42 protein-coding genes and 2 tRNA genes are annotated in these 40692 nt (G+C 40.5%); 21 read left to right on the top strand and 23 right to left on the bottom strand.

Annotated features, from left to right (window positions below; translation table 11 throughout):
* Positions 1 to 325: 325 nt before the first annotated feature.
* Complete coding sequence (locus tag BP896_RS07815) at positions 326 to 1717, top strand: hypothetical protein (RefSeq protein ID WP_291767314.1); 1392 nt, start codon at positions 326 to 328, stop codon at positions 1715 to 1717.
* 43 nt (positions 1718 to 1760) lie between these two features.
* Here the strand turns inward: BP896_RS07815 and coaBC are convergent, their stop codons facing one another.
* Positions 1761 to 2999, bottom strand: a complete 1239-nt coding sequence (gene coaBC / locus BP896_RS07820; protein WP_291767316.1) for a bifunctional phosphopantothenoylcysteine decarboxylase/phosphopantothenate--cysteine ligase CoaBC — start codon at positions 2997 to 2999, stop codon at positions 1761 to 1763.
* Positions 3000 to 3162: 163 nt separating this feature from the next.
* Here coaBC and BP896_RS07825 point away from each other — a divergent pair, with 163 nt between their 5' ends.
* From BP896_RS07825 to BP896_RS07840, 4 genes are all read left to right on the top strand, one after another.
* Positions 3163 to 4362: a cation:proton antiporter gene (locus BP896_RS07825; protein ID WP_291767317.1), complete on the top strand. Its 1200-nt coding sequence runs from the start codon at positions 3163 to 3165 to the stop codon at positions 4360 to 4362.
* 46 nt (positions 4363 to 4408) lie between these two features.
* On the top strand, positions 4409 to 4621 hold the full coding sequence (locus BP896_RS07830) for a hypothetical protein (protein WP_291767319.1): 213 nt from the start codon (positions 4409 to 4411) through the stop codon (positions 4619 to 4621).
* 113 nt (positions 4622 to 4734) lie between these two features.
* A complete protein-coding gene (locus BP896_RS07835; RefSeq protein ID WP_012186746.1) occupies positions 4735 to 4959 on the top strand; it encodes a histone family protein in 225 nt (74 codons plus the stop codon).
* A complete protein-coding gene (locus tag BP896_RS07840; RefSeq protein WP_291767324.1) occupies positions 4956 to 5426 on the top strand; it encodes an SAM-dependent methyltransferase in 471 nt (156 codons plus the stop codon). The genes BP896_RS07835 and BP896_RS07840 overlap by 4 nt, the downstream gene beginning before the upstream one ends.
* On the opposite strand, the gene BP896_RS07845 is transcribed toward BP896_RS07840, so the two are convergent.
* The 3 genes from BP896_RS07845 to rpl12p form a co-directional block, all read right to left on the bottom strand.
* Positions 5423 to 6058: an ERCC4 domain-containing protein gene (locus BP896_RS07845; RefSeq protein ID WP_291767327.1), complete on the bottom strand. Its 636-nt coding sequence runs from the start codon at positions 6056 to 6058 to the stop codon at positions 5423 to 5425. The two genes, BP896_RS07840 and BP896_RS07845, sit on opposite strands and share 4 nt — an antisense overlap.
* Before the next feature lie 82 nt (positions 6059 to 6140).
* Positions 6141 to 6217: transfer RNA gene (locus tag BP896_RS07850), tRNA-Thr, on the bottom strand.
* 138 nt (positions 6218 to 6355) lie between these two features.
* Positions 6356 to 6682 carry a 50S ribosomal protein P1 gene (gene rpl12p, locus BP896_RS07855; RefSeq protein WP_291767328.1) on the bottom strand — a complete coding sequence of 109 codons (327 nt, stop codon included), beginning with the start codon at positions 6680 to 6682 and terminating at the stop codon, positions 6356 to 6358.
* A gap of 140 nt (positions 6683 to 6822) precedes the next feature.
* Here rpl12p and BP896_RS07860 point away from each other — a divergent pair, with 140 nt between their 5' ends.
* Genes BP896_RS07860 through BP896_RS07880 form a run of 5 tightly spaced genes read left to right on the top strand, consistent with a single transcriptional unit; the run spans position 6823 to position 10945 of the window.
* Positions 6823 to 7389 carry a 2-oxoacid:acceptor oxidoreductase family protein gene (locus tag BP896_RS07860; protein WP_291767329.1) on the top strand — a complete coding sequence of 189 codons (567 nt, stop codon included), beginning with the start codon at positions 6823 to 6825 and terminating at the stop codon, positions 7387 to 7389.
* Between the two features lie 43 nt (positions 7390 to 7432).
* Positions 7433 to 7660: a 4Fe-4S binding protein gene (locus tag BP896_RS07865; RefSeq protein WP_291767386.1), complete on the top strand. Its 228-nt coding sequence runs from the start codon at positions 7433 to 7435 to the stop codon at positions 7658 to 7660.
* Positions 7661 to 8884: a pyruvate ferredoxin oxidoreductase gene (locus tag BP896_RS07870; RefSeq protein ID WP_291767330.1), complete on the top strand. Its 1224-nt coding sequence runs from the start codon at positions 7661 to 7663 to the stop codon at positions 8882 to 8884.
* 2 nt (positions 8885 to 8886) lie between these two features.
* The gene (locus BP896_RS07875) at positions 8887 to 9798 is read left to right on the top strand and encodes a 3-methyl-2-oxobutanoate dehydrogenase subunit beta (protein WP_291767331.1); all 912 of its coding nucleotides are present in this window, start codon (positions 8887 to 8889) and stop codon (positions 9796 to 9798) included.
* Between the two features lie 46 nt (positions 9799 to 9844).
* Positions 9845 to 10945, top strand: coding sequence for a glucose 1-dehydrogenase (locus BP896_RS07880; RefSeq protein ID WP_291767333.1), 1101 nt, complete (start codon positions 9845 to 9847; stop codon positions 10943 to 10945).
* A 2-nt stretch (positions 10946 to 10947) separates the two neighbouring features.
* On the opposite strand, the gene BP896_RS07885 is transcribed toward BP896_RS07880, so the two are convergent.
* The gene (locus BP896_RS07885; protein WP_291767335.1) at positions 10948 to 11904 is read right to left on the bottom strand and encodes a DHH family phosphoesterase; all 957 of its coding nucleotides are present in this window, start codon (positions 11902 to 11904) and stop codon (positions 10948 to 10950) included.
* 52 nt (positions 11905 to 11956) lie between these two features.
* Here BP896_RS07885 and BP896_RS07890 point away from each other — a divergent pair, with 52 nt between their 5' ends.
* Positions 11957 to 12325, top strand: a complete 369-nt coding sequence (locus tag BP896_RS07890) for a hypothetical protein (protein WP_291767337.1) — start codon at positions 11957 to 11959, stop codon at positions 12323 to 12325.
* Positions 12306 to 12914 (top strand): hypothetical protein, encoded by a 609-nt coding sequence (locus BP896_RS07895; RefSeq protein WP_291767339.1) that lies wholly within the window; start codon positions 12306 to 12308, stop codon positions 12912 to 12914. The genes BP896_RS07890 and BP896_RS07895 overlap by 20 nt, the downstream gene beginning before the upstream one ends.
* 31 nt (positions 12915 to 12945) lie before the next feature.
* Here the strand turns inward: BP896_RS07895 and BP896_RS07900 are convergent, their stop codons facing one another.
* Positions 12946 to 13887 (bottom strand): Mrp/NBP35 family ATP-binding protein, encoded by a 942-nt coding sequence (locus BP896_RS07900; protein ID WP_291767341.1) that lies wholly within the window; start codon positions 13885 to 13887, stop codon positions 12946 to 12948.
* 152 nt (positions 13888 to 14039) lie between these two features.
* Here BP896_RS07900 and BP896_RS07905 point away from each other — a divergent pair.
* Positions 14040 to 14127 (top strand) — tRNA-Ile (locus BP896_RS07905).
* A 397-nt stretch (positions 14128 to 14524) separates the two neighbouring features.
* Positions 14525 to 15205: an NADPH-dependent F420 reductase gene (locus BP896_RS07910; protein WP_291767387.1), complete on the top strand. Its 681-nt coding sequence runs from the start codon at positions 14525 to 14527 to the stop codon at positions 15203 to 15205.
* A 525-nt stretch (positions 15206 to 15730) separates the two neighbouring features.
* On the opposite strand, the gene BP896_RS07915 is transcribed toward BP896_RS07910, so the two are convergent.
* The gene (locus BP896_RS07915) at positions 15731 to 16738 is read right to left on the bottom strand and encodes an ATP-binding protein (RefSeq protein ID WP_291767342.1); all 1008 of its coding nucleotides are present in this window, start codon (positions 16736 to 16738) and stop codon (positions 15731 to 15733) included.
* A gap of 314 nt (positions 16739 to 17052) precedes the next feature.
* Between BP896_RS07915 and BP896_RS07920 the strand changes: the two genes are divergently transcribed.
* The 3 genes from BP896_RS07920 to BP896_RS07930 are packed head-to-tail and all read left to right on the top strand — an operon-like array spanning position 17053 to position 20372.
* Entirely contained in the window at positions 17053 to 17712 is a 660-nt protein-coding gene (locus BP896_RS07920; protein ID WP_291767343.1) for a helix-turn-helix domain-containing protein, read from the top strand.
* A 56-nt stretch (positions 17713 to 17768) separates the two neighbouring features.
* On the top strand, positions 17769 to 18746 hold the full coding sequence (locus BP896_RS07925) for a hypothetical protein (protein WP_291767344.1): 978 nt from the start codon (positions 17769 to 17771) through the stop codon (positions 18744 to 18746).
* 51 nt (positions 18747 to 18797) lie between these two features.
* Positions 18798 to 20372 carry an ATP-binding protein gene (locus BP896_RS07930; RefSeq protein WP_291767346.1) on the top strand — a complete coding sequence of 525 codons (1575 nt, stop codon included), beginning with the start codon at positions 18798 to 18800 and terminating at the stop codon, positions 20370 to 20372.
* Here the strand turns inward: BP896_RS07930 and BP896_RS07935 are convergent.
* The 3 genes from BP896_RS07935 to BP896_RS07945 form a co-directional block, all read right to left on the bottom strand.
* Positions 20369 to 21343 carry a tRNA-ribosyltransferase gene (locus tag BP896_RS07935; protein ID WP_291767348.1) on the bottom strand — a complete coding sequence of 325 codons (975 nt, stop codon included), beginning with the start codon at positions 21341 to 21343 and terminating at the stop codon, positions 20369 to 20371. The two genes, BP896_RS07930 and BP896_RS07935, sit on opposite strands and share 4 nt — an antisense overlap.
* A 179-nt stretch (positions 21344 to 21522) precedes the next feature.
* Complete coding sequence (locus tag BP896_RS07940; protein WP_291767350.1) at positions 21523 to 22053, bottom strand: NTP transferase domain-containing protein; 531 nt, start codon at positions 22051 to 22053, stop codon at positions 21523 to 21525.
* Between the two features lie 164 nt (positions 22054 to 22217).
* Positions 22218 to 23456 carry a thioredoxin fold domain-containing protein gene (locus BP896_RS07945; RefSeq protein WP_291767351.1) on the bottom strand — a complete coding sequence of 413 codons (1239 nt, stop codon included), beginning with the start codon at positions 23454 to 23456 and terminating at the stop codon, positions 22218 to 22220.
* Between the two features lie 57 nt (positions 23457 to 23513).
* Here BP896_RS07945 and BP896_RS07950 point away from each other — a divergent pair, with 57 nt between their 5' ends.
* Together BP896_RS07950 and BP896_RS07955 are read left to right on the top strand one after the other, a co-directional pair.
* Positions 23514 to 23948: a DUF371 domain-containing protein gene (locus BP896_RS07950; RefSeq protein ID WP_291767353.1), complete on the top strand. Its 435-nt coding sequence runs from the start codon at positions 23514 to 23516 to the stop codon at positions 23946 to 23948.
* Positions 23920 to 24654 (top strand): phosphatidate cytidylyltransferase, encoded by a 735-nt coding sequence (locus BP896_RS07955; protein ID WP_291767354.1) that lies wholly within the window; start codon positions 23920 to 23922, stop codon positions 24652 to 24654. The genes BP896_RS07950 and BP896_RS07955 overlap by 29 nt, the downstream gene beginning before the upstream one ends.
* 36 nt (positions 24655 to 24690) lie before the next feature.
* Here the strand turns inward: BP896_RS07955 and rnhB are convergent, their stop codons facing one another.
* From rnhB to BP896_RS07995, 8 genes are all read right to left on the bottom strand, one after another.
* Complete coding sequence (gene rnhB, locus BP896_RS07960) at positions 24691 to 25320, bottom strand: ribonuclease HII (protein WP_291767356.1); 630 nt, start codon at positions 25318 to 25320, stop codon at positions 24691 to 24693.
* Positions 25304 to 26518 carry an NAD(P)-binding domain-containing protein gene (locus tag BP896_RS07965; protein ID WP_291767358.1) on the bottom strand — a complete coding sequence of 405 codons (1215 nt, stop codon included), beginning with the start codon at positions 26516 to 26518 and terminating at the stop codon, positions 25304 to 25306. Before BP896_RS07965 ends, rnhB begins: the two co-directional genes overlap by 17 nt.
* A complete protein-coding gene (locus BP896_RS07970) occupies positions 26508 to 27167 on the bottom strand; it encodes a precorrin-2 dehydrogenase/sirohydrochlorin ferrochelatase family protein (RefSeq protein WP_291767360.1) in 660 nt (219 codons plus the stop codon). Before BP896_RS07970 ends, BP896_RS07965 begins: the two co-directional genes overlap by 11 nt.
* Before the next feature lie 39 nt (positions 27168 to 27206).
* The gene (locus BP896_RS07975) at positions 27207 to 28415 is read right to left on the bottom strand and encodes a hypothetical protein (protein ID WP_291767361.1); all 1209 of its coding nucleotides are present in this window, start codon (positions 28413 to 28415) and stop codon (positions 27207 to 27209) included.
* 77 nt (positions 28416 to 28492) lie between these two features.
* A complete protein-coding gene (locus tag BP896_RS07980) occupies positions 28493 to 28993 on the bottom strand; it encodes a hypothetical protein (protein WP_291767363.1) in 501 nt (166 codons plus the stop codon).
* Positions 28994 to 29113: 120 nt separating this feature from the next.
* The gene (locus BP896_RS07985) at positions 29114 to 29668 is read right to left on the bottom strand and encodes a MogA/MoaB family molybdenum cofactor biosynthesis protein (RefSeq protein WP_291767365.1); all 555 of its coding nucleotides are present in this window, start codon (positions 29666 to 29668) and stop codon (positions 29114 to 29116) included.
* Positions 29669 to 29847: 179 nt separating this feature from the next.
* Positions 29848 to 33144 carry a hypothetical protein gene (locus tag BP896_RS07990; RefSeq protein WP_291767366.1) on the bottom strand — a complete coding sequence of 1099 codons (3297 nt, stop codon included), beginning with the start codon at positions 33142 to 33144 and terminating at the stop codon, positions 29848 to 29850.
* Positions 33141 to 33524: a hypothetical protein gene (locus tag BP896_RS07995; protein ID WP_291767368.1), complete on the bottom strand. Its 384-nt coding sequence runs from the start codon at positions 33522 to 33524 to the stop codon at positions 33141 to 33143. The genes BP896_RS07990 and BP896_RS07995 overlap by 4 nt, the downstream gene beginning before the upstream one ends.
* Positions 33525 to 33634: 110 nt before the next feature.
* On the opposite strand from BP896_RS07995, the gene BP896_RS08000 reads away from it, so the two are divergent.
* On the top strand, positions 33635 to 34675 hold the full coding sequence (locus tag BP896_RS08000; protein ID WP_291767369.1) for a hypothetical protein: 1041 nt from the start codon (positions 33635 to 33637) through the stop codon (positions 34673 to 34675).
* A 28-nt stretch (positions 34676 to 34703) separates the two neighbouring features.
* Here the strand turns inward: BP896_RS08000 and BP896_RS08005 are convergent, their stop codons facing one another.
* Together BP896_RS08005 and BP896_RS08010 are read right to left on the bottom strand one after the other, a co-directional pair.
* Positions 34704 to 35954, bottom strand: a complete 1251-nt coding sequence (locus BP896_RS08005; protein ID WP_291767371.1) for an NADP-dependent isocitrate dehydrogenase — start codon at positions 35952 to 35954, stop codon at positions 34704 to 34706.
* 83 nt (positions 35955 to 36037) lie between these two features.
* Positions 36038 to 36766, bottom strand: coding sequence for an exodeoxyribonuclease III (locus BP896_RS08010; protein WP_291767373.1), 729 nt, complete (start codon positions 36764 to 36766; stop codon positions 36038 to 36040).
* A 193-nt stretch (positions 36767 to 36959) separates the two neighbouring features.
* Here BP896_RS08010 and hemB point away from each other — a divergent pair, with 193 nt between their 5' ends.
* Positions 36960 to 38003, top strand: a complete 1044-nt coding sequence (hemB, locus tag BP896_RS08015; protein WP_291767375.1) for a porphobilinogen synthase — start codon at positions 36960 to 36962, stop codon at positions 38001 to 38003.
* Between the two features lie 51 nt (positions 38004 to 38054).
* Here the strand turns inward: hemB and BP896_RS08020 are convergent, their stop codons facing one another.
* The 3 genes from BP896_RS08020 to BP896_RS08030 form a co-directional block, all read right to left on the bottom strand.
* The gene (locus BP896_RS08020) at positions 38055 to 38891 is read right to left on the bottom strand and encodes a metallophosphoesterase (protein WP_291767376.1); all 837 of its coding nucleotides are present in this window, start codon (positions 38889 to 38891) and stop codon (positions 38055 to 38057) included.
* A gap of 37 nt (positions 38892 to 38928) precedes the next feature.
* Positions 38929 to 39675, bottom strand: coding sequence for an archaeal proteasome endopeptidase complex subunit alpha (psmA, locus tag BP896_RS08025; protein ID WP_291767378.1), 747 nt, complete (start codon positions 39673 to 39675; stop codon positions 38929 to 38931).
* Positions 39676 to 39809: 134 nt separating this feature from the next.
* The gene (locus BP896_RS08030) at positions 39810 to 40559 is read right to left on the bottom strand and encodes a hypothetical protein (RefSeq protein ID WP_291767380.1); all 750 of its coding nucleotides are present in this window, start codon (positions 40557 to 40559) and stop codon (positions 39810 to 39812) included.
* Positions 40560 to 40692 lie beyond the last annotated feature (133 nt).

A 40692-nucleotide genomic window follows, 5' to 3' on the forward strand; every position in this document is an offset into this window, starting at 1 on the left:
TGCTTGGCTAATTGATTAGGGTTCATGGGCCTCCTCCTAAGAGTTGCAAGGATCTTATACCTCATTAAACCACCCTTGGAGCCACCTATTAGCCAAATCAGTAATCTCTTTAAGTCCTTATCATAACTAGCCATTATTAATTCATTATTAATCAACAGTTTATAAGCATTCACCTTATTCACAACAGTCTTTAATGGCTCCATGTTTATATTCTTTTTCACTAATTTATTGCAATTTTATTAAGAATCAAATATAGCATGCTTGGGGTTAGATTTGTAATAAAAACTGAATAAAGCTTATTTATAGGTTAACGCAATGATGTATCATGGATGCAAAAACTATCGGCCTAATAGCCGTGGCAGTAGTCGCAGTAGTGGGTTATGTTTTGGCTGGATACTTCGCAGTTAAACCACCAATGACTGTAACTACTACATCTACAGCTACACCTAAAACTGTAACTACTACAGTGACAACAACCATGCCAACTACAGTAACTAAGACGACGACAGTATCATCCACCTCAACGGCATCTTCAATATCAACCACCACAGCAACAGTAACTATCACAATGACTACCACTGCAGTAATGCAACCCAATATGGTTCCTGAACTCATTCCAGTAGGTGTTAGTACTGCTATGGTTAATGCAAGTATGGGCGCCACGTTAAGGTTAGGTAACATAATTGTTATTATCAGGCCTGGAACATACGTAATGACTCAGAGCAAGCAAATACTAAGCACCTATAATTTCTCAATAATAGTTTACCAATTAGCTAACATAGGTTCACCATCAATGATGGGTGAAGAACCAGTCTACGCATTCGCCTACGCAGTTAATGGTCATGTTTCACCAAGCTACACCTTCGTTAACCCAGAGGGTAAACCCTATGCGGTAATTACGGTAGTTAGAATGCCCAATACCTGGACAACTTGGACTTGGTTGGGATTCATGCAGGAATCCAATGGAACATTGGTTGATGGACATTACGCATTCCTTGACTCATGGGTATACGCAGGCTCAGGTTTATTTGTGAATTATCAGTTCGTTAAGCCAGTACCATGGATATTCGTAAATACGGGTATGCCAGCCTCATTAATGGCAACTTACACTGAGCCAACCATGTCTAGCTCAATGGAGGCAACAACCATGGAGCCTGAGCTTGTGCCTATTGGTACTGGTACTGTGGCAATTAATGCAACCCAGGGAGGTGCGGTGGCTGTTGGTAACCTACTAGCCATAATACTGCCTGGAACCTACGTTGAAACACCCAGCGGGCAAAGGCTGAGCACCTATAACTTCAGCCTAATTTACCAAGCGATAATGAATATACCACCATTAAATGAAAGTGGAGTCTACTACTGGCCATTATTCTCATATGCCTTCGCGGTTAATAATCAAATAAGCCTAGGTTATACATTCGTTAATGCTAGTGGTTCACCGGTGCCGGTATTAACTGTTGCGTTTTTACCATCATGGTTCACTTCATGGACTTGGCTAGGATATGTTCAACTACCGGATGGAACATTGCAGGGCGGTAAATATGCATTCCCCAACGTATGGATACCCGGTGATGATTACATAGTTAATACAGTATTCTTTAAGCCAGTGCCATGGGTATTCCTAGCTGTGGAGCACGGCTACGTGAATATGACTGTTACGAATACAACTACCACTTCCACAACTGCTTCCACATCTGCTCCAGTTTGGGGTGGTTAAGGTTTTAGGTAAATAAAATCTTATTTTAAAATCCTATCTTACTTCATTTCAAACTTGAATTCAGCTCCAATAATCTTAATACTTCATTAAGAATTACCCTAGCTAGTTCCCTCTTATGTGCTGGCCCAATTTTTATGTGTAATCCACTTTTATTAATAATGTGGTAAGCATCGGTCACTGTGCCGAAGCCTAGTTCAGAGACGTTATGCGCAATAACCATATCCCATGATCCCTCTCTCATCCTATTTAATGCCCTCTTCAGTAAATCCTCCTCATTAACATTAACTTCAGCCTTATAACCAACCACTATTGTGCCTGGGGAGGTGGCCTTAGCATCATTAACAATCTTAGGCGCCTTAATTAAGGTGACTGTGGTGTTCTCAATATCACTGCTTAACTTTCCCCTAACCTTATCCTTGACATAGAAGTCCAGTGGTGCTGCTGCAAAGAAGGCTACATGTATTTGTTTACTTCTCAATAATTCCATTACGGCATTATGCATATCCATTACGCTTGTTACATTAATAAGCTTAACATTACTTGGATACCTTATGTTAACTGGTCCAGATACTACGTAGACTTCAGCACCCCTAGCGGCAGCTTCCCTAGCAATGTAGTACCCTGTTAATCCACTGCTTGGTGTAGTAATGTACTTAACATCATCAATATACTCTCTAGTCGGCCCGGAGGTGACGAGTACTCTTAAGCCGCTCATGTTTCTTGGTGATGTTAAGTCTATTGTGGATTCAATAATCTCATCAGTGTGCGGTATCTTAGCCTTACCCTCCTCGATAATTGGTTCAAGGAACCTTACACCAAGATTCCTTAATTTCTCCACATTACTCTTTACAATTGGGTTCATCCACATGTTAATATTCATTGCTGGAACCATTAATATTGGCTTACCGGCACCCATAGCTACCATTAAGCATAATGACACTGATGAATCAGACACACCATTAGCAACCTTACCTATTAAATTAGCTGTAGCGGGCGCAACCACAACTGCATCTGAATTTGCGCATAATCTAACATGCTCAGCATAACCACTTAATTCAATTAATGGCTTACTTCCAGTGGCCCAATGCATTATTAACGGGTTCAATAACCTTGACGCGGTTCTACTCATGAAAACCTCTACAAAGGCCCCATGCCTAATTAAACCCCTTGCAACATCAGGAATCCTATATATTGATATGCCACCGGTAACCACAAGCATTATCCTTTTACCTTCAAGTAATTTACTTAAACTACCCCTAATTGCTTCAATATCCTCACTCACTTGGAGATGTTAATTCATCCTTTATTAAATATATTTCCCTCCAAGAGTTAACCTAACTATGGCTTTAGTTAGGTAAAGGTAATTAATCTAATGACTGTGGGGAATTATCCTTGGGATCTTATCCGGAAAGCTTATATAGCATTAATGCAATTACTATTGCTCAATGATAAGTACTGATGGCATATTAATAACGCTTGCATTAATCATATTAATTGGTTATGTTGGTGATTACCTGTTTAGATTAACTAGGGTACCTGAAGCAGTGATTCTAATGCTCATAGGTGTATTACTTGTTCCTATTGGTCATATTATTCCTATAAAGTATGTTGCATTACTTAGGGAATTAGCCCCACTCTTTGGTGATATAGCCTTAGTGATGATTATGTTTGATGGTGGGCGTAAGATAAATTTCAGGACTCCAATATCATCAAGTGGCCTTGGTTTAGCATTAGCAACACTGGATGTAGCAGTACCATCAGTATTACTGGCCGTTATAATGTATTCATTCTTTAACTGGCCCCTCGTATATGGGGCAATACTAGGCACTATATTGGGTGAAACAACCACAACCATCATTGTACCATTAGCCACTAGGCTAGTTATAAGTGATTCAGTCTATAATACAATAGTTGTAGAGGCTACGTTTAACTCAGTAGTATCAATCCTACTCTTCTATCTTTTAGTAATACTTCTAACAGGTCAATTCTCAATTCTATCCTATACCAGGTATGTAATATCTTACTTCAGTATTGCAGTATTCTTAGGCTTAATAACAGGCATGCTGTGGCTGTTAGCGTTGAACTGGATTAGGAGTACTAAGGCGTATACCGTTACAATAGGTATTGCCTTTCTACTTTACGGTGTGGTTGACCTACTTGGTGGTGCGGCTGTGGTTGCTGTCCTAATTTTCGCAATAATTATAGGTAATCATGAAATAATAAGTGAGTACATGGGATTGAGGCTTAACATTAATGAGGATAGGCTCAATATTGTTGAAGATGAGTTAGAGTTCTTGGTTAGGACATTCTTCTATGTCCTAATAGGCATGATTTCAGTAATATCACTATACTATGCACTCCTAGCTTTAGCAGTTACTGGTATTCTTTTAGCTATTAGGTATATTGAAATATTCTCAATAATTAGGGATAGCAAGGTATCTAAACTGTTATTTGCCCTAGCCCCAAGGGGCTTAACTGCAGCTGTATTAGCAAGTATATTTCTTAACATGAATTATCAACCATACTCAAACTATGTATTCCTAACAACCTTCATGGTCATAATATTCACCAATATTGTGTCAAGTGGATTATTACCTATTATAGCTGAGGCAAAGGTAAAGAGTGAGGAGCAGGAGACTAAGTAATGGAGGAAGTAAGGTTTTTAACGCCAGTTATTCACCGATTAACCTAATGAACATTCCAGGCGAGACTGAGCAGAGGGTTATTTGCCCATACTGTGGTTTAACTGACTGGGTTCTGGTTCAGCCAATTAATAGAAGGGATAGTAGGGGATTCCTAGTTAGCGTGATGCTGTGTAAATGCAATAACTGTGGAAGAATATTCTACTTATTTAAGTATAGGTTCAGAAGTATACCGTATAAGCTTGAAAACCTGGCTGCCTAACATTTAATTTAATGATTATTACAATGTATATTGCATTATGAAGTATGGTTGAAAGAGGTGGGATTAACGTTTTTAAGGGTAAGGTTTATATGCGTTAATCGCATTAGCTAGTAATGCCTGAAATACCACTAGCTCCCATAGAGAGGATATTCAAAAAGGCGGGAGCGGAGAGGGTTGGTGAGGATGCGGTGATAGCATTAAGGGATGTATTAGAGAATGTGGCATATGAGGTTTCCGTGAAGAGCATTGAACTAGCGAAGCATGCAGGTAGGAAAACAGTGAGTGCAGATGATGTTAAGGCTGTTGTAAGGATATTCAGGTGCATTAACTTATCATGAACATTAAGATACCCTATGTACCAACCCCAACGTCAGTTGCCATGGAGATTATTAGGAGAGCTAAGCCACGGCCAGGTGAAGTGATTATTGACGCTGGGGCAGGGGAATGTAATGTTATAATTGAAGCGGCTAAGAGGTTTGAATTAATTGGACTAGGTATAGAGAGGGATCCGGTATTAGTTAAGAGGTGCCTTGAGAAGATTAATGCTGAGGGTTTACGTGGAAGGGTTTACGTTGCCTGGGGAGATATCTTTCAATTCAATTACTCAATAGCTGACATAGTTTACTTATACTTAGGCACTGATGTTAATAGGGAACTTGCACCTATATTATTCAAAACACTTAAGAGGGGCGCAAGGGTGGTTTCCCATGACTTTGAGATACCTGGTTATAAACCCGCTGAGTTTGGTTTAGTGAAGGGCCCTTTAAGGGAACATAAGTACTACCTATATATTAAACGTAGTTAGGCATTACCCTCACTACTGAATTTCGACTCAAGGATTCTCCTAATCATCAACATACTTGACGATGGTAATCCACTTAACTTAATGGGCCATTGCCTATAATTATTCAATGCATTTAATGGTGTTCCATAAATTTTAAGCAGCCTAACAGCCCTCCTAACCCCTATTCCCGGTAATGATGATAGGAAGGTAATCTGCATATCATTAATTGACTCACCCTTCCTCTTATTACTTATCTTAATTAAGCCAGGTGACGTTAATGCCAGGGAATAAAGGGCTTGGGCAGTATCCCACTCATCCCTAGTCCAAAGAAGCCTAAGCCCACTCCTACTTACCTTAACTAAAGCTCCAATTAACGCATTCCTACTAATACTCCTTACTGATACTGTTGACCATAAGTCACCCTCAATGATAATGTAAGGTTCCTGGTAAGCCTCAATTAGGTTATTAGCCTGTTGAAATAGCCTACCATCAATAATTGAGTTCACGAAATCCATAGCCCTCTTACGCTCCACAGCAACCTCACTTGAAACCACGTAATCCCCAACAGTTAACGTAGATACTAGAATCCTGCATCCAAGCTCCTTTACGGCATTAACAACAAGTTGGGCAGTCTCATACTCCCTGGAATCCACAACAATACTACACCCCAGATTGGATCAGGTTTAATTCCTCATATGGGTTTAAATAAGTTTAACAATTAGGAATACTTAATCATGGAGCCCCGGCCGGGATTCGAACCCGGGACCTCCTCATTACCAGTGAGGCGCTCCGCCAGGCTGAGCTACCGGGGCTATGCTGGCTTGCATCACTAATGCCTACAATTTTTAAATTTTTCCCATTAAGTAACCATCATTTACATTAATGATTATTGCGAAAACTAGGTAAGTATTCATATGTTTTAAAGTATAATATTAAGGCGTGTTGTTTTATTAGCCGAATAGTGAGGCAAGGCTCTCCAATGTTTCCTCCTCCTTCTTCTCCTCAGCCTTCTTCTCCTCGGCCTTAGCCTCAGCTGGCTTAGCCTCCGCGGCCTGTGGTGCCGCAGCCTGCGGCGCAGCTGAAGGTGCTGAAACAGGTACTGCAGCAGCGGTCTTTATTGCCTCATCTATGTTAACATCCTTAACCGCCGAGACTAATGCCTTAACCTTAACCTCATCTACCTGTATGCCAGCTGATTGAAGTACCTTAGTTACATTATCCTCCGTTATTGGTTGCTTCGCATAGTGTAGTAGTAATGCTGCATACACGTACTCCATAACCACCTTTGCTTAAGAGCCTTTTTAAAGCTAACCACAATGACTGCTCAATTACTATTTATTACTATATATTATATATTTAATTATATTAACTTGTGAGAAAGATTTATAAAACTTAGTAAGCTAGCCCCCTGATAGCTATGCAGATGCTAATTAGTGATACTAGAGAATTAATAATACTCGGTAGAGGAGGTCAAGGCGGGGTGACCGCCGCCAGGATAATAGTATCCGCAGCAGCTAAGGATGGTAAATGGGGGCAGGCAATACCTGAGTTCGGTGCTGAGAGGAGGGGGGCTATTGTTAAGTCGTATGCAAGAATATCAAGTAAACCAATAATTTCACATAGTGGGGTTAAGAAGGCTGATGTACTACTAATATTATCACCCAATATACTAAGCCTGGTTAACATTAATGAATTAATGAAGGGGCAGGACTCAGTAGTAATAATTAATTCACCTACATTAATAAGGACAGGCTATAGGACATATTGGGTGGATGCCACTGGGATAAGTGAGAAGCTGGGCTTAGTGATGGCTGGCTGGCACATAGTGAGTACACCAATGTTAGGTGCATTCGTAAGGATTACTGGCTTAGTCACATTGGATTCAGTAATATCATCTATAAGAGAGTTCATAGGGAGCGGCGAATACGTTAAATTAAACATTGAAGCAGTTAAAATGGGGTACAGTATGGTTAAGGGTGATTAAGGTGAGTAGCATTTACGTTAAGTACCTATTATCAAGGCCAGCCATGGGTGCTGGTGGTAAGACTGGTACATGGAGGGTGCGTAAGCCTATTGTTAACCTGGATAAATGCATTAAATGTGGCCTATGCTGGCTTTACTGCCCTGAAAATGCAATTGATTGGCTTGAGGATAAAACAGTTACCATTGATTACGATTACTGTAAGGGTTGTGGAATCTGCGTTGATGTCTGTCCAGTTAAGGCTATTTCAATGATTGATGAGAGGGTGGTTTAAGTGATTAACCAGCAGAACATGATTAACAGAGGGGTTAGGAGGATAATGGTTGGTGATCACGCAGTTGCTGAGGCCGTTAAGATGGCTAGGGTTAACGTAGTCTCAGCATATCCAATAACACCCCAGACGCTGATAGTTGAGAGGTTAAGTGAGATTATTGATAGGGGCGAGTTGAAGGCTGATTTCATAAGGGTTGAAAGTGAGTTCGCAGCCCTAGCCTCAGTGTATGGTGCATCAGCCGCAGGGGCAAGGGCCTTTACAGCCACCTCAAGCCACGGATTATTCTACATGTATGAGATGCTTTGGTGGGCTGCAGCATCAAGGTTACCCCTCGTCATGGCTGTAGTAACCAGGGCACTTGGACCACCGTGGAATATTCACGATGAGCACACTGACCTATTGGCAATAAGGGATAGCGGGTGGATTATAGGTATGGCATCAAGCGTACAGGAGGCCTTTGACATGACTCTTACAGCATTTAGGATAAGTGAGGATGAAAGAGTCTTATTACCAGTGGCGGTGGGGCTTGATGGATTCGTGCTAAGTCACACAACTGAACCAATTTACATCCCCTACCAGGAGGATGTTGACGCTTGGTTACCTCCAAGGAACCCTAAGGTACCTTATGTCATTGAACCCGGTGGGGAACCAGTAACCCTAGGTAACTTACCTAAATCTGACCTATACCATGAGCTTCATAAGGCTTACATGGATGAGTCAATGGGTGAGGCTAAAAGAGTAATAACTGAGGCGTATAATGAATACAGTAAGTTAACTGGAAGGGATTATGAACCATTAATCGAATGCTACAGGTGCAGTGACGCTAAGTACCTAGCAGTAACCATGGGTGCATGGAGTGGGGATGCTGAAATCGCTATTGATGAATTAAGGAATGAGGGTTACCAGGTGGGCCTCATTAGGATCAGGTACATTAGGCCATTTCCTGACGACGAGCTTTTAGAACGCATCAATGGGGTTAAGGGAGTTATTGTGTTTGATAGGGATTACTCAATGGGCTTCGGTGGAATACTGGCTGGTGAATTAATGGGTCTAGTGCCTAGTAACGTATCCTTTAAGGGTGTTGTTGCAGGATTAGCTGGTGTTGATGTATCACCAAGTGAATTCCAAACCATTATAAGGGATTTCATAAATAATACTGAAATTAATGGCGCCATGAGGGTTAGGAGGTGGTGGTACATACCTAATACTAATGGTGGTGATTAATCATGGTTACCATGAGCGAACTCCACAAGTATGGGAGGACTAAGTTAATAATGCCTGGTACAGCAGCATGCCCAGGCTGCCCACTTCAAATAGGCTTAAGGCAATTAATAATGGCACTGGAGGGGAAGTTAACCCTCGTTATACCTGCTGGGTGCTCAAGTGTAATACCTGGAGCGGCCCCATATACATCGTTCACAGTACCAGTTATGCATGTACCCTTCGCCTCAAGCCCATCAGTGGCCAGTGGTTTAGTTAGGGCGCTTAGGGCCAGGGGTGTTGATGGTCATGTGGTTGTTTGGGCTGGTGATGGGGCAACAGCAGACATAGGCTTCGCAGCCTTAAGTGGAGCAGCCTATAGGAATGAAGACATAATCTATATTTTAGCTGATAATGAGGCTTACATGAATACTGGTATTCAGGCTAGTGGAACTACACCCAAGAAGGCTTGGACTACAACATCCCCAAGGGGGAAGGCTGAGGATAAGAAGGATGTGGCGTTAATCATGCTTATGCATAAGGTACCCTACGTGGCTACAGCCAGTATAGCTTATCCAATAGACTTTATTGATAAGGTTAGGAGGGCAGCTTCAATAAGGGGCTTTAAGTTCATACACCTTCACGCACCATGCCCTCCAGGTTGGAAGTTCCCAGATGACTACACGGTTAAGGTGGCTAGGTTAGCTGTTGAAACCGGAATGTGGATTCTTTGGGAGTATTACCAAGGTAAGTTAACGATTAGTCCACCCAGCGCCCCCTATAGGGATAAGCAGAGGCGTAAGCCTATTGAGGAGTACATACGTATACAAGGCCGCTTCGCGCAATTAAGTAAGGATGATGTTAGGGAAATTGAGGCCATGGTTGATCAAGAGTGGGGAGTATTAATGAGGTTAGCTAACATATTTAATATTAGTTAATTAACCTAAGGCTTTAAGCTTTTAAACAGGTAAAAGAATAGCGCGCATGAAGGCTATTGTAGTTAAGCCTCCGAAACCTGGAGTGGAGGTTAGGGATTTAACCCAAGTGATTAGGCATGGTTCAGGTACTGTTAAGGTAAGGATACTTGAAAACGGCATATGTGGTACTGACCGTGAAATAGTTAGGGGTGAATTAACAACCGCTAGACCACCTGAGGGTAGGGATTGGCTTGTCCTTGGTCACGAAGCCCTAGGCATTGTTGAGGATTCAAGTGACCCAAGGTTTAAACCAGGTGACTTAGTAATGCCAATTAATAGGAGGAGTTACCACGGCAAATGCCTCAACTGCCTGGTGGGTAGGCCAGATTTCTGCGAGGCTAATGAGTTTGTTGAGGCAGGTATTATTGGAATGGATGGTTTCATGGTTGAGTACTGGTATGATGACCCCAAGTATCTTGTTAAAGTACCTAAGAACATAGCTGATATAGCAGTCATGGCTCAACCCCTCTCTGATCTTGAGAAGTCGGTTGAGGAGATACTTAATGTCCAGAGGAGGCTCATTTGGACTTGTGATGATGGAACATATAATTGCAGGAGGAGTATAGTTTTCGGCACAGGCTCAACAGGAATACTAATTTCACTACTGCTTAGGACCATAGGATTTGAGGTATATGTAGCTAATAGGAGGGATCCACTTGAGAGTGAAGCTAAGATAACTGAGGAGGCTGGTATAATTTACTATAATTACTCTAAGGATGGTTTAGATAAACTTAAGTCAATGGGCTTCGACCTAGTGGTGGATACTACCGGTGCTTCAGCATCATTAATTGGCCATGAGATTGAGATGCTTAAGCCAAACGGCATACTAGGCTTATTCGGGTTTCCAGCTGAGGGTGAGTTAACGTTAAGGTATGATGTTATACAGAGGTTCATTTACAAATCCAATGCAATAGTGGGTTTAATAAATGGTCAGAAACCGCACTTCCAGCAGGCCCTTGCACACTTAGCTCAATGGAAGTCTATTTGGCCCACTGTGGCTAATTCTTTAATAACTAGGGTTGTTGATGTTAATGATGATAAGGAGCTGATGCAGGTCCTTAACCGTAAGGAGAAGGGGGAGATTAAGGTTAAGATTAAGTGGAGTTAATTTTACTTAATCTCTCTAAGTTTTTCACCTAACATATTCTCTAGGCTGCTTACTATTAAGTTAAGAACCTTAATGTACGGTTGCTTAACCTTAGTTACTAACATGCCGGCACCCTCATGACCACCACCCTCACCTCCTAATTCCTCAGCAATCTTACTTAGAACCATGGCGACATTAATTAACCTTGATCTTGCAGCAATCCTTAATTCATCACCATGATCAGAAACCACAAATGCAGCATCACAGCCAATGTCAAGGAGCTTACCAGCCACTAAGCCTTCATATGCATTTACATTAGTCACGCACACTATCATTGATCCAGCCCTATATGGTATAAGCCTTATTGAACCCTTAACCAACGCTATTTTAGCTGATTCATCAAGTTCCCTAACCAGTAATGCTAAGGCATCCTTATAATTGACTCCACTAACCTTAAGTAGCCAAGTTACTGTCTCAAAGGTTCCTTGAGTTGCCCTACTGAATCTATTTGTTTCACTTAATATTGCCGCTAACGCTAACTTAGCCATTAATTCACTAGGTGCGTAACCTAATTCCCTTAATACACTTATCACCACCTCGATGGTTGATGGTGATTCAGGGTCAATGAACTCTAAATCCCCTCTAATCCCTCTAACCTCATGATGATCAAACACCACTACCCTACTGCCCTGACATATTTCAACCCCTAACTGAACCTTATTGGCAACATCAAATAGTATTGTTAAGTCACTGCAGGTACAGGTTTGAGTGCAGTTAAGTTCAATACCCAGTCTACTAAGCACCTGCTTAGCCTCCTTATCTGCAGTACAATTATTGGTGAGGCAGCTTAACTTGCCTAATTCATTTAAGTAATCCCTAAATAATAATGCAGAGGCAAGTGAGTCTAAGTCAGGATTCCTATGAGTCATCAATGTTATTCTCGTTGATGCCTCAATTAGCCTCTTAAGCTCATTTAACATTGATTACTGCTTAACTAAACGCTTAAAAATCAAACCCTACAGTAATATAAGTGTGGTAGCCTTTATTGAATCTACAGTTAAGGATTATGTGAAGTTACTTGATGATAGGATAATTAAGTTAAGGGAACTCTCAAGTAAGTTAAGCGACAAGGTGTCTAATGCCAATATTGAGAACAGTAGGCTGAATATCTTAAGGTTTGAGAACAGTGAGGTATTCATAGTTAATGGTAGTGATAATGAGCAATTAATGGGCGCGCTAATGCTTATCCTGAAGTTAGCTAACTTCCAGGAAAAGCTGTATACGCTGGTTAAGAATGACTTAAGTAGGGTACCTGATGATGTTAAGATTGCTGTAATCGAACCCTTAGGCTTACCCACTAGGATAATCATGGTGCCCAATAATGCTACCACTAGTAGTTGATATAGATGAACTTAGGAAACATAGGCAGAGGATAGAGGAGTTACATTCAGCAATAAAGGTTAAGCCAATAAGTATTAATTGGAGCATAGTGAATACTATTAGTAAAGCCCTTTCTGTTAAGGGTAATGAAAAGAAAGTAGTAGTTAAGGGTAGTAGAAGATCATTTAAGGTTGATGATGTTGAAGTCATTATAGCAGATACAGTAAGCACGGTAAGCCAATACATGAGCATGTATAGTACCTATGCTGTGAACATGATGAGGATAAGTAGGGTCATTGAGGGCACTGTTAATGCTAGTAAATCCCTTATATATATTGATCCATTCACAGGCACAGCAGTAATAATATTAAACCACCCAACTAAGGTGATGCTGGCTGATACAGAGTCCCTGAAGAACACCATCGATTCATTAACAATCCTAAGCACGGGCCATGGTGAAAAAACTGAAGCATCAGCTGCTCAACTCGATTTCAAGGTTGATGTAGCACCGATACTAGAGTCATTATCAGGTAAATCAGATTCGATCTACATTGAGGTTGATGATGATGTTTACTACATTATTAGGAAGTACATGCATCATGAAGGATAATGAATATTTAAGCATATAATTCAATTAACCATTAATTATCCCCTTCTTCATTACCTGTACTTGGTGATTCCTCCTCACCAGGTAGTTTCATTAACCTTATCTCCCTCTTAGTTTGCTTACTTAACTCATCCTTAAACCTACCTATGAGTGAATCAACCACAGTCATTAGCTTTTTAGAGGCTTCAATATCAGGATACTTTAGTAGGAATGGTATGCCTGCATTATTAGCCTCACTTACGCGTGAATCAAGTGGTATTTCACCCAAGAATGGGACATTGGCCTCCTCAGCTATGCGCTTCCCCTCAGGTTCACCAAACAAGTAATACGTCTTACCTGTATCTGGGCAAGTGAAGCAGCACATATTCTCAATAACACCAATCACAGGTACTTTAACCTTCCTGGAGAAGTCAATAGCCTTCTTAACTATCCTACCTGAAACATCCCCAGGAGCCGACACAATTATACTACCTGTTAACTGGCCACTGAGGGCTTGGGCTATGGTTAATGGTGCATCACCAGTACCTGGAGGTAGGTCAATCATCATTACGTCTAAGTCACCCCAATCAACCTTAGATAGGAAGTCCTCAATAGCCTTAGTTACTAAGGCCCCTCTCCATATTACTGCCGAATTCTCACTTGGGAGGAGGAAGTCAATGGACACAACCTTAATGCCCAATGGCCCAACAGTTGGTATTATTAAATCCCTCTTATCATCATAGTAGAGGGGGCTACCTACAAGCCCCAGTAGCTTAGGTATGGTTGGCCCATAAATATCAGCATCAAGAACCCCAACCTTTAACCCCCTTAGGGCGAAGCCAACAGCCAATGAGGCGGTTATAAGGCTCTTGCCAACTCCACCCTTACCACTCATTACAGCGAACTTAAGCTTAACATTACCTGCACTGAAACTTAACTTAATCTGCTGCTTCTGAGGCTGCTGAACCTTAACGTTAATATTAGACTTATTACTCATTAATGATCAGCTTAACTAACCCCTTATAAATCCTTCCACATTACCAATCAATAAACTGCCGCATCTCAATATGGGGGAATAATCCATGTATTAAGGTATACTTAGAGTTCGAGAGAAAAACTTAAAAAATAATGTAACCAGCATGTTAATGAGGGCCCGTAGCTTAGCCAGGTTAAAGCGCCCGGCTGATAACCTGCGTCAGAGACCGGGAGAACGTGGGTTCAAATCCCACCGGGCCCACTAATCTACCTGTAATCCTTAAGGCAGTAAATAATATATAAAAGCCAAGCCCCCTACCGGTAAATTCAATATTAAGGATTAGTGGAAACTAAGTCCCCTAAACCATAATCACCATGAAGCCATTAAAGATACTTCCTCTCTCCAATCATTGGCATTCCAACCCCTTACTCTTATCCTCTGAACACTTTAGACCCCAAGGAGATTAATGTTGGTCACTAATGAGGCTTATATCTAGTGTGCATAAACCCTTGGTTATTTATTGCTATAATTTAATAAACATAAAAGCAATCAGCGTTAATGATATCACTTAATTTCTCTCGCATCTGATTACTACCTGAGGTTGATGCCGAGAAGATAAATAAATCCCAGTGGATTTAAGCTCATGAGTCTCAGAAAAATGAAAATAGGTGTCCTGGGAACGGGAGAAGTAGGGCGTGCTATAGGCACTAAGCTGATCCAAGTGGGAAATGAAGTCATGCTGGGATCCCGCACTAGAGATAATCCTGCGGCAGTGGAATGGTCCCGGATTAATGGAGAAAGAGCGTACCATGGAACATTTGCAGAAGCTGCAGCCTTCGGGGATGTAATCTTTAACTGTACCAATGGCCTCTTCTCCCTAGATGCATTACGGTCAGCTGGTGAGGAGAATCTGAGTGGTAAGATATTGATTGATGTGGCTAACGCACTGGAATTCTCCGATGATCAACCTATACTTACTTCATGCAGGGAATCCCTAGCAGAGAGAATACAGCAGGCTTTCCCAGAGGCCAAGGTGGTGAAGACTCTGAACTTCGTGGGTTATGAGGTTATGGTAAATCCATCGCTTCTCAAGGAAGGGGAACGACAAATGTTGATTGCAGGTAATGATGTAGAAGCAAAGAGGCTAGTGGAGAGAATGCTGAAAGAGTGGTTTGGTTGGGAGGAGGTTATGGATCTGGGGGATATTAAGGCAGCCAAGGCATTAGAGATGCTTGTACCACTGTGGTTTAGGGTATTCGAGACAATGGGGACTACAATCTTCGGATTCAAGGTAGTCCCCCCACATGGAGTAAAGGACTATAAGCGCAAAACAAACTAACACGAAAAAGAATACAGCTCTTTAGGAGTGTGATGATGAGTGGAAATACCTAAGGAGTATTGAATAAATCCAGTGGAGGGGGCTAAAATAATGAATTCATTGATGCCATGTTTTGGATTAAAATTGAATGACTATATTTAAAGACAGGAGTTAAAGCCTTGACAACTATGTTAAAAGATCTCCACGGGCTTCTTCAGTATCATTGAGTAAACCTCAAAGTCATGACCGCCTCCTCCTTATCTTGAAGGGTGAGAGTTCCCTAGGGGTATTGTGGATTATTTCCCTTTTTATAGAGGCTATTACGTTGCTATAATCGATATTGTGGAGGTAAATTGACCTCAATTCATCATCTCCCTAAAGTTAACTACTATAATACACTCAACTTCAAGGAATTAACATTTACCTTATCATGAACCCAAATCCCGCTGGGCTCATCAAGTTTAATCCTTTAATGATACTAATCCTACATAGGGCATACTTTATGGAGGGCATTATTAATTATTCTAATGAAGTACATGAAGAATGCTAAGCCCCTAATACCCTTCTAACAGCTTCCCTATGTAGTGGTGTTTGCCAAGTATTATCCTTACCCACACCTATCTCAAGATCCTTCTCAGGTGGTGGGGTGTCTATCCATAAGTTAAGTGATCTTTCAGGTATTGTATCAATTATTAGATTGAGTTCAACTAATTTATCCATTAATGGTATCCTTTCCCTCACTAGTAGCGTATCAGGATCCTCTACAGCATCCTTAAGCCACCTCCTCTCCTCAGGTGATAGGGATGATGCAAGGGCTTTAAGTCTCTTATCATCAATAATTCTCCTTAATATAGCCTCAACATTCCACTCTACTTCATATAGTTGGCCCAGTAGTTTTGGATTACCCCCAGTTAGCCTCCAAGCCTCCTCGAAGTCAGGCTTCTCACCTGGTATTTGCTCATACAATTGCATGAATCCCCCCTTAGGCATATTCCACATGGCATCTAAATAAGCCCACCTATGCCTACCAATCTCACGCCTAGACAAATCCTCACTGGTGGCAACGACTGTAATGATAATATCGTAATCAGCAGGTGGATACTCTATTAACCCAAGCAGCCCCTTAACATACATTGCCGCCTTATCAATACCCACCACCTTAAATGCATCATCAATCATCACAGCCACTTTCCTCTTCCTTCGCCTCAACGCCTCCTTAGCGAATTCCAGAGCCAATGTTGCAAGCCTCACTTGAGCGGTACCAAAGGCCTCGACTGTGGCTTCGGTTAATTGCTTAATAAGATCCTTCATATCCGTGTACGCTATGAATTGCTGATGAAGGGGATTAATGTAAGTTACCTCAAACCCCAATTCCCTCAGAAGTTCTGTAGATTGCCTAAGCCAAGTAGATTTCCCACAACCCTCAGGCCCATAAACAACATGAACAACACTCATACCATGAGTAGCCCAATCCTCCACACGCTTAATAGCCAACTCCCTATCAGTGAACTCTACATTAAGGCCAGAAGCTAATGGAAATCTAAGTCTCTTCACACTATAATTACCGTGAGGTTATTAAAACACTTTCCCTGGATCGTTGAATACCGAATACTTAAGTGCATTAACATTATATGGTATTTAAACATTATAATTAGTTTCCCTTAATATTAAATAGATCTATACATTACTATAATATTCAGAGCCAGGTTAATAATCTCATACCATGAAATATTTATCCTTATTAAAGTTAGCAGATGATCTTATATTATAGTAATGTTCATTATTATGGTTCAATTTCTCCATTATTAGTTTTCTAGGGGCTTGGTTTCGCCTTTAATGTTTTAAAGTTCTTATGCATTTACCCCCTTATGCCTGTTGAGTTTGTTAGGTTTGTTATTGATCATGGTGATTGGGCTGTGTTCACTGGGGGTAGTGGTGTTGTGGTTGATGTTGCTTCATCAGTGCCCTTGATTAATGGTGTTAAGAGGAGTATGCTCATTATTAATGCACCAAGCATTAGTGATGTTAAGCAGTTGATTAGTAGGGTTAGGGGTTTTAGGGGTGTTAAGCTTATTGATGTATTAGGCAGGTATTCTGTTAGGGGTAAGGCTATTGCCCTAGTTAGTACTGTGAGGGATTTTAGGGGTGGCGTCCTCGATGTTCTACTGAGTAATGGAGTCTACTATTACCGCGAATTCATAGCCAATGGCCTAGAGTATTGGAGTATTGTGGCTAGTAGGGCTGGTGTGGTTTTGGAGGAGTTGGGGGGTAGGGGTAGTGTTAAGGTTCTTAATAGGGTTAATGTTGGTGAGTTGGCTGAGTTAATGGGTTACTTAACGTTAACTAGGAGTGAGCTTAGGATTCTTAAGGAAGCCTACGAGCTCGGCTACTTTAACTGGCCTAGGGAGTGTAGTATTAATGACCTAGCCAACACCCTTAAAGTCAGTAAGGCGACTTTAATCCAGGAGTTGAGGAGTGCATTAAGGAGGCTAATAGCCAGTGAATTACTTAAGGTTAAGTTCACTTAATTCTCAATACCTGTTAGGCTTTACGCTTAAATAATGCCTATGCCTCAGCCTTATTGGTGGTTTGTGTGGTTTGCCCACAATGCATCCTTAGGTTGAGGAAGTTTACTGGTGTGGTCCTTGACCCACCAAGCTTTGAGCCAGGCTCATGGAGGGGTGCTGGGGATTTGCTTATTGATCCTATTAATCATGAGTATTGGTTGACTAGTAGGCCTAGGGTTGCTGGGCCTAGGGGTACTGGTGTTGAGGTTTGGTATTCTAGTAATGGTGATCAGTATAGCCTAGTGGCCTTCATACCTAAGGAGGAGGTTTCAAATTGGGCTGGGGTTAATGTATTGAGTATTGAGAATAATCAGCTTATTCAAGACCCATTAACTGGATTATACTACCTATACATGTCCCTTGACGTTGGTGATGGTTGGGAGACTTTTATGGCTAAGGCTGATGACCCAAGGGGCCCGTGGACTCCAGTGGGTTTTGTTATTAGGCGTGATAAGCCTTATGATGGTGGTGAGGCTAGGGATTGCACAATAAATGTTATTGATGGTAGGTTTATTGCATTATGTAAGGCTAGGGCGGTGAATGATAATAAGGTTTACACTGAGTTACTGGTTAGTAGGAATGGTGTTAATTGGGTTAAGTTAGGCTTACCGACGGTTAATGGTGAGGCTCAAAGGCCTCAGCCTGATGCATTCCTACTTAACGGCGATATTGTGCCTTCAGCATATGGGCCAATGTTCATTGGCACTGTCACTACATTCGCCAGGAATGCGCATGTAACTAAGTACTTTGGTGCATATGTAGTGGACTTGAAGTCCAATAACCTAGAGGAGGTGTTTGTGGCTGAGTGGAAGCCAAGCTCAATGTACGAGCATCCAGAATACCCAATACACACATACTGCAGCGTAGTCAAGGACCCATACACTAATGAGTGGAGGATACTAGTAGAGGCAATAGACCCCAAATACACGAAGGACATTGGAGTAAACACAGAAGTAGATAGGGTACTACAGTATAAGGCAAAAACGCCAGAATAACTTTTTAACTTAAACAATCAATCTATTAACCATTTATTAAAGTTAACCAATGTGGCTGATCCAATAGGAATAATTCATGGTGTTGATGGAGTTAGGAGGATTAGGTTCAGGGTCTTTGATGGAGCCTCGGTGTGGATTGGGCAATACGTCATTACTAGTGAGGGTTACTTATGTAGGATTTCTAGGATTGAGAGGAGGAATTATCTGACTGATGATAGGATATTAGCTGAGATGAGTAGTTTCGAGAGAGTTGAGAGGCTTAAGAAGTATGGCTTCAACCTGGAGTTTACATCCACTATAACGCTTGCTGAAGCCTTAATAATTGGTGTTGTTGAGGGTTCAGGGATAAGGCAACCAATGGCTCCACCTCACCTATACACTTACGTGAATGAAGTCCCCGGTGAGTTAATAAGTAATTTAACCGTAATTAATGGTGCACCTATAACAATAGGTAAGGTTAAGGGTAGTGATACGCCTGCCAAGTTGGATGCTGAGAAATTAACCACACACCACTGTGCAATATTAGCATCCACAGGTTCAGGCAAGTCATGGTTAGCTGGTGTAATAGCTGAGGAATTAACCTTAACCATTAAGATGCCTGTAGTTATAATTGATCCCCATGGTGAATACTCAAGTATGCAGTATCCGGCTGTTGATGACCCTTTAGCCAATGAGGTTGCTGGCATGGTTAACGTATACGTGCCAGGTAGGGTTGATACCAGTGAGATAGATAAGTATTACGCAGCTAAGTTTGGGGAACCCAGAAGATACACTAGGATTGGCGTTAACCCAAGGAATATGCCCTTAGGTGTCCTCATTAAACTCCTTACGCATTACTATGGTTTAACAGATACTCAAAGGAGGTTACTGGAGGAGGGGTGGCCTTATGATCCATCCATAGATGCGCCACTAACAACCATAGATGAATTAATTGGTGAGGTTATTGAGAGGAGCCGTGGCTCAGCCCCGAAGGGTTATGCTGGTGAATCATCAATATCATCACTAATTTCAAAGTTAAGGTCATTTCTTGAGAATAGGCCATTCTTCATAACCATGTATGGTGAGCATTATGGTGATGAGCCAATAAGGCTACTTGATGTTGAGAATATGCTTAGTAAACCTGGCATAAACGTAATAGACTTATCCACGCTTGACTTAATGGATCAACAAGCCCTAGTGGCATTAATGCTTGATTCTATGTTTAACTTAGCTAAGAGGAGGCGCATAATGCCAACCTTTGTGGTAGTTGAGGAGGCGCATAACTTCTCACCATCAAAGGCATTATCCATTAGTAAGTCATCAATACTTAGGATTGCCAGGGAAGGGAGGAAGTTTGGGTTAGGCTTATGCATAGTGTCTCAAAGGCCTTCGAGGATTGACCCGGATGTGCTTAGCCAATGCATGACTCAAGTCTTCAAGAGGATAATAAATCCACTTGACTTAAAGTACGTTGCCTCCGTTGCCGAGAATATTTCAAGTGATGAATTAACCACTCTTAAGTCACTTAACCCTGATGAAGCATACGTCACTGGTATGGCTACACCAATACCTCTCCTAGTTAAGGTTAAGGGGAGGCTAACTCACCACGGTGGCGTAACAAGGTGGGTGACTACAATTAATACTTAATCATTAATGCGCTCAACCATGGCTTGAACCCTCTCATACATTAACCTAAAACCACTACCCCTGGGCTTACTCTTGCTCATTAATGTTACCCACGCATTAATCAATGCCCTATACTCGAAGCTTGAGTATAGGGAATCAGGGTAATTCTCAAGGAGGGGGAATTTAGTTTCCCTTAGGAATAGGTAAAGCTCCTCAAGCTCATCCTCCTTAATAACCCTCCTACCGAAATTAACCCTCCGCCCAGTTACATGCCTCTCACCCCCACCTGGTAATATTACCTTCCCGTAGGCTGCCTTAATCCTCCATGTTGAGGAGTCTGTAGAGTAAACACCCAGTAACTCAAGTGTTGGTGTTATTGATGGGCTACCTAACCCAAGTACATGAACCTTACCGCTAAATTCCTTCACTACTTTAGCTATGAAGAGTAATGCCCTCCATCTACTATTCTTAGGCGTATTCCTAGTTACTAATACGTAAGGCACCAGCCCCCCTATTGCAATCTCCTTAGGGTTATGGTCAATGATTGTTCTTAAAGCATTCAGGACTATCCCCTCATCCCTATAATAGTGAACCACAGGCATTACTTCAATACCCTCCTTCTCCAGGACTTTACTTAACTCATGATATACCTTAATGGTTTTATGAAACTTCCTAGATGCAGTATTAGCGTCATCACTTGGTAATGGCGGGTAATCGAGAGCTAAGTAAGTTGAGGCATCCCAAAAGCGTGAATACACCTTAGCCACATCATTAATACCTATCTCAATGCCTCTACTTAAGAATTGGTAACCCCCTGAATCAACCCATATTTCCCCACTATGCTGAAGCAGCGAGTGTAATGGTGCATCGGTGGGAGGCTTAACCTTAAGTAACTCAAAGGCACTTACTATGACTGGTACATTAATAACGTTAATGAAGCTGATCCAAGGCCTTGGTGTAGCCCTCGGTGGTGTTCCAAGTAGAACCTTCACTAGAAGTACTCAGGCCTGAACCTTAAAGTTTCACCCATATATAAGCTAGTTAGGTAAGCTGACCTCTTCCCCGTCTTTTGGGTGGAGGGCTTGGAGTTACACCTTGATGGGGACTACTGAATAGGGTGTGATTACTAACTTTAAAATGATACTCCCAAGCTGGCTTAGAAGTTTGCCTTTCATTTATCACGTAATCTAAGGCATAGTTGATTAGCTGTATTGACATCATGAGGTGTATCAATATCCATGACCAGTGGTGAGTCATAGTTTACATCAACCCATTCACCCATGGATTCATTAAAGAGCGTGACCCCTACGTAACCACGCCTACCAGTCATATTCACTACTGGCTTACTTAATTCAATACCCTTATTAATGAAGTCCAATATTATATCTGGAGTTATTAATGGAGTATCAACAGGCATTACTAGCAGTGGCCTCAACCTAATTAACTTAAGCGCGAAGGAAAGGTCAGTAACATAATCAACACCACTACTAATGTATACATCACTATGAACCTCCTTAAGTATTCTCAATGTATCATAGTTACGTATTGATACAGCTACTATTATCTTCTCAATACCGGCATTGATTAAGTTATCCAGCACCCACTTAATCATTGGTTTACCACATATGTTTAATGAACCCTTATCAACATTACCCAATCTACTCCCCCTACCCCCAGACATAATTAATGCAGTAACCTGCATTCATTCACTTCACTGTAGAAGGCTTAAAGTATATGCATAAACTTAAGCCTCGGCATGCGGATTTAGGAGGATAGAGCAATACCATTATTATGCTGGACATTAAAGAAAACCACCATAAATGGTGAGGCTTCCTTATTCTTTTGGTGGAAACCCTAGGAGCAAGGCTAGTATAATGCCTCTATGAGTAGGTAAACACCAAGAATCACCATTGCAGCTCCAGCGGCCTTCTCAATCAATGATCCTACTGAGGCTACCTTACTAATATTCCTCCTACCTAGGTTAGCTAAGGCTAATACTATTGATGCCATTGTTACGAAGCCCAGTGAAAAGGCTGTCGTAGTTAAGATACCCATTACTATATTGTGGGTTAACTGTGAGGCTAGTATTGAGCCTAAGGCTACGCCTGCAAAGATTGGACCAATGCAGGGTAACCATAGTCCCGTCAATATTAAGCCCATTGATAAATCAGCTAAAAACCCACCAGGCTTCACTCTACCTCCCATATTTTGAACCCTAGATGTGAGGGTTATGAAGCCCCTGTATAGGGGTGGTATGAGGAATATTAGCCCCATTAGGATTAATATTATTGAGGAGGCCATGTATAGTGCTGACCTAGTTATGCCACTAAGCCCAATTAAACTAAGCAATGAACCTAAGGTTATGTAGAATATTAGGAAGCCTCCGAATAGGGCTATTGGGTTTATCTTCCTGTTAAGGGCCATTAATGCAATGGATACTAAGGCTGGTAACGCACAGGGCATTATTGCCGAACCAAGGCCAGCCGCGTAGGATAAGGCTAGTGCAGATATGCTGGTGAATGATGCTGTATTCTGCTCCTGTAATGAAGATTCCATTACATTAGTGTGAACTAGTGATAAAATATCCATGAATATCTGAGGTGGGTAGGCGCCAAGTATTATCTCTTTAATGACTAATGCACCATCATCATCGTAAGCTACTAATAACGTTGGGGTTGCTTGAACAGAGAATGGTACTACTTGAGTAGTATTAGCCCTATACACCCTTACGCTCACCTCGTTACTGATAGGTTCAACTAGATAAACGGTTCCATTAACCATAACGTTAATGCTAGTTAATGGAATTGCTGATTGATAATCTAAGTCAACGTAAGCTGTCACATAATGGTTCTGAACATAGTTAGCAATCGTGTAGTTACTTAGCACGTAGGATTTAAGGTAATTGCAGGCGGGGCATTGTGAATCAGCGTATATTATGAGGAGGTACTTACCATTACTATTCATGAGGAGGGCTTGGAAGGAGCTGGGGTCTGTTATTAAATATGCGTTCACTAATCCGAACTTAGTTATTGTTAATGCATAAGTCAATAATGTAACCCCTGCAAGCATAGTAAGAAGCACAATTACTACTATGCATCTCTTCACAAACCATTAAGCAGAATAGGTTATTTAAAAGCTTTTCCCAGAGGACCGGTGGTGGGCATGATTATTGATGTGATTTGGGCCAGGGGGCATGGTAACGTGAGGGCGACTCATAGGAACACTATTGAGGTTACTAAGGATAATTATATTACTGAGAGGGGCGACTGCATAATAGCCTGCTGCGCCGATAAGGCTGCCTCAGACTTGGATAATAGCTTTAAGAAACTGGTAACTAGTGGTTATTCATTGGTTTTAATGATTATTGTGGCTGGTTCAAGCATGGACATTGTAGTTGGGTTAGGATTAAGTGGGTTAAGGCTTACTGATGAGAGGAGGATTATAGTTAGGAGGAGTGGGCACATGGACGACGCCACCATTATGCTTCTTGCTAATAAGGCGGCTAAGGACTTAGATAGGGATCTTATTAATAAAGCCAGGGATAGTGAACCAATTGAGGTGATTTTAATTGGTTCAGAACTTAAGCAGGATGAATAGGGTTAAGGCACTGCTTTATAGGAAGCTTGTTCATTTACTATTATCCATTTTATTAATAATACCATTAGTGGTGGGGCTTGAGGAACCATACGTTGAGATATACTACACAATACTGTTGATAGGGTCATCATTCCTATACATATATCAGGTTAAGAGGCCTTTAATATCAGTGGTTATTAGAAGTACCCTTGAGGATGCTAGGAATAACGTTAGGTTAAATATACTGAGGGTTGCTGAGATGTTAAACATGACTGCTGTTAAGGAATTACTAGCATCGATGGATAAGCTTGAGGACACCTTCAGTGAATTTATCAAGAGTGTTGAGAGGGATTATGAGAGGAAGTGGGGGTACTTGGGGGTTTTAATGGGTATGGTTGGTGTTTACGCATCCTACGTAATAGTTAATACATATGCGTACTACGGAGTGTTAGCGTTAATGTTCTATGATACGTTCAGCGCATTATTTGGCTCCCTCATTGGTAGAATTAGGATGCCTTACAGTAACACAACCATTGAGGGTATTGTAATGGGGGCCTTGGTATTCTCACTGGTGGTGGGTATATTGGTGGGGCTTAATTACTTAACCTGGCTCTACCTAGTGGGCATAGTTCTTGGTGTTGTTGAATCCTATAGTGGTGAAGATAATTTAGCCATCCCAGTGGCAGCATCAGTATTAGCCTACCTCTTGAGGTTTCCTAGAATTTAGGTTGATTCCTGATGCTGATTAACATTATGTTAAGCACTAGAATAACTTACCATTGATCATTCTCCTAACAGTCCTCCAACTTCTCCTAACTATTGGGGGTAGAGAACCACCATTAACCCACCTCCTTAAGGCATCTATAGTCCTTGGATCACTTGGGTAACCGCTCCCAAAGTCCCCGTAGGTTTCCTTAAGCCTACTTATTATAGTATCCCTAATTACCTTAGCCACTATGCTGGCTGCTGACACTAATGGTATTGATTCATCAGCGTGATTAAGGACTATTAACTCAACATCCTTAGCATTAATGAATCCCCTAAACCTACTTGGGTCAGGGTCAGGTGAATCCACGTAAACCCTAGTGGCTCCACTACACGCTTTAATAAGCTCACTCATCTTAATGGCCTCAAGTTCATTCAATAATCCTCTATTAACGTACTCATCTATTTCACCGGGTTCAATAACAATATGTTTAACGCACGGTGCTTTACTTACTATTAGCTTATATAATCTACTTCTTCCACTTGGGGTTAATTGCTTAGAGTCCTTAACCCCTATGCCTTCAGCCTCTGAGTTACTCCAACCTACTATTGCTATTACCATTGGCCCTATTACTGGGCCTCGTCCAGCCTCATCTATCCCTGCCTCAAGTCTACTTGCCGTCTTCATTAAGCTTAGCCCTAATCCCACTTATTATTGTTAATGCTTCATCAAACTTACCCTCCTCCGCCAATTCCTTTAAGTACATGAGGAGGGGTAGCATAACCTTCTTGGCTGTGGATTTTACGGCTAATGCTGCACCATTCTCCTCACTTCTTATTAAACCAGCCTTAACAGCCCTCTTAACCTCACCCTCCCCAACACTTAACCCCCATTTAGTTAATTCACCCATCATACCTTCTATAACCCTCCTTGCGAATAACCTCCTGTACTCAATGAGCCTAAGTTCAATTAACCTACTTGCCTCATCTAAAGCCTTCTTCTTACCCTCCCTAATTTCATTTTCCAGGTTCTTTAATTCATCTATTGAAACCACGCCAGGGATTTCTGGATCAACATTCCTAGGTACCCCAACATCAATTATGATTGGTTTACTGCTTAATTCCTCCACATCTCTCCTATGTAGTAGGGGATTCATTGCGGATGTGGCAAAGATCACTACATCACTATCTCTTATAATGCTTCTCAGTGAATCAATAGAAGCGTACCTTAATCTGTACCTTAACGCCACAGCCTTAGCTTTATCAAGGGTCCTATTAACCACCGTTATGTTTCTGAACCCTTTTTCAGCAAGTCTCCTAACTATGTCTGACCCAATGGAACCCGCCCCAACAACAGTGATCCTTGAGTTAAGCCCCCTAACCCTATGCACATACTCAGCCACCAGTGAACCTATGCTCGCTAACCCTATTGAGATTTCCGGGAACCTACTCCTGATCTCCTTTCCAGTCCTAATAGCCCTCTCAATAGTGAAACCCAGTAAGCCACCTAATGCTCCCCTCCTCCTAGCATCATTGAATGCATCCTCAACCTGACCCAGTATCTCAGACTCCCCCACTGCAGCTGATTCAAGGCCAGCGGCAACCCTGAATATGTGGCGTACAGCATCAATTCCCGTTAACTTATCCACATAGTTAATAGTGCCCTTAACCCTATACACATCCTCTACGGCTGAATCATCATCACCATATATGTAAACCTCAACCCTATTGCATGTCTGAAGTAGGAATACTTCATTGTAATAATTCATTAATTTACCGTAGATTTCATCACTGTTTAGGTATGTTTCAGATAACGTGATTGTGCTAACCCTCTTATGGTTAAGTGTTAAAGCCCTTATCTTATTCAAGTAATCGTCAATACCCATGATTCTTAATCACCTCATTAACGTACTTAACCACATTACCCATATCCCCTTTCCTGGCTAGTTCAATGAAGTTCTCATCATACTTAAGCTCAAAGTATATGCTCATTCTAATATGTGGGTCATTAACCCTCTTCTTTATTAACTCCTTAGCCTCATACCAAGCGTTTATTAATGGGTGAAGGTCACTTTTAGCTAACTCAGCCTGAAGGTAATCCCTAACTATTGATGCTGCAACACCACTCTTACCCTCCGTCGTCACTGCGAATCTTACCCCATTAACCTCACCCTCGAAGGGAACTACGACTTCTGTTTCATTGGCATTAGTTGTATCATTGAAGAGTACACGTTCACCCCTAATCATTTCCCTAAGCCTATTCTTAAGCTCAGTATTAGTTGGTATTGCGTAAACCAATAGGTTAATGACCCTTATTATCCTGCTGTAGTCAAACATTCCTGCATCAGCTATTATTAAATCAATGCTACTTGTTGAATTAGCCTTAATAAGTTCACTTGATGGTTTAAGTGCTATAACAGTTACATAGGCACCTGCCTCAGAGAATTTAAGAGCCCTCCTTGTGCCAACGTAGCCGCCGCCAATAACCAGCACCCTCTTATCATTAAATTCCACAAATAATGGTACCCTAGCCACACGGGCCTATAGTTAATTAACTTATAAAACTCACTTCATTCAAATAGCTTTAGTTTTGAACATGAGTAGTATTAATATAGTTAACCCAATGACCAACACAACAGCCATCACCACCTCACTAATTGTTACCGCACTCCCCCTAATTAAGCTGAATTGAACACTGGGTATTGCTTGAAGTGTGGGGTTACTGATACTCATTGTGTAATTAATCCTCATCACGAAAGGCTCACCTAATAATGTTGTAATATTGTAAACAACGTTTAACCCACCACCAATCCAATTACCTAATACGGCAAAAATAGCGCCGCTTAATCCCACCGGTATTATGGTTGACTTACAGTGATTAATGTTAAGTATTGATAAGTATGGTTCCCAGGTGGCATCATTAACAATACCTCCTCCAAGCAATGCAGTAGTAGCATTAACCCAGTAGACATCAAATATTACTGCACTTGGATTTATGCAGTTAGTAAAATTGAGTAATGTACCATTATCGTAGTAGAGGAGCGAAGTACCCATTGTGTAGGTATTATCCACTCCAGATAAGTACATGACTGGTATGGTTGATGAGGATTGCTTAACAGTCATTATTGGTATTAGAGCCTCATTATTGAATTGAAATAAGCCAAGCGGTAAACCCTTAATTTGAGGCATGTTTACTGTTCTTACCTCATTACCATTAAGTAGGCCTAAAAGCGGAGTTAGGTTACTTGACATTGCTAAAATGAGTAGTGAACCACCCTGCATTGCAGCTGATATGGGCGTTGATGATGACCAAACACCCTTAAATATACCAGTTAAGTTAACTATACTTCCCTTACTTAGGTTTATTAGGAAGGCTGATGCATAACCATTCATTATCCCAAACACGTACACTGTATCATTTAATACGGTTAAGGCATAGGGCTGTAGGCTGACTGGTAAGTACCTTGATAAATTAGTTATGTCTGTTACGTAATTATTTCCAAGCCTAAGCCTAATTAATAATGGGCCACTGCTACTGAAGCCCAATAAATACACTTGATCACCATACTGGTACGTATTAGTTACCAATACACCCTGCCCATTACCGGGTATTGCGTTAACTTTGAACCAACCGGAGCTATTAACAACATAAACCTGTGAATATTGGCTAGTTGATGTGAAATTTACTACAACCGCTAATAGGTAATTACCTCCACTATATAGGTAGATTACTGGTGCCTTCAGTAATCCCAATGTTAATATCGCTAATGCTAAGCCCAGCATTAAACTCGCCTAGTATTACTGAATATTAAACCTTTCTATGTTAATACTATTAAAGGCTTGGGAATAGCATACCTTAATTAAGCACCAATAGCCACTAGCGCTAAACCAATGAAGATTAAGGTTAGGCCGATTACAAATAAGTATAGGGCTTCAGGTAATGTCCCAATCTGAACCTCCCATATGAGGCCCTTACCATAATACTGACACACGCCGTAATTAAGTATGGATACTTGGCTGCTACTAATAATGGATGGGGATGATTGACCCCCATTAAGTATTGGTGGTATATATGAACCATATGTGAATAGTAGGGTTCCATTTAAGGAGTATGCAGTTACCTTCATTGATACGTGATACGCCTTAGTGTAGTTATTAACCATACTCACTATACTTGATTTATTAATCCAATTCACTTCAGTTAAAGTATTTATGAATTCTAAGCATAATGTCGTTGCATTATGCCTACTAGATAATGACAAGTACATGTGGGATAAGTATAGTAACACTCCTGCAGTTACAATAACAGCTACACCTATTATAATCATAATCCTCTTAACACGGGCAGGTAGTTTAGGCATTTTCGAATATTCCCTATTCATGCATTTAAAACTATTATTCTATTAGATGGCAACCGCCACCGCTGACCTCCTCCCCGCCCTAAAGGGCGAGGCTTTCAGTTGTTACTTGTAAGGGGTGGTTTAACGGCTTAAACGCGTTATGTATAGTATGTGTGATACTTGGTCAATAATTAGGCTAAGCCCGGTTTCAACAGCATCAGGTGATCCAGGTAGGCAAACAACTAGCTTATCATTAATAATTCCTGCAGTTGCCCTACTTAACATTGCTGATGCCCCTATTCTCTGATAACTAATGAACCTAAATAATTCCCCAAAGCCTTCAATCTCCTTACTGAATAATGGCTTCACAGACTCAATAGTCACATCACTCTTAGCTAAGCCTGTACCACCTATTAGGATTATGGCATCCACATCATCCCTATGAAGTAATTCACTCAGTGAATTCTTAATCATACCTTCATCATCACTAATCAATAACCTACCCACCACTGAGTGGCCGGAGTTAATTATCTTTGCTGAGGCTAAGTCACCTGACTCATCCTTATACTGTTTACCAGCCTTCATTAACTCATATCTTGATGTGCTTACGGTAATTATGAAGAACTTAACCTTACTTGGCCCCCTCTTCTCATGTTCCACGTGAGGTGAAACTACATTACCCTTACTAATGTTCATAAACCCTAATTCTCTTGATTCTATATTTAAGCATTGCCGGCTCCTTTAAGAATGTAGGGTTACTCTTGATTTTACATAATGCATCTTGAACATAAGCATCAGCGCTATGGACCATCATCAATTAGGTCCTCAGCTAGGTAAGGCCCACCAATAGGCCTTATCCGTTGCTCATCACTAACTTAACTACGCTTAATACTACTTAAATATTTACCCCCAGTGAACCTAATACTCCTCCTAATCCTAGTAATGCTTAGTAGTGTGGAGTACTCGGTTTCATTATAAATGCTTAACTTCATTACGCTCCTTATGGCGTTTGCTTTACTTAGCTTTAATGCCGCATTAAACTTCACACTCCCAATGTTTCTTCTAATATAGGAATCGGCGAATAAGGCAACCATATGGTCAAGTTGATTCATTAAGCCACTTAACCATACCTTATCGCTAGCGTTAATAGAACCATCATAGAACCTAGCCATTCTTATTAAGTAGCGTTCATATAGCCTTCTATATGCTATGGAATTTGGATTAAGGGTTAATGCTGCCGTTAATTCCCTCTTTAAATCCTCATCTAGAATACTTTGCCTAATAATACTCCTAACAGTATTCATGGCAGTTGATGGATCAAGAATCATAAGCATTTCCTTAATTAATGTTACGGGATGGAGTCCTAGGCTCGTGGAGATTAGGGCTAAGTCCACGTTACCTTTACTAAATGCGTATTCCATTATAATGCCCACTAATGTGCTTCTACGCCTAATGTTAATTACGCCTGCGCTTAAATTCCTTAGATGGTTCATGTATACTGAGTGTATGTTTGTTGAATCTCTTAGTAGGTAAACGGCTAGGTTACTTATATTCTTAGCTTTAATTAAACCCCTTAATGGTGTTGATCCATTTAAGTTACTGTACTTAAATCTTATATTCCCCGCATTTAACCTTACGTATTGCTTAATTAAATTTTCCTGGACAGCTAATATTTTCCTAACATTACCCATGATTATTCTATAAGTTTCTGCTGATACTTTCAACTTCTGCAATTCCTCAACCACATTTTTAACATGATTAATAATCCATGGTGATGTTAATTCCCTATACAGGCCCATTAATTCCATTAATTTACCCTTATCTACACTTAGGATACCGGACTTAACTAATGCCACTATTGCCTTAGCATCAGGATTCATAGCTAGTGATAGTAATGTGAATGCCGTTAATTTATCACTCTTATTAATCCTAAGCCCCCTACTCAATTTTACTTCATTATTAGACTCCAATAACCTGGGTATGATATCCTTGGAGTGGCCATGGGTTAAGTAGGTTAATGCCATGAGAGCACCCCTTCCACTAGCAGTAAGCCTCAGCCTACTCCTATACTCCATAATACTCCTGAAGAACCAGTACCTAATCCTCCTCTGAGCCTCCCGATTACTTAATAATCCCCTCTCATAAAGTTTGAAGATAAGCACCTCGTTTTTAATAAGCCTCTCCATCAAGAATTCCCTTGACTCCATCCATTGGTTCCACCTACCTCCAAGCAGTATATTGCCTGCTAATTCAGGTGGGCCAAGGGGTCTGGCTAATAGGTGCCTAATCTTGATACTACTTATTAATCCTGGCCTATGCCTACTGCCTGATGCTTCTCTTAATAGGCTTGATAAGTATGGATTATTCCTTGACTTAAGATAAATACCGAATAAGCCATGATTACTTAAGTGGTTTAAGTAGTTTTGCCTAATATAAGGGGCTAGTAATCTACGCATTCCCTGCCTATTAGCTGAGTAATGGTAATTCCCCTTAATAATACTGCTTAGGTCTGTAGCCCTACCCTTACCTTGCTTAATCCTGATTAGGCTAAGTATTAGTGATCTGGGGGATTGGTTACTTATTAGGAATACGAGATTCCTTAATTCACTGGTTAGTCTCATTATTGGTGTATTTAAGGGGGTTAATTCACCTGTAAGCACCAGTAATGCTTCAAGTAACCCCACCACCGATAATGGGTACATTAACCATGCCAATGCACTTGGAATCACCATGAATTTATCAAGTAATGATCCATGAAAGTTATTATTCATGCTTTTAAAGTATGCGTATAGGTTGCTAGTGTAAGCTATTAGGTTACCCTCATAACCCCATGTGCTTAATCTAGAACCCACAATGGTAATACTACCTCCTGCTGTCCCATTACCCCTACAAGTTATATTAACTAAGTACTGCCTTAAATCCGCTGGGGGATTAGGGCTTATTGGGTTAAATAGGCTTTCATTCCTTAACCAAACCATACCGTATATTAACGATGAATTATAGTAGTTTAACGCGTATTCCTCAAATTCATCGAACCGTGAGATTAATTCCCTATTAATAACATCACCATTAATGCCTAATACCTCTTCACTGCAATTACCTACCTTATCTAAGTGAACACTAACCTTACTTGCATACGCCCAGAGTACTATCGTTGAATTATTAATGATTGTCTGATTAAAATGCAACGTTAAGGCATAATTATTACTTGTGGCTAACCAGGTTGAAGGTTTCCTTACCCAACTCCAAAGTGCGCTTACCTTATTATTAATAATTAATTCATTAACTATTGGATTCACATTAATGTAAGTAACCGGGATTACTGATTCATATTCAGTGCCTACTGTAATAATTGCTGGGACCTTAATCCAGGCTATGTATGTGGAATTCAATGTTACTAAGCATCCTGATTGATTCCCATGATTCCCAGCAATCATTATTGATTCACCATACGATATAAACCCTGCGCCACATAAGCTTCCAGTGATTAAGGCGTATTGTGAATTAAGTACATATATATGAATACCATTACTGTAATTCAATAAGTTAAGTGTCCTATTAACTAGCATGAGTAGGTTAATTAAGTTCGCGTTACTGTACCCTAATTGGGATGAAGCGTATACTGGAATCATCATTAGAGATAAGCCAACTGCAATTAATGGTACTATTAATGGCCTAATGCCCCTAATAATCACTAATGGTGCAAGTAATGTAATTACTGGTTCAAATGCCTTGGCAATGATCCATATTACATGAATCATGTGGTAAATTATATACATTAATTGAGAGTAGGAGAAGACTATATACAGTACCTCTGAGGCTAGGTCTATTAGTCTCCCAAAAACTAGATTTAACCCAATATTACTTAAGATGTATCCTAATTCAACATTGTATATGAATAAACCTAAAATGTTCAATACCATTAATATAATGCTCTTAGTAATCATTACCTTAGCTGTTGAATTCATTATCAAGCCCCAATACTCCTCTAACCTCACTATTGTGTTTAAATTACTGCTATTGAATAAGTTAATTATTGTAAGGGATAATAATACTATGCCTATGAGTAAAATTATGTCATTTAAAATATGCTGGTAATCATTCCTCCATACTCTATAAACCGTAATTAGTAATGATTCAATGATCATAATTAGTAGAATTTCACTAATCATGGTGCTATACTTTTCCAGATCTCAATAAATGGACTGAAAAACACCCTGTAGAGTAGTTCACTGGCGAAGCTCACTGGATTAACGATACTTGATCCACTCACGTAATTGGCTATTAAGGCAAGTGAGTAGATTGTCACGTATAAGCCTATTATTGTTACTATGAACCATTTAAAGTTACTGAATAAATCCCATAATGCCGCTGCCCTGGCCCATCCTGTTGGACCCAGTTTACTCTCAATTGCCTTAATTAGTACACTTATTACCATTAGCCATAGTGCTAATCCCCCAATAATGCTTAGGACCTTGAATACATCATTCATTATAGGTATCACTAACTCGTTTTCAATTTCATTAACTATATCGTAAATTAAAGCAATCATTAAGTAGTAGTTATTTTGTATAACTTAGCCCTAAACTATGTAGGGTAATGCTGCTAAGTAACATACCCTATATTAAATAAATGTTATAAGCGTGTAGGTGTGTAGTAGCTATGGAGGATAATAATCCTTCACAAGTAATACTATACATGTATGCCCCATCACTATTCCTTGATTTATACATAGGTTCAAGTTTATTAGCTAATCATTACATTACTTGCTCAATACCATTAACATCACTAGTTAATGATGCACATTTCAGGAGAATACTCATTAGTAATCTATCCAGTAATGTAAAGGGTGAGGAGGTAAGTAAGATCATTGGGAATTTAAGATACGTCTCATTAATATCAGTAATTAACCCAACTTACTTAGTTAAGAAGGCTGAAGGAATGGTTAATTTAATTAAGAACTATGAGTATAGATATAAGGATGATGTTGCAGAATGGTATAGCAAGGTCACTAACCACAGTAGCCTACCGTATAGTAAAATGATTTATACGTTAAAGCATACTGTAAAGATCACTAGGGGAATGGTTAGGCATTACTTATATAAGAAGGCGCAGGGCTTAATAAGGAGAAGCATTATTAACTCATTAATGCTTTACATGTCAGTATTACCCAATACGCTTGTTGAATATTTGAACGTAACCAGTAAGAGCGATGCAATGGCTGTAATCTTCATTACTTCCCTCATTAATAAATATAAGGTAAATTACCCCATACGCCTCATATTTGAGGTATCAAGGAGGGTGCTGGCTATGAATCCTCAGCTATTGAAGAGTACGCTAAGTGAAATAATCACTAGCCTGCCTCCTAGGTCTAATTACTATAATGCATTACTAGCTGAATTAACGAGAATCTATATCTATAATTATGGCTCATTTGATGATATTCAGGTTAATTACTTAACGTTTAATCCAACAATACCTGATGATTTATTAAATGGTTATGGCGCTGAACTTATTAAATCTAGGTTATTAAGCTCCTTACTCTATGAGTATGTATATAGGTTAAGCCTACTATCCATAAATAATGACTTAAATTCACTCCATGAATTATCTAAAATGCTTGGCAATGTTAAGGAGAATTTAATTACGGCAATTTTAAATGAATGGATTAAGTTAAATGATGAATTTATAGATTTTAATTAAGATTTAATAGGAACTTGATTAACGGCGCTCACTTAATGGTTTCCATGATTTCAATTAACGCCTTACCATACTCCTTAGTACCAAGTGGTGTAATACCCATGTATCTAGCGATATCCTGCGTAACCTTCCTTTGCCTTATAGCCTCAGTAATAGCCTTATCAAGTAAATTAGCTGCCTCGGTCCAATTCATGAACCTTAGGAGAAGTTCAATAGCCCTAATTTCACTGGTTGGGTTAGCTACATTCTTACCCGCGTACTTGGGGGCTGTACCATGCATTGCCTCAACCATAACCGCTGTATCACCCACGTTAGCTGCACCAATCATACCTACATTACCCATTAGTGAGGCTGCCAATTCACTTATGTAGTCACCGTTAACATTTGGGGCTAAGACTACATCATAAGATTCAGGCCTAGTAACCAGTTGAGCAAACATGTTATCAGCCATCCTATCATTAACAAGTATCTTCCCAGCCGGTACCTTACCATTGTAGAGCTTATTAACCTCATCCTCAGTTACCACATAGTCCCTAAACTCCTTTAAGGCAACTTCATAAGCCCACTCCCTGAATGCACCCTCAGTGTACTTCATTACATTACCCTTATGCATTATTGTCACTGATCTCCTCCTATTATTTAACGCAAACCTGTAAGCAAACCTGGCAACTCTCTGTGTCCTCCAACGGCTTATTGGCTTAATACCAATGCCGCAATCCTCATCAACCTCAACCTTAAGTTCCTCCCTAAGGAATTTCCTTAACTTAGCCGCCTCAGGGCTATCCCAAGTCCACTCAAGCCCCTTATATAAGTCATCAGTGTTTTCCCTCACAATAACCCAATCAATCCTCTCAGGATTCTTCAGTGGTGATTCAATACCTTGAACATACTTAATAGGCCTAACATTAGCGTAAGTATCCAGTAGGAGTCTAATAGCCACGTTTATTGACCTCCAACCACCACCGACTGGTGTTTCCAATGGGCCCTTCAGCACTACCCTATACTTCTGAAGGGCATCAATGGTTTCCTGAGGTAATCTATTACCAGTAAGCTTCTCAGCCTTCTCACCGGCGTAAACCTCCATCCACTTTATTTGCCTTGATGAGCCATAGGCTAATTCAACCGCCTTATCGGCAACCTCCATGGCAACACTAACTATCTCAGGCCCTATTCCATCACCAAGTATGTAGAGTACTATGGGCTTATTTGGAACCTTCTCAAACACGGCGTTCCTAATTACTATGGGTTCCCCATCCTCAGGTGGATTGTATTGAATAGGCATTAAACCTAGCTCTAAGTCTAATGTTTTAAGCCTTACTCTAAATTAGGGCATATTTAAAAACATTAAATGAAATAACGCCTACTCTATGGATTAATCACAAGGAGAACTGGGCTGTGATCCGAACCCTCAACGTTATTAAGGATATCGGCATCAACCACCCTATTGGTTAATTCACTTGAAGCAAGGCAATAATCAATCCTCATTGCCTTACTCTTATCCCTGTAGCTCCTCCACGAGTACTTAACTTCATTAGGGTGAATTAACCTAAAGGTGTCAGTGAAGCCTTTACCAATGAATTCGCTTAACCATTGCCTCTCCAGCGGCGTTAAGCCTGGGTGATTCTCATTCCAAAAGCTTGAATCCTGCCTGGCGTAAACAGCATTAAAGTCACCGCAAATAACCACTGGCTTCCTCAACCTTAAATCTAGTGCGAATTTCTCAATACTCCTATTGAAGGCTAACTTAAATGAGAGCCTACTAAGGTTATCACCAGCCCTCGGGAAGTAGACGTTTATTACGTAGAAGTCAGGTAACTCAATTGAAATTACCCTACCCTCATCATCAAAGTCCTTTACCCCAATCCCCCTAATCACGTTAATTGGCTTAACCCTACTTAACGTCAATACACCACTGTACCCTTTCCTCACCGCTGGGAACCCGTAAACATTGAAATCCATTGATAGTAGATCCAGGGGTAAGTCACTTGACCTAATTTCCTGAAGCAGAACAATATCAAAGTCATTAACCACTCTTAATGCCCCCTTTCTTAATGCGCTCCTAATACCGTTAACATTCCATGACATTAACCTCATGCTAATTCACCCTAAAACACTTAACTGAAGCTCTTTTTTCTAACCTCCAGTTTAATTAATAAATAATTTTACGGTAAATAAAGTATGCGCAGTAATTGAAGGGTGAATCCTTTGAACATTCCATTTTATGGTAAAGTGAATGCTAATCCTTAAGTGGAAAAGGTATTTATCCCCAGGCTGAATCTCATGAGTAATGTATTATAGGTTCCCAATCACGAGGCCAAGAAGATTAAGGAGTAGTAGGATAATTAGGAACATGGTTTCCGAAACCTCACTCTTACCCAGTAACTTGGTTTTACCGGTTTTCGTTAAGGATGAGGGCTCTATAGAACAGATAAACTCAATGCCTGGCCAGTACAGGTACCCTATTGGTGATGAATTAATTAAAGCTATTGAGAATGCCGTGGAATCAGGGGTAAGGGCATTCCTGCTTTTTGGTGTTACTAAGAATAAGGACCCCTTAGGCTCCTTAGCTTATAACAAGAATGGGCCTGTACCTAAGGCGTTGAGAATGCTTAGGGAGAATTTCGGGAACTCAATAATACTTATGACTGATGTATGCCTATGTGACTATACTGATCATGGGCACTGTGGCGTTGTTGAATATAGGGACCCGGTTCAAACTCTTCAAGCAGCTAACCAGCCTAAGTATGTTATTAATAATGATGCAACCATAAGCATTTACGCTAAGGTTGCGGTTAATTACGCTGAAGCTGGGGCTGATGTAGTAGCCCCCTCAGGTATGATGGATGGGCAGGTTAAGGCCATAAGGGAGGCCCTTGATAATAATGGGTTCACTGATACAATAATAATGAGTTACAGCTCCAAGTATTCAAGCACATTCTATGGTCCATTCAGGGAGGCTGCAGATAGTGCACCTAAGTTTGGTGATAGGCGTAGTTACCAGATGGATCCTAGGAATGCCTATGAGGCTATTAAGGAGGTTTCAATGGATCTTGAGGAGGGAGCCGACATAGTTATGGTTAAGCCTGCAATGCCTTACCTAGATGTTATCAGGTTGGTTAAACAAAACTTCCCTGAAGTGCCCTTAGCTGCGTATCAAGTAAGTGGCGAGTACTCTATGATTAAGGCTGCAGCCTTAAATGGTTGGCTTAATGAGAAGATGGCTGTGTTGGAATCATTAATATCTATTAAGAGGGCTGGAGCAAACATAATAATAACCTACTACGCTAAGGAGGCTTCAGGATGGATTAATGAAATTGAGGATATATTCTAATAATGGGATTACTTAAATCACATTACTTTACTTAAGTTAATTAGTTTATGCTTAACTAAGGGTAATGGCATCAACAATCCTCCTGCTCTTAACATCAACTACCTTAAGCTCATTCCCTGAGAGGAGCATTACCTTAGGTTTACTTAAACTGTAGGGGCCTGAGGATGACGTGAATAATGATATTACCTTACCATTATGGAACTTCCAGTATCCTTCAGTTATGTAACTGTGCCCCCTCACTATGAGATCTATGTTATTTCTCTTAATGAAATCCATTGTTACATCAGGGCCAAATAAGTAGGCTCCGATCCCCCTGGGGCTATCTACGAATCCCTTAACCTCATCACTTGGGTCATTCCAAAGGATTTGAAATGCCACTGGGTTACTTGGTTCATCATCATGTTTACTTAACTTAAGTATGTCATCAATGGTCTCTAAGCCTTTAGCTAAGCCACCATGCAGTAGTAGAATCCTGTTGTTAAGTAATGCCGCGTAGGGTAATGCTGGGAACAACTCATGCATTACAGTGTATAGTAGCCCTTGGCCAAGTAATGGTAATGCCTCATCCATAAAACCATAGGCTTCATTCATAATATATGACTCATGATTACCCCTCAACGGTATCATGCTTCCCTGTAGGAATAACTTGAGGACACCCTCAAGGGTTTCAACCTGATACTCGCCCCTATCTACATAATCCCCTAAACCAATGTAAAGCCATTCATTGGGTGGGTAATCATTAATAATCCTCTCTAATGAATCTAAGTCACCATGCAGGTCACCTAATATAATCACCTTATTTGAATTAACCTTAACTAAGGTTTCTAGCTCACCTAACTTATCTAATGCCTTATCCACTAATTCTTTAAAATGACTCCTGTTAATCATTGATTACTTAGCCTTAATTCAAAATACTTTAATAAGATTACGCGCTTGGTTTCTGCGGAAGCCCCTCACTCTTAGCCTCCTCAATTAATTTACTTAATTCACCCATGGTCAGTTTCCTGAAGTACTTAGTCTTGATATCAATAACACCAATCTCAAACCTATCAGCTTCAAGGCTCTCAGCCACTAGGCTCAGTGACTTTATAGTTAATTTAATGCAAGAGTTAATATCCATCTCGTACTTATAATTCTTCTCAAGGTACTCAAGAATAAGAGTTGAGCCACTTCCTAATGCTGTTGCATAGTAGCCGAAGTATATTCCACTTGGGTCAGTTTGGTAAAGCCTGGGGCCATTCTTATCAACACCCCCTATTATTAACGCTATACCGAAGGGCCTAACACCACCATGTTGAGTATAGGCCTGCTCAAGGTCACTAATTCTCTTAGTTATGTACTCAACATCAGCCTGCTCATCATAAAGTAACCTATATATTTGAGCTTGCTCCCTTGCATAATCTATTAGAATTCTGGCATCTGATAGTAAACCAGCTGAGGCTGCACCAATATGAGTATCAATCATGTATACCTTCTCCACCGAATTAAGGTCTATTAATGGGCCAAGCTTCCTTTTTTCAGCGGCAAGCACAACACCATCGGAGCACTTTAAGCCAACTGTAGCCCAACCCCTCTTAACTGCCTCGCCAGCGTACCTAACCTGATATAATTCACCTTCTGGGCTAAATATTGTTATAGCCCGATCATATCCAGCCATCTGTGGACTGAACATATTAAAGACCTAACTGCCCTGTGTTTTTAACCTTTAACTAATAGTTCACTTTAGCCTTAATCTAAGCTATTGCTTAAGTAGCCGTAAGAACACCATCAGCTAAGAGCTTTACGCTTTTAAAGTAGAAAGTAAGTTTATTTTCTAACCGCCAAATACCTAGTTAGTACAAGTAATGCCACAGCTATTAGGATTAGTGAGATTGCTGATAGAATTAGCGATACGTTAATTAATTCCATTTGGCTATAGCCCACTACATTAGCCCTATTAACGGTAACAGTTGATGTAATAGTTGTTAATAAGGTACTATATGATGTTAAGTAGACAGTACTGCTTACCGTACTAACTACTGTGCTGGCTGTTGTTATGGTCTTAGTTATGGTTGATGTTTCAGTTACAGTAATTGTCTTATTAATTAAAACAGGAGTTATTAATGTAGTATTTGATGCTGCGGCAGTGTATGTCCTAGTAGTTAACGGAGGTTCAACAGTTATATTTATAGCCCTTTCATCAACGAGGATCCAGGTTCCATTAAGCAGATAATAGAGGCTTATGTTTAATTTATTAACACCAACATGCGTTAAGGATACTGTAAAAACGAACTTAAGTATACCTGGCGCAGTATCTATTGGTAAACTCCCAAGTATTAATGACCCATTACTTAACACCACCATTATTGTTGACATACATGAGTTTGGGCTTGTTATGAGGCATGGAGGGGCGTACTCAACTAGGACCGTGATGTTAGTGGGCTGCTCCACCTCCACTGGACTAGTGTAATTAACCCCAATTATCTTAACGTAGCTTTCATAATTCCCTTGAGCCACTGCATAAATTGACATAGCCAATATTACAACCACCGCAATCACTATTATTCCCTTATCCATAGCCTAGGCTTCTGTTAAGCCAATTATTATTCCTTTCGAAGTAATAAGTTAATAAGGTTTAGGTAAGAGGGCTTAAGTATGAAGTACATTAGATTCGGGAATAGTGGACTTAAGGTTTCGCAATTATGTTTAG

The organism is Caldivirga sp. UBA161 (genome assembly GCF_002506515.1).
GTDB lineage: Archaea > Thermoproteota > Thermoprotei > Thermoproteales > Thermocladiaceae > Caldivirga.

Coding starts and splice junctions, on each gene's coding strand:
- BP896_RS08005 (WP_291767371.1), bottom strand. CDS start 35,954: ATGCCTATTCAATACAATCCACCTGAGGATGGGGAACCCATAGTAATT.
- BP896_RS07940 (WP_291767350.1), bottom strand. CDS start 22,053: ATGCAGGTTACTGCATTAATTATGTCTGGGGGTAGGGGGAGTAGATTG.
- BP896_RS08030 (WP_291767380.1), bottom strand. CDS start 40,559: ATGGATAAGGGAATAATAGTGATTGCGGTGGTTGTAATATTGGCTATG.
- BP896_RS07920 (WP_291767343.1), top strand. CDS start 17,053: ATGCCTGTTGAGTTTGTTAGGTTTGTTATTGATCATGGTGATTGGGCT.
- BP896_RS07840 (WP_291767324.1), top strand. CDS start 4,956: ATGAACATTAAGATACCCTATGTACCAACCCCAACGTCAGTTGCCATG.
- rnhB (WP_291767356.1), bottom strand. CDS start 25,320: ATGAAGACGGCAAGTAGACTTGAGGCAGGGATAGATGAGGCTGGACGA.
- BP896_RS07975 (WP_291767361.1), bottom strand. CDS start 28,415: ATGCTGGGCTTAGCATTAGCGATATTAACATTGGGATTACTGAAGGCA.
- rpl12p (WP_291767328.1), bottom strand. CDS start 6,682: ATGGAGTACGTGTATGCAGCATTACTACTACACTATGCGAAGCAACCA.
- BP896_RS07825 (WP_291767317.1), top strand. CDS start 3,163: ATGATAAGTACTGATGGCATATTAATAACGCTTGCATTAATCATATTA.
- BP896_RS07900 (WP_291767341.1), bottom strand. CDS start 13,887: ATGAGTAATAAGTCTAATATTAACGTTAAGGTTCAGCAGCCTCAGAAG.
- BP896_RS07985 (WP_291767365.1), bottom strand. CDS start 29,668: ATGAACATTAGTAAGGGTAATGTAGTTTCACCTCACGTGGAACATGAG.
- BP896_RS07880 (WP_291767333.1), top strand. CDS start 9,845: ATGAAGGCTATTGTAGTTAAGCCTCCGAAACCTGGAGTGGAGGTTAGG.
- BP896_RS07830 (WP_291767319.1), top strand. CDS start 4,409: ATGAACATTCCAGGCGAGACTGAGCAGAGGGTTATTTGCCCATACTGT.
- BP896_RS07965 (WP_291767358.1), bottom strand. CDS start 26,518: ATGGGTATTGACGATTACTTGAATAAGATAAGGGCTTTAACACTTAAC.
- BP896_RS08020 (WP_291767376.1), bottom strand. CDS start 38,891: ATGATTAACAGGAGTCATTTTAAAGAATTAGTGGATAAGGCATTAGAT.
- BP896_RS07815 (WP_291767314.1), top strand. CDS start 326: ATGGATGCAAAAACTATCGGCCTAATAGCCGTGGCAGTAGTCGCAGTA.
- BP896_RS07995 (WP_291767368.1), bottom strand. CDS start 33,524: ATGATTGCTTTAATTTACGATATAGTTAATGAAATTGAAAACGAGTTA.
- BP896_RS07860 (WP_291767329.1), top strand. CDS start 6,823: ATGCAGATGCTAATTAGTGATACTAGAGAATTAATAATACTCGGTAGA.
- BP896_RS07950 (WP_291767353.1), top strand. CDS start 23,514: ATGATTATTGATGTGATTTGGGCCAGGGGGCATGGTAACGTGAGGGCG.
- BP896_RS08010 (WP_291767373.1), bottom strand. CDS start 36,766: ATGAGGTTAATGTCATGGAATGTTAACGGTATTAGGAGCGCATTAAGA.
- BP896_RS07990 (WP_291767366.1), bottom strand. CDS start 33,144: ATGATTAGTGAAATTCTACTAATTATGATCATTGAATCATTACTAATT.
- hemB (WP_291767375.1), top strand. CDS start 36,960: ATGTATTATAGGTTCCCAATCACGAGGCCAAGAAGATTAAGGAGTAGT.
- BP896_RS07875 (WP_291767331.1), top strand. CDS start 8,887: ATGGTTACCATGAGCGAACTCCACAAGTATGGGAGGACTAAGTTAATA.
- BP896_RS07980 (WP_291767363.1), bottom strand. CDS start 28,993: ATGCCTAAACTACCTGCCCGTGTTAAGAGGATTATGATTATAATAGGT.
- BP896_RS07910 (WP_291767387.1), top strand. CDS start 14,525: ATGAAAATAGGTGTCCTGGGAACGGGAGAAGTAGGGCGTGCTATAGGC.
- BP896_RS07865 (WP_291767386.1), top strand. CDS start 7,433: ATGGGTGCTGGTGGTAAGACTGGTACATGGAGGGTGCGTAAGCCTATT.
- BP896_RS08000 (WP_291767369.1), top strand. CDS start 33,635: ATGGAGGATAATAATCCTTCACAAGTAATACTATACATGTATGCCCCA.
- BP896_RS07885 (WP_291767335.1), bottom strand. CDS start 11,904: ATGTTAAATGAGCTTAAGAGGCTAATTGAGGCATCAACGAGAATAACA.
- psmA (WP_291767378.1), bottom strand. CDS start 39,675: ATGTTCAGTCCACAGATGGCTGGATATGATCGGGCTATAACAATATTT.
- BP896_RS07895 (WP_291767339.1), top strand. CDS start 12,306: ATGCTACCACTAGTAGTTGATATAGATGAACTTAGGAAACATAGGCAG.
- BP896_RS07835 (WP_012186746.1), top strand. CDS start 4,735: ATGCCTGAAATACCACTAGCTCCCATAGAGAGGATATTCAAAAAGGCG.